The sequence below is a fragment of the Neisseria sp. P0022.S009 genome (genome assembly GCF_051956675.1).
GTDB lineage: Bacteria > Pseudomonadota > Gammaproteobacteria > Burkholderiales > Neisseriaceae > Neisseria.
In genome coordinates, this window is the sequence record NZ_JBQCXE010000001.1 from 340,935 (window position 1) to 398,605 (window position 57,671).

Annotated in this window: 53 protein-coding genes and 2 tRNA genes (2 of these 55 cut by a window edge); 36 read left to right on the forward strand and 19 right to left on the reverse strand. The window is 49.0% G+C overall.

Going from position 1 to position 57,671, the window contains the following annotated elements:
• From petA to ACTHUG_RS01680, 5 genes are all read left to right on the forward strand, one after another.
• On the forward strand, window positions 1–528 hold the 3' portion of the coding sequence (petA, locus tag ACTHUG_RS01660; RefSeq protein WP_070606098.1) for a ubiquinol-cytochrome c reductase iron-sulfur subunit. The gene continues 54 nt to the left of window position 1, outside the view; the window shows 528 of its 582 coding nt (coding positions 55–582); its start codon lies off the left edge, out of view; the stop codon is at window positions 526–528.
• A gap of 18 nt (window positions 529–546) precedes the next feature.
• On the forward strand, window positions 547–2,070 hold the full coding sequence (locus ACTHUG_RS01665) for a cytochrome b (protein ID WP_168163289.1): 1,524 nt from the start codon (window positions 547–549) through the stop codon (window positions 2,068–2,070).
• 14 nt (window positions 2,071–2,084) lie between these two features.
• On the forward strand, window positions 2,085–2,873 hold the full coding sequence (locus ACTHUG_RS01670) for a cytochrome c1 (RefSeq protein ID WP_003748257.1): 789 nt from the start codon (window positions 2,085–2,087) through the stop codon (window positions 2,871–2,873).
• 215 nt (window positions 2,874–3,088) lie between these two features.
• Window positions 3,089–3,694, forward strand: coding sequence for a glutathione S-transferase N-terminal domain-containing protein (locus ACTHUG_RS01675; RefSeq protein WP_003685910.1), 606 nt, complete (start codon window positions 3,089–3,091; stop codon window positions 3,692–3,694).
• 11 nt (window positions 3,695–3,705) lie between these two features.
• Window positions 3,706–4,110, forward strand: a complete 405-nt coding sequence (locus ACTHUG_RS01680) for a ClpXP protease specificity-enhancing factor (protein ID WP_440386015.1) — start codon at window positions 3,706–3,708, stop codon at window positions 4,108–4,110.
• Between the two features lie 139 nt (window positions 4,111–4,249).
• On the opposite strand, the gene ACTHUG_RS01685 is transcribed toward ACTHUG_RS01680, so the two are convergent.
• The 3 genes from ACTHUG_RS01685 to ACTHUG_RS01695 all read right to left on the reverse strand — a co-directional run bounded on the left by ACTHUG_RS01685 (window position 4,250) and on the right by ACTHUG_RS01695 (window position 5,666).
• A tRNA-Ala gene (locus ACTHUG_RS01685) sits at window positions 4,250–4,325 on the reverse strand.
• A 6-nt stretch (window positions 4,326–4,331) separates the two neighbouring features.
• A tRNA-Met gene (locus ACTHUG_RS01690) sits at window positions 4,332–4,408 on the reverse strand.
• A gap of 106 nt (window positions 4,409–4,514) precedes the next feature.
• A complete protein-coding gene (locus tag ACTHUG_RS01695) occupies window positions 4,515–5,666 on the reverse strand; it encodes a class I SAM-dependent methyltransferase (protein ID WP_440386016.1) in 1,152 nt (383 codons plus the stop codon).
• 401 nt (window positions 5,667–6,067) lie between these two features.
• Between ACTHUG_RS01695 and mraZ the strand changes: the two genes are divergently transcribed.
• From mraZ to ftsZ, 23 genes are all read left to right on the forward strand, one after another.
• A complete protein-coding gene (gene mraZ / locus ACTHUG_RS01700) occupies window positions 6,068–6,523 on the forward strand; it encodes a division/cell wall cluster transcriptional repressor MraZ (RefSeq protein ID WP_003748265.1) in 456 nt (151 codons plus the stop codon).
• A complete protein-coding gene (gene rsmH / locus ACTHUG_RS01705; RefSeq protein WP_440386017.1) occupies window positions 6,520–7,482 on the forward strand; it encodes a 16S rRNA (cytosine(1402)-N(4))-methyltransferase RsmH in 963 nt (320 codons plus the stop codon). Before mraZ ends, rsmH begins: the two co-directional genes overlap by 4 nt.
• A 61-nt stretch (window positions 7,483–7,543) precedes the next feature.
• The gene (gene ftsL / locus ACTHUG_RS01710) at window positions 7,544–7,807 is read left to right on the forward strand and encodes a cell division protein FtsL (RefSeq protein WP_003681879.1); all 264 of its coding nucleotides are present in this window, start codon (window positions 7,544–7,546) and stop codon (window positions 7,805–7,807) included.
• 74 nt (window positions 7,808–7,881) lie between these two features.
• A complete protein-coding gene (locus ACTHUG_RS01715) occupies window positions 7,882–9,630 on the forward strand; it encodes a penicillin-binding protein 2 (protein ID WP_314460360.1) in 1,749 nt (582 codons plus the stop codon).
• Between the two features lie 26 nt (window positions 9,631–9,656).
• Window positions 9,657–11,135 carry a UDP-N-acetylmuramoyl-L-alanyl-D-glutamate--2,6-diaminopimelate ligase gene (locus ACTHUG_RS01720; protein ID WP_440386018.1) on the forward strand — a complete coding sequence of 493 codons (1,479 nt, stop codon included), beginning with the start codon at window positions 9,657–9,659 and terminating at the stop codon, window positions 11,133–11,135.
• 180 nt (window positions 11,136–11,315) lie between these two features.
• On the forward strand, window positions 11,316–11,837 hold the full coding sequence (locus tag ACTHUG_RS01725; protein WP_440386151.1) for a M23 family metallopeptidase: 522 nt from the start codon (window positions 11,316–11,318) through the stop codon (window positions 11,835–11,837).
• Between the two features lie 53 nt (window positions 11,838–11,890).
• On the forward strand, window positions 11,891–12,904 hold the full coding sequence (locus ACTHUG_RS01730; RefSeq protein WP_440386019.1) for a hypothetical protein: 1,014 nt from the start codon (window positions 11,891–11,893) through the stop codon (window positions 12,902–12,904).
• Between the two features lie 30 nt (window positions 12,905–12,934).
• Window positions 12,935–14,299 (forward strand): UDP-N-acetylmuramoyl-tripeptide--D-alanyl-D-alanine ligase, encoded by a 1,365-nt coding sequence (locus tag ACTHUG_RS01735; RefSeq protein WP_440386020.1) that lies wholly within the window; start codon window positions 12,935–12,937, stop codon window positions 14,297–14,299.
• 15 nt (window positions 14,300–14,314) lie between these two features.
• Window positions 14,315–14,464, forward strand: coding sequence for a hypothetical protein (locus ACTHUG_RS01740; RefSeq protein ID WP_049322572.1), 150 nt, complete (start codon window positions 14,315–14,317; stop codon window positions 14,462–14,464).
• 100 nt (window positions 14,465–14,564) lie between these two features.
• Window positions 14,565–15,647 (forward strand): phospho-N-acetylmuramoyl-pentapeptide-transferase, encoded by a 1,083-nt coding sequence (mraY, locus tag ACTHUG_RS01745; protein WP_440386021.1) that lies wholly within the window; start codon window positions 14,565–14,567, stop codon window positions 15,645–15,647.
• A 116-nt stretch (window positions 15,648–15,763) separates the two neighbouring features.
• Window positions 15,764–16,252 carry a group II truncated hemoglobin gene (locus ACTHUG_RS01750; protein ID WP_440386022.1) on the forward strand — a complete coding sequence of 163 codons (489 nt, stop codon included), beginning with the start codon at window positions 15,764–15,766 and terminating at the stop codon, window positions 16,250–16,252.
• 59 nt (window positions 16,253–16,311) lie between these two features.
• Window positions 16,312–17,331 (forward strand): SEL1-like repeat protein, encoded by a 1,020-nt coding sequence (locus ACTHUG_RS01755; RefSeq protein ID WP_440386023.1) that lies wholly within the window; start codon window positions 16,312–16,314, stop codon window positions 17,329–17,331.
• 83 nt (window positions 17,332–17,414) lie between these two features.
• The gene (locus tag ACTHUG_RS01760) at window positions 17,415–18,335 is read left to right on the forward strand and encodes an SEL1-like repeat protein (RefSeq protein WP_036493421.1); all 921 of its coding nucleotides are present in this window, start codon (window positions 17,415–17,417) and stop codon (window positions 18,333–18,335) included.
• A gap of 73 nt (window positions 18,336–18,408) precedes the next feature.
• On the forward strand, window positions 18,409–19,224 hold the full coding sequence (locus ACTHUG_RS01765) for a tetratricopeptide repeat protein (protein WP_440386024.1): 816 nt from the start codon (window positions 18,409–18,411) through the stop codon (window positions 19,222–19,224).
• Window positions 19,225–19,269: 45 nt separating this feature from the next.
• Window positions 19,270–20,607: a UDP-N-acetylmuramoyl-L-alanine--D-glutamate ligase gene (gene murD, locus ACTHUG_RS01770; RefSeq protein WP_440386025.1), complete on the forward strand. Its 1,338-nt coding sequence runs from the start codon at window positions 19,270–19,272 to the stop codon at window positions 20,605–20,607.
• 243 nt (window positions 20,608–20,850) lie between these two features.
• Entirely contained in the window at window positions 20,851–22,347 is a 1,497-nt protein-coding gene (locus tag ACTHUG_RS01775) for an amidase (protein ID WP_440386026.1), read from the forward strand.
• A gap of 271 nt (window positions 22,348–22,618) precedes the next feature.
• Window positions 22,619–23,881, forward strand: coding sequence for an FtsW/RodA/SpoVE family cell cycle protein (locus tag ACTHUG_RS01780; RefSeq protein ID WP_440386027.1), 1,263 nt, complete (start codon window positions 22,619–22,621; stop codon window positions 23,879–23,881).
• Between the two features lie 4 nt (window positions 23,882–23,885).
• Window positions 23,886–24,953, forward strand: coding sequence for an undecaprenyldiphospho-muramoylpentapeptide beta-N-acetylglucosaminyltransferase (murG, locus tag ACTHUG_RS01785; protein ID WP_440386028.1), 1,068 nt, complete (start codon window positions 23,886–23,888; stop codon window positions 24,951–24,953).
• A gap of 165 nt (window positions 24,954–25,118) precedes the next feature.
• Window positions 25,119–26,528 carry a UDP-N-acetylmuramate--L-alanine ligase gene (gene murC / locus ACTHUG_RS01790; RefSeq protein ID WP_440386029.1) on the forward strand — a complete coding sequence of 470 codons (1,410 nt, stop codon included), beginning with the start codon at window positions 25,119–25,121 and terminating at the stop codon, window positions 26,526–26,528.
• Window positions 26,529–26,616: 88 nt separating this feature from the next.
• The gene (locus ACTHUG_RS01795; protein WP_003748301.1) at window positions 26,617–27,531 is read left to right on the forward strand and encodes a D-alanine--D-alanine ligase; all 915 of its coding nucleotides are present in this window, start codon (window positions 26,617–26,619) and stop codon (window positions 27,529–27,531) included.
• Window positions 27,521–28,240 carry a cell division protein FtsQ/DivIB gene (locus tag ACTHUG_RS01800; protein ID WP_440386030.1) on the forward strand — a complete coding sequence of 240 codons (720 nt, stop codon included), beginning with the start codon at window positions 27,521–27,523 and terminating at the stop codon, window positions 28,238–28,240. Before ACTHUG_RS01795 ends, ACTHUG_RS01800 begins: the two co-directional genes overlap by 11 nt.
• Before the next feature lie 74 nt (window positions 28,241–28,314).
• Window positions 28,315–29,568: a cell division protein FtsA gene (gene ftsA, locus ACTHUG_RS01805; RefSeq protein ID WP_003682483.1), complete on the forward strand. Its 1,254-nt coding sequence runs from the start codon at window positions 28,315–28,317 to the stop codon at window positions 29,566–29,568.
• A gap of 252 nt (window positions 29,569–29,820) precedes the next feature.
• Entirely contained in the window at window positions 29,821–31,020 is a 1,200-nt protein-coding gene (gene ftsZ / locus ACTHUG_RS01810) for a cell division protein FtsZ (protein ID WP_003748303.1), read from the forward strand.
• Window positions 31,021–31,141: 121 nt separating this feature from the next.
• Here the strand turns inward: ftsZ and ispH are convergent, their stop codons facing one another.
• The 13 genes from ispH to carA form a co-directional block, all read right to left on the reverse strand.
• The gene (gene ispH / locus ACTHUG_RS01815) at window positions 31,142–32,110 is read right to left on the reverse strand and encodes a 4-hydroxy-3-methylbut-2-enyl diphosphate reductase (protein ID WP_049331909.1); all 969 of its coding nucleotides are present in this window, start codon (window positions 32,108–32,110) and stop codon (window positions 31,142–31,144) included.
• 15 nt (window positions 32,111–32,125) lie between these two features.
• Window positions 32,126–32,632 (reverse strand): signal peptidase II, encoded by a 507-nt coding sequence (lspA, locus tag ACTHUG_RS01820; RefSeq protein ID WP_308905100.1) that lies wholly within the window; start codon window positions 32,630–32,632, stop codon window positions 32,126–32,128.
• Window positions 32,633–32,768: 136 nt separating this feature from the next.
• Entirely contained in the window at window positions 32,769–33,668 is a 900-nt protein-coding gene (gene glyQ, locus ACTHUG_RS01825; protein WP_003685919.1) for a glycine--tRNA ligase subunit alpha, read from the reverse strand.
• A gap of 81 nt (window positions 33,669–33,749) precedes the next feature.
• Window positions 33,750–33,932, reverse strand: a complete 183-nt coding sequence (gene yacG, locus ACTHUG_RS01830; RefSeq protein WP_308187389.1) for a DNA gyrase inhibitor YacG — start codon at window positions 33,930–33,932, stop codon at window positions 33,750–33,752.
• Entirely contained in the window at window positions 33,929–34,549 is a 621-nt protein-coding gene (gene coaE / locus ACTHUG_RS01835) for a dephospho-CoA kinase (protein WP_440386031.1), read from the reverse strand. Before coaE ends, yacG begins: the two co-directional genes overlap by 4 nt.
• Window positions 34,549–35,436: a prepilin peptidase gene (locus ACTHUG_RS01840; RefSeq protein WP_440386032.1), complete on the reverse strand. Its 888-nt coding sequence runs from the start codon at window positions 35,434–35,436 to the stop codon at window positions 34,549–34,551. The genes coaE and ACTHUG_RS01840 overlap by 1 nt, the downstream gene beginning before the upstream one ends.
• 1 nt (window position 35,437) lies before the next feature.
• Complete coding sequence (locus ACTHUG_RS01845; protein ID WP_188214120.1) at window positions 35,438–36,679, reverse strand: type II secretion system F family protein; 1,242 nt, start codon at window positions 36,677–36,679, stop codon at window positions 35,438–35,440.
• Window positions 36,680–36,758: 79 nt separating this feature from the next.
• A complete protein-coding gene (pilB, locus tag ACTHUG_RS01850; RefSeq protein WP_440386033.1) occupies window positions 36,759–38,438 on the reverse strand; it encodes a type IV-A pilus assembly ATPase PilB in 1,680 nt (559 codons plus the stop codon).
• Between the two features lie 403 nt (window positions 38,439–38,841).
• Window positions 38,842–42,057, reverse strand: coding sequence for a carbamoyl-phosphate synthase large subunit (carB, locus tag ACTHUG_RS01855; protein ID WP_440386034.1), 3,216 nt, complete (start codon window positions 42,055–42,057; stop codon window positions 38,842–38,844).
• 6 nt (window positions 42,058–42,063) lie between these two features.
• The gene (locus ACTHUG_RS01860; RefSeq protein ID WP_440386035.1) at window positions 42,064–42,612 is read right to left on the reverse strand and encodes a hypothetical protein; all 549 of its coding nucleotides are present in this window, start codon (window positions 42,610–42,612) and stop codon (window positions 42,064–42,066) included.
• A 4-nt stretch (window positions 42,613–42,616) separates the two neighbouring features.
• Entirely contained in the window at window positions 42,617–43,180 is a 564-nt protein-coding gene (locus ACTHUG_RS01865) for a ComF family protein (RefSeq protein WP_440386036.1), read from the reverse strand.
• 350 nt (window positions 43,181–43,530) lie between these two features.
• On the reverse strand, window positions 43,531–43,788 hold the full coding sequence (locus tag ACTHUG_RS01870; RefSeq protein ID WP_003748323.1) for a SemiSWEET family transporter: 258 nt from the start codon (window positions 43,786–43,788) through the stop codon (window positions 43,531–43,533).
• Between the two features lie 91 nt (window positions 43,789–43,879).
• A complete protein-coding gene (gene carA, locus ACTHUG_RS01875; RefSeq protein WP_440386037.1) occupies window positions 43,880–45,010 on the reverse strand; it encodes a glutamine-hydrolyzing carbamoyl-phosphate synthase small subunit in 1,131 nt (376 codons plus the stop codon).
• A 499-nt stretch (window positions 45,011–45,509) separates the two neighbouring features.
• On the opposite strand from carA, the gene pilC reads away from it, so the two are divergent.
• Entirely contained in the window at window positions 45,510–48,878 is a 3,369-nt protein-coding gene (gene pilC, locus ACTHUG_RS01880) for a PilC family type IV pilus tip adhesin (RefSeq protein ID WP_440386038.1), read from the forward strand.
• Window positions 48,879–49,150: 272 nt separating this feature from the next.
• Here pilC and ACTHUG_RS01885 read toward each other — a convergent pair whose 3' ends face one another.
• The 3 genes from ACTHUG_RS01885 to tal form a co-directional block, all read right to left on the reverse strand.
• Complete coding sequence (locus ACTHUG_RS01885) at window positions 49,151–49,885, reverse strand: LytR/AlgR family response regulator transcription factor (RefSeq protein WP_003686784.1); 735 nt, start codon at window positions 49,883–49,885, stop codon at window positions 49,151–49,153.
• 238 nt (window positions 49,886–50,123) lie between these two features.
• The gene (gene gluQRS / locus ACTHUG_RS01890) at window positions 50,124–51,011 is read right to left on the reverse strand and encodes a tRNA glutamyl-Q(34) synthetase GluQRS (protein ID WP_440386152.1); all 888 of its coding nucleotides are present in this window, start codon (window positions 51,009–51,011) and stop codon (window positions 50,124–50,126) included.
• Between the two features lie 153 nt (window positions 51,012–51,164).
• A complete protein-coding gene (gene tal, locus ACTHUG_RS01895) occupies window positions 51,165–52,220 on the reverse strand; it encodes a transaldolase (protein ID WP_440386039.1) in 1,056 nt (351 codons plus the stop codon).
• Window positions 52,221–52,354: 134 nt separating this feature from the next.
• Between tal and ACTHUG_RS01900 the strand changes: the two genes are divergently transcribed.
• The 7 genes from ACTHUG_RS01900 to hpf form a co-directional block, all read left to right on the forward strand.
• Window positions 52,355–53,329: a KpsF/GutQ family sugar-phosphate isomerase gene (locus ACTHUG_RS01900; protein ID WP_049348782.1), complete on the forward strand. Its 975-nt coding sequence runs from the start codon at window positions 52,355–52,357 to the stop codon at window positions 53,327–53,329.
• 66 nt (window positions 53,330–53,395) lie between these two features.
• Entirely contained in the window at window positions 53,396–53,932 is a 537-nt protein-coding gene (locus tag ACTHUG_RS01905) for a KdsC family phosphatase (RefSeq protein ID WP_440386040.1), read from the forward strand.
• Window positions 53,929–54,510 (forward strand): LPS export ABC transporter periplasmic protein LptC, encoded by a 582-nt coding sequence (gene lptC, locus ACTHUG_RS01910; RefSeq protein ID WP_440386041.1) that lies wholly within the window; start codon window positions 53,929–53,931, stop codon window positions 54,508–54,510. The genes ACTHUG_RS01905 and lptC overlap by 4 nt, the downstream gene beginning before the upstream one ends.
• Window positions 54,491–55,021, forward strand: coding sequence for a lipopolysaccharide transport periplasmic protein LptA (lptA, locus tag ACTHUG_RS01915; RefSeq protein ID WP_003748337.1), 531 nt, complete (start codon window positions 54,491–54,493; stop codon window positions 55,019–55,021). Before lptC ends, lptA begins: the two co-directional genes overlap by 20 nt.
• A gap of 70 nt (window positions 55,022–55,091) precedes the next feature.
• The gene (gene lptB / locus ACTHUG_RS01920) at window positions 55,092–55,826 is read left to right on the forward strand and encodes an LPS export ABC transporter ATP-binding protein (protein ID WP_003679854.1); all 735 of its coding nucleotides are present in this window, start codon (window positions 55,092–55,094) and stop codon (window positions 55,824–55,826) included.
• A gap of 166 nt (window positions 55,827–55,992) precedes the next feature.
• Window positions 55,993–57,348, forward strand: a complete 1,356-nt coding sequence (gene rpoN, locus ACTHUG_RS01925) for an RNA polymerase factor sigma-54 (RefSeq protein WP_440386042.1) — start codon at window positions 55,993–55,995, stop codon at window positions 57,346–57,348.
• A 49-nt stretch (window positions 57,349–57,397) separates the two neighbouring features.
• Window positions 57,398–57,671, forward strand: partial view of a ribosome hibernation-promoting factor, HPF/YfiA family gene (gene hpf / locus ACTHUG_RS01930; RefSeq protein WP_003748344.1) — the 5' portion only. The gene runs 41 nt beyond the window's last position; the window shows 274 of its 315 coding nt (coding positions 1–274); the start codon lies at window positions 57,398–57,400; the stop codon falls past the right edge of the window.

A 57,671-nucleotide genomic window follows, 5' to 3' on the forward strand; every position in this document is an offset into this window, starting at 1 on the left:
TGCGGTGCAGGCGGTGTGGCGGCTCTGGGCGTAGCTACGCCCTTCGTGGCCAGCTTCTTCCCATCGGAGAAAGCTAAGGCTGCCGGTGCTGCTGTCGAAGTAGATGTCAGCAAAATCGAAGCAGGCCAGATGCTGACTGCCGAATGGCAGGGTAAACCGATTTGGCTGGTCAACCGCACAGATCAACAGCTCAAAGACTTGAAAAGTTTGGATGGCGCAGTTGTCGATCCTAATTCCGAAGTGGATCAGCAACCGGAATACGCTAAAAACGAGCACCGTTCGATCAAGCCGAACCTCCTCGTCGCTATCGGTATCTGTACCCACCTGGGTTGCTCTCCGACTTACCGTCCCGACATTGCTCCCGCCGACTTGGGCGCAGACTGGAAAGGCGGTTTCTTCTGCCCTTGCCACGGTTCGAAATTCGACATTGCAGGCCGAGTATACAAAGGTGTTCCTGCACCGACCAACTTGGTTGTACCGCCTTACAAATATCTGAGCGATACAACTGTTTTGGTGGGCGAAGACTAAAAATAAGGAACGATAATTATGGCAAACCAAACCAATAGCAAAGCAAAAGCATTGTTAGGCTGGATGGACGCTCGCTTCCCTCTGTCTAAAATGTGGAATGAGCATTTGGCTCAATACTATGCGCCGAAGAACTTCAACTTCTGGTATTACTTCGGCTCTTTGGCTCTGCTTGTCCTTGTGATTCAAATCGTCAGCGGTATTTTCCTGACCATGAACTACAAACCGGACGGCAACCTGAACGCCTACCATCTGCCTGCTGCCTTTACCGCAGTAGAGTACATCATGCGCGACGTGTCCGGCGGCTGGATTATCCGCTACATGCACTCCACCGGCGCATCTTTCTTCTTCATCGTCGTTTATCTGCACATGTTCCGCGGCCTGATTTACGGTTCGTACAAAAAACCCCGTGAATTGGTGTGGATTTTCGGTTCCCTGATTTTCTTGGCATTGATGGCAGAAGCCTTTATGGGTTACCTGTTGCCTTGGGGTCAAATGTCCTTCTGGGGTGCGCAGGTGATTATTAACCTGTTCTCCGCCATCCCTGTTATCGGTCCTGATTTGTCCACTTGGATCCGCGGTGACTTCAACGTTTCCGACGTTACTCTGAACCGCTTCTTCGCCCTGCACGTTATCGCCGTACCGCTGGTATTGCTCGGCTTGGTTGTGGCACACATCATTGCCCTGCACGAAGTGGGTTCTAACAACCCTGACGGTGTTGAAATCAAGAAAAACAAAGACGAAAACGGTATCCCGCGCGATGGTATCCCATTCCATCCTTACTACACCGTTAAAGACATCTTGGGCGTCGTTGTATTCCTGATTGTCTTCTGTTCTGTGTTGTTCTTTGCACCTGAAGGCGGCGGCTACTTCCTCGAAGCGCCAAACTTCGATGCAGCGAATGCGCTGAAAACACCTCCGCACATTGCGCCGGTATGGTACTTCACTCCGTTCTACGCAATTCTGCGTGCGATTCCTTCGATGGCAGGTACTCAGGTATGGGGTGTAATCGGCATGGGTGCAGCAGTTGTATTGATTGCCTTGTTGCCTTGGCTGGATAAGTCACCTGTAAAATCTGTTCGTTACCGCAACAACTCTTTCAAAGTAATGTTGGCGTTGTTTGTTGTATCTTTTATCGGCTTAGGCATTCTGGGTGCATTGGTAGCAGATGATACTCGTACAGCTTTTGCTCGTGCATTCAGTGCATTCTATTTCTTGTTCTTCATCGGTATGCCTTTGCATACAAACCCTAAATGGTTGGCTGAAAAAGCTGGTGGTATTAAATATTTAATTAGCCTGTTTGTTTATGCAGCTTTAATTATTTATAACCTGTATTTAGTTGCAGTCTTGCCAAATTACATCGTTAAGGCGTTCGTTCTGGCTTACACTGTTTTCTTTGCAGCTATTCCATTCCTGAATGCGTTTAATAGCGAAAAAGCTACGCCTGAACGCGTAACCATGAGCACTACGAAACAAAAAATTATGTTCTTTGTTTACGTCGGTATTACCGTTGTTGGTGCTTACTTGTTTGCAACCAATATCTGATGAGGGCAGCGAAAATGAAACAAACTCTGAAAAACTGGTTTGCTGCCTTATTGCTGGCAGTGCCTATGAGTGCAGCCGTCGCCAGCGGCGGCCATGCAAACTATGAAAAAGTCGACATCGACCTGCGTGACCAAGTCAGCCTGCAGCACGGTGCGCAAATCTTTACAAACTACTGTTTGTCTTGCCACTCTGCAAGCGGTATGCGCTTCAACCGTCTGAAAGACATCGGTTTGACTGAAGATGAAATCAAGAAAAACCTGATGTTCACAACAGACAACGTTGGTGATGTCATGGTAGCGGCAATGGATCCGAAAGATGCTTCCAAATGGTTGGGTGCACCTCCGCCAGATTTGACCCTGATCGCCCGTTCTAAAGGTGCGGACTACCTGTACGCTTATATGCGCGGCTTCTATAAAGACCCAACTCGTCCGACCGGTTGGAATAATACCGTTTTGGCCGGCGCGAGTATGCCTCACCCATTGTGGGAGCAACAAGGTGTTCAAGCCGTTGAATTGGATGCCAAAGGTCAGCCCGTTATGATTAAAGACGAGCACGGCAACCTGACTCCTAAACTGTATTGGGAATCTACCGGTCTGCATAGCCGTCGTCTGCCTAACGGTAAAGTAATCCAAAAAGAGTACGATGCTTATGTGCGCGATTTGGTGAACTACCTGGTATACATGGGTGAGCCTGCTCAATTGCAACGCCACCGTATCGGTTACATGGTTTTGACATTCCTGTTTGCCGTAATGTTGCCGTTGGCGTACTTCCTGAAAAAAGAATTCTGGAAAGACGTTCATTAATTCTTTTGAATCAAAAAAGGCAAACCTGTTTCAGGTTTGCCTTTTTTGTTTGTTTGATTAGTTTATGTTGAATTAATGAAAATCTAAAAATTACTTAATGTAAACAGCGTGTTATTCTAAATTTCTGGATTAAGTATTTGAAATTATGTATAATTCTTTCTGAATTTTTATAAGGCTTAAGGCCGTCTGAAAAGATTGATCAGGAGTAGAAGATTATGATGACTTTGTATTCGGGTATTACTTGTCCATTCAGCCAACGTTGCCGTTTTGTTCTGTACGAAAAAGGCATGGATTTTGAAATTAAAGATGTGGACGTGTTCAATAAACCGGAAGACTTGGCTTTGATGAATCCGTATAACCAAGTACCGGTCTTGGTTGAGCGTGATTTGATTTTGCACGAATCAAACATCATCAACGAATACATTGACGAGCGTTTCCCTCATCCTCAATTGATGCCGGGTGATCCTGTTATGCGCGGTCGCGGCCGTTTGGTGCTGTACCGTATGGAAAAAGAACTGTTCAGCTTGGTGCAAGTGTTGGAAAACCCTGAATCTACCAATAAAGAACAGGCTAAAGCGCGTGAAGCCATTGGCAATGGCTTGACCCTGCTGGCACCGTCTTTTGCTAAAAACAAATATATTTTGGGTGATGACTTCTCCATGATCGATGTTGCCTTGTCCCCGCTGTTGTGGCGTTTGGATTATTACGACATCAAACTGGGCAAATCTGCCGCGCCTTTGCTGAAGTACGCGGAACGTATTTTCCAACGCGAAGCCTTCATTGAGGCATTGACTCCGGCTGAAAAAGCCATGCGCCGCTAAAGGATGGGTTTATGGCGACTTCAACCAAACCGTATTTGTTGCGCGCTTTGTATGAATGGTGCTTGGATAATAACCAAACACCACACATCGTCGCTTGGGTAAACGAACATACCCGCGTTCCGATGCAGTATGTGCGCGACAATGAGATTGTTTTAAATATTGGCCCTACAGCCAGCCATAATTTAAATATCGACAACGAGTGGGTCAATTTCTCTGCGCGTTTTTCCGGCGTAGCGCATGAGATTTGGATTCCGGTCGGTCATATCGTCAGTATATTTGGCCGTGAAAGTGGAGAGGGTATGGGTTTTGAGGTGGAACCATATCAGCCTGCTTCTACCAATCCTGTGGCAACGGAAGATAAAAAAGCTGAATCTACGGAAGGAAAACCGAAAAAAGTATTGAAGCTTGTGAAGTAATCAAAGACAAAAGGCCGTCTGAAATGTTTCAGACGGCCTTTATTGATTAGGTATTGAAGGGAAGCTCTGATGCCTTATCTGGTTATTAATTAAGCCAAACAAAAAAGCCCTTGTGTTTAACAAGAGCTTTTTTGTTTAGTGGTGGAGGTAAGCGGGATCGAACCGCTGACCTCTTGCATGCCATGCAAGCGCTCTACCAACTGAGCTATACCCCCGAAATTTGGTGGCGAATCAGGGATTCGAACCCCGGACACAAGGATTATGATTCCTCTGCTCTAACCGACTGAGCTAATTCGCCGTTTCGTGAAGTCGCTATTATAGTTTTTTTTGAATATTTGGCAAGCGCTAATTTTGGTTTTTTTTATTTCTTATTGTTTTTTAAAAATAAAAAGTAGATGGTCGAGTTATAGTTTATGGCAAATATCGCCGTGAACGAAGCCTGTCCAATCGATATCGATGTCTCTGCCGAAAGCGATCACTTTAAAAAGCTCGCCCATTTCGTGCTGATGGATCAGTTTTTGTACTGCTGCGGCGGCTTGGATGTATTCAATTGAATCCGGACTGCCAATTTGCGCCAGCAGATCAGTGATGCCGAGATTGAGCAGGAAATAAGATTGGGGCAGGTAGCCGATTAAGTCCAAACCTGATTCTGTGCCGGCGCGTGCAATATCGGTGAAATTGACATGTGCGGTCAGATCGGTCAGGCCGATGTTGAAAAATGGGTCGTGGATGGTGTGGTGGCGATAGTGGCCGATAAATGTGCCTTCTTTGCGTTGCGGATGGTAATACTGGGCGGCATCGAAGCCGTAATCGATAAATATCATGCCGCCGCGCTGCAATTTGGCGGCCAGGGTTTGGATAAAGGCATATTGTGCCGGATGCAGCTCGCTTGTGTATGAAGGGAGGGGAGGAAAATACAAGGCGGCTGTTTGTATCAGTTCGGCTTGGGCCAATGGTCTGACGGCTTCGATTAGCTTGTCATTCTCTAAGCTGACGCCGATTTGTTGAAATCCTTCATCTTGATAAATCAAGCGTTCGACCGGCATGGCATCCAATACTTCGTTGCCGATGATGATGCCGTCAAAGTGTTCGGGTAATGCGGTGAGGTGGATGACTTTTGCGGCTGCTTCGGGAGATGTGTGCTCAAGAATATGTTGACGTTGTCTTTCTGCAAGCTCTGCCGACAGCTCAATAATGTAGTAATGATTCAGGCCGTCTGAAAGATTTTGTAACAAAGTAGCGGCAAGATGGCCTGTGCCTGCACCAAATTCGTAGATATTGCCTGCTGTTTGCGGCAGTAATTCGGCAAGTTGTTTGGCAAGGGTTTGTCCGAATAGGGGGGAGAGGGTAGGGGCAGTAATGAAGTCGCCGTCCGTACCGATTTTATGGCTGCCTCCGCTGTAATAGCCGTATTGAGGTGTGTAAAGGGCAAGCTCCATAAATCGGGAGAAAGGTATCCAGTTTTGATGTTGTTCAATTTCGTTTTTGATGAGCTTAGTCAGGTGTGCTGAAGAGGCTTGTGCGTCAGGGGAGGGGAGGGGGAGTTGTAGCTTCATGACTGTTAGATAATGTAAAAAATTTGAATTTGTTTGTATATTATAGCTGCTTACGGAATGGGTGGTAATTGAGTATAAAAATACTATATGTAGTATTTTTATAATATAAATCATACTATATCTAGTATTTTATGCTAAACGAAATGCTTAATAAATCCATATGTCATTCATTATTGCGTATATAAACTATTGAATTTTAAGCATTTAGTGTTTCATTTCAGATAAGAAACGGATTTGACCTGATTGCCAAAATTTCTTATAGTGTCGGTTAGTGGGGCATAGTGGGTGAAAGTGGTTACTTTTTCCTGAAATGTGTCCTGTTGAAGCGAAAACGAAATATTTTAGGAAGGTGGGATTTTTAATCTCACTCTGTTTTATTTTAATCGAATTTGGGGTGTGATGTGTTTGGCGGCGCTCATGAATTGAGTATGGACAGTAAAGGGCGGTTGGCGATTCCTGCCAAATTCCGCGATATTTTGCTGCGCCGTTATACGCCTGCAATTGTGGTTACCCTGGATTCCCGAAAAAAATTATTGATGTACCCGGAGCCCGTTTGGGAGGAAAAAGCCGAGCAGATTCTGAAGTTGAAAGTAGCCGGCAATGAATCTTTGCAACGGTATCAAAATCTGCTGCTTCACAATGCGGAGATTTTGGAGTGGGACAGCGCCGGACGTGTTTTGATCCCGGCCAATCTGCGCAAACGCGTGGATTTTGAAAAAGAAGTTACTTTGGTTGGCCGTGCAAACCGTATGGAGTTGTGGGGCCGCGAACATTGGGAAGAGGAAATGAATCAGGCTTTGGATATCGATCCTGACGAATTGGCTTTCCAATTGAGTCAAACGGATTTGCAATTGTGAGTAAAGTTGAAAATTATCAGCATGTTACTGTCTTGTTGCATGAGGCGGTGGATGCGTTGGCAATCCGTGAAGACGGGATTTATGTGGACGGTACGTTCGGCAGGGGAGGGCATTCCCGGCTGATTTTGTCGCGTTTGGGCGAGCAAGGGCGTTTGGTTGTTTTTGACAAAGACCCTGAGGCGATTGCGGTAGCCAATGAACTGGCGGCGCAAGATAAGCGTGTCCGTGTCGTACACAATGGTTTTGAAACATTTCAGACGGCCTTGGATGAATTGGGCATCGATAAGATTGACGGTGCGCTTTTTGATTTGGGGATTTCGTCGCCGCAAATTGACGATGGCAGCCGCGGATTCAGTTTCCGCTTTGATGCGCCGTTGGATATGCGGATGGATCCGACCCGCGGGATGTCTGCGGCGGAATGGATTGCAACCGCATCCGAACAGGATTTACACGAGGTCATTAAGAATTATGGTGAAGAGCGGTTTAGTCGCCAGATTGCGCGCGCCATTGTTGCGCAACGGGAGGAAAGTCCCATCGATACAACCCGCAAGCTGGCGCAGCTTGTGGCGCAAAACGTCCGTACTCGCGAGCGCGGACAAGACCCTGCAACGCGCACCTTCCAAGCAGTTCGCATCTTTATTAACCGCGAGCTCGAAGAGGTAGAGGCAGTTTTGCCGCAGGTTGCAGGCCGTCTGAAAGAGGGTGGACGCTTGGCCGTCATTGCGTTCCATTCTTTGGAAGACAGAATTGTGAAGCAGTTTATTAAAAAATATTCGCAACATGTGCCTTTGCCCCGTTGGGCAGTGGTTAAGGAAGCGGATTTGCCTCAGCCGCCTTTGAAGGCTGTGGGCAAAGCAATCAAACCGGGTTCGGCAGAGACTGAAGCCAATCCGCGTGCGCGCAGTGCGGTTTTGCGGGTGGCGGAGCGCAGCAGCGGCGAATTTTCGGTTGTTGACTAGGGAAGCGTTTCGGCATTGTCGCAAGGGATGTTTCTGTTGACAGGCCGTCTGAAAGTTTTAAATGGGTAAGTTGAATATTTTATTACTGGTTTTGGTGACGGTTTCGGCCTTTGCCGTAGTGTTTAAGCAAAACCAGTCGCGCTTGCACTTTATCGAGTTGGATAAGGCGCAAAAGCGGGAAATTCAGTTGGAACAGGATTACGCGCGCTTGAAGCTGGAGCAGGCAAGATTGGCCAACCACAAACTGATTAAAGTGGCGGCCGAAAAGCAACATCTGCTTCCGCCGGGTGCGCATAATACGGCTATGCTGGAACGCAAAAAATAAGAATATAGCCTTGTTTTCAAGGTGTTTACGGGAATTAATAGCTCACTGAGCAGCTAAGTCATGAGAAGTCCAACATGTTAATTAAGAACGAATATAAACCTCAAATGCTGTCTGGAACCACAAAAACAAAAAAACCGCTGACAAGTAACGGACGTATCGGTTTGGTGCTGGGTGCCGTTGCGCTGGCATTTACCGGTCTGTTGGTGCGCGGGGTTTATCTGCAAACCAGTCAGCATGAGTTTTTGAAAAATCAGGGTGACCAACGTTTTGTGCGCACGCTTCCGCTGCCTGCATCACGCGGTATGATTACCGACCGCAATGGTGCTACATTGGCGTTGAGTGCGCCTACCGAATCATTGTATGCCATGCCTTCCGGTATGGAGGAAATGCCGACTGACGAGCAGTTGGAGAAACTGTCGGCCATTGCCGATGTGCCTGTTGAAGTGTTAAAAAATAAATTGTCTAAAAAAGACAAAGGCTTTATCTATCTGAAGCGTCAGCTCAGCTACGAAAAAGCGGAAGAAATCAAGGCATTGGGCATTAAAGGCATCGCCTTCCAAAAAGAATTGAAACGCCATTACCCGATGGGCAATCTGTTTGCGCACGTTATCGGTTTTACCAATATCGACGGCAAAGGTCAGGAGGGCTTGGAGCTTTCCCGTGAAGACAGCCTGCGCGGTGAAGATGGCGCGAAAGTCGTATTGCGCGACAACAAAGGCAATATCGTAGACAGCCTCGACTCTCCACGCAACAGCGTGCCTAAAAACGGCCAAGACATGATTTTGTCTTTGGATCAGCGCATTCAGACGCTGGCATATGACGAGTTGAACAAAGCTGTGGCTTATCACAAGGCCAAAGCGGGTACGGTTGTGGTATTGGATGCGCAAACCGGCGAAATTTTGGCTTTGGTCAACAGCCCGGCTTACGATCCGAATCAGCCCGGCCAAGCCAATAGCGAACAGCGCCGCAACCGCGCCGTAACCGACATGATCGAACCTGGTTCTGCCATGAAGCCGTTTACCATTGCCAAAGCGCTGGATTCCGGCAAAGTGGATACGACCGATACATTCAACACCTTGCCTTACAAAATCGGCCCGGCCACCGTACAAGATACCCACGTTTATCCTACTTTGGATGTGCGCGGCATTATGCAAAAATCTTCCAACGTCGGCACCAGTAAACTTTCTGCCATGTTTACGCCTAAAGAAATGTACGATTTCTATCATGATTTGGGTGTGGGCGTGCGCATGCATTCAGGCTTCCCGGGTGAAACGGCAGGTTTGTTGAGAAGCTGGCGCAGATGGCAAAAAATCGAACAGGCAACCATGTCTTTCGGTTATGGCCTGCAATTGAGCCTGTTGCAATTGGCGCGTGCCTATACTGTCTTGACCCATGACGGTGAATTGTTGCCGGTCAGCTTTGAAAAACAAGCGGTTGCACCTAAAGGCAAGCGCGTTATCAAAGCCTCTACCGCAAAAAAAGTGCGTGAGTTGATGGTTTCCGTTACTGAGGCCGGCGGTACCGGTACTGCCGGTGCCGTGGATGGTTTCGACGTAGGTGCGAAAACCGGTACGGCGCGCAAACTGGTCAATGGCCGCTATGTGGACAACAAACACGTCGGTACGTTCATCGGTTTTGCTCCGGCTAAAAATCCACGCGTGATTGTGGCCGTTACCATCGACGAGCCGACTGCAAACGGCTATTACGGCGGCGTGGTTGCGGGTCCTGTATTCAAAGAAGTCATGAGCGGAAGCTTGAACATCTTGGGCGTTTCCCCAACCAAGCCTTTAAGTAATGCCGCTACTGTCAAAGTACCGTCATAATCCAAACAATCAAAGAGATATTGTTTATGTTCAGCAAGTTAACCCCCTTGGCTGAAACCAACTTTCCGCCTCTGCTGTGTGAAAACGCAGCAGGGCGTTTGTTGCATTCAGACAGCCGACAAATTAAGCAGGGTGACATTTTCGTTGCCTGTCAGGGCGAATATACAGACGGCCGCAGCTATATCCCTGCCGCCATTGCCAACGGTGCGACCTTTGTTTTTTGGGATGATGACGGAAAATTTGCGTGGAATCCCGAATGGAACGTTCCCAATCAAGGCATTAAAGATCTGAAACATCGCGCCGGTATGTTGGCGGCGCAAGTTTACGGCAACGTTTCAGACGGCCTCAAAGTCTGGGGTGTAACCGGTACCAACGGTAAAACCTCCATCACACAATGGCTGGCGCAAGCTGCCGATCTGTTGGGCGAAAAAACCACCATTATCGGCACAGTCGGCAACGGTTTTTGGGGCGCATTGGAAGAAACCACGCATACCACCCCCGCCCCCGTCGATGTCCAAACCCTGCTCTACCGCTTCCGTCAACAAGGCGCAACAGCCGCCGCGATGGAAGTCTCCAGCCACGGCCTTGACCAATCGCGTGTCAACGGCGTGCCATTCTGTAGCGCAATCTTCACCAACCTCACCCGTGACCACCTCGACTACCACGGCACGATGGAAGCCTACGGCGCCATCAAGTCGCGTCTGTTTTACTGGCATGGCCTGCAACACGCCATCATCAATGTCGATGACGGATACGGTGCAGAACTCGCAGGCCGTCTGAAAAAAGACTGTCTCGATTTAGCCGTTTACAGCTATGGTTTCAGCGAACACGCCGACATCCGCATTACCAATTTCACCGCCTCTTCAGACGGCATGGAAGCCGTATTCCAAACCCCATGGGGCGAAGGAAAATGCCGCACCCGTCTGCTCGGACGGTTCAACGCGCAAAATCTCGCCGCCTGCATCGCCTTGTTGTGTGCCAACGGTTATCCGCTGGATAAAGTATTGGCTGTACTGGCAAAAATCCGTCCCGCCTCAGGCCGCATGGACTGCATTATGAACAGCGGCAAGCCCTTGGTCGTTGTCGATTATGCCCACACACCCGATGCACTGGAAAAAGCACTCTCCACTTTGCAGGAAATCAAACCGCAGGGCGCGGCCTTATGGTGCGTATTCGGCTGCGGCGGCAACCGAGACCGCGGCAAACGCCCATTGATGGGTGCGGCAGCAGTTCAGGGTGCCGATAAAGTAGTGGTTACCAGCGATAACCCACGTTTGGAAAATCCGCAAGACATCATCAACGATATTTTGCCTGCCGTCCCTAATCCTGAACGCGTCGAAGTTGATCGTGCCGTTGCCATCCGTTATGCGGTTGAGCAGGCTGCCGCGAACGACATCATTCTGATTGCCGGTAAAGGACATGAAAACTATCAGGATGTACAAGGCGTGAAACACCATTTCTCCGATTTTGAAATCGCAGAAAAAGCATTGGCAGAGCGCGGATAGACCATATCGCAAATGTTCAGACGGCCCGAAACCTTAAGGCCGTCTGAAAAAGATTTAACCATACAAAACAAAAGCAAAACAACACACGCATTACGGCACGTCAGCCATTAAACCCATCACAGTTGTTTGTTTCGGAAGACTTTTTAACAAGGCCGTCTGAACAACAAGGAGACCGATTTGATGCTGAAAATGCCGACAAAAACCTTATTAATCAGTACAGCCGTAGTTTTATTCGCAGGCTGTACAACCAAACAACTTCCGCGTCCTACTGCCGAAATCGAACAGTTGAGGGTGCAACAGCCTCCTGCCGAGCAAAGCCTGCCTAATCCCGTTAAAGGCAAACGGTTTGACGATACTTGGGGCGCGGCGCGCAGTCAGGGGCGCAGGCATGAAGGTGTGGATATTTTTGCTAAGAAAAATACGCCGATACGCAGTACCACGCCCGGCATCGTCACCAAAATCGGGCGCAACCGATTGGGCGGTAAAGTCATCGGTATTCAAGGGCCGGGTGCGTGGCATTACTATGCCCACCTGAATAAGTTTGCCGGTATCCGCCTGTATGAGCGAGTAAAAGAAGGGCAGGTCATCGGCTATGTCGGTAAAACCGGCAACGCTAGAACCACACCGGCCCACCTGCATTACGGCGTGTATCTGCCGAGTGGCGCGGTGAATCCGTATCCGCTGATTAACCAGGAAAGATAAAATTTTCAAACGTCGTCTGAAATAAATTTTGAAACAAATAATAAGGGAATATTATGGGTATTTTTCGCTGCAATAAATGCGGTTGCATGAATGAGCATTACTACGAATCCGGAATGAGTGAAATTGCTTGTCCAAAATGCACGGCTCCGGTTAAGGTTTACGACACTTTATTTTTTGTCAGTAAATTGTTGGAACGTTATTTTTCAGTGAACCGGGAATTGCAGGCTTTGAAGCAACAGGAAGACGGCAGGGAGGAAAATACACAGCAAGATACTGGTTCGGAAAATCAAAATTATAATCTGCTGGCAGGCGTCAATTTATCGGAAACTGACATTTTAGCTACTGAAAAACAGCATGAACCAATACGGCAATGGTTTGCCCGAGCCAATATTGTGCCGATGTTTGACTTTCAGGCGGTCAATATGAGCGGTTTTTTTGATGAGGCTGCCACTAAATTGGGCAGCAATTATCAGATTACTAAAAATATGTTGGGGCAGATTAGTCGGGCATATAGTCACAACCACACAAGCATTAGTTTGGATATAGGTAAAATGTCGCAAAAAGATGGGCAAACAATGAATAATTTATGCCGACAATTTTATAGCCATACTCTGTTTTCTAAGTATTTCTATCAGAAACAGGAAAAAATTGTTCGCTTGAATCTGCAACGTGCTAGTGCCATCAAGCACTTTTTTTGTGGTGGTTGGCTTGAATGGTTTGCACTGGGCAAAATGCTTGAAGAAGCAAAACACAAAGGCAAAGATTATGCTTTTTCTTGCGCTCGAAATGTAAAAGTCAAATTCGACAATGAAGATAAACAGGAGTTGGATGTTGTATTTTTGCCGATGGGTAAAGAGCCGATTGTGGTGGAATGTAAATCAGGGGAGTTCAGACGAGACATTGAAAAATATGTACGCTTGAAAAAACGATTGAATTTGCCGGATGACCGCTTTGTGATACTGGTTGCCGATTTAGAGGAAAGCCAGGCAGTGGCATTAGGCAGTATGTACGGTTTAACTTTTGTTACACCTAAATCTATGATGAAACATTTACAGATGGTTATGTGAGGCCGTCTGAAAAAACAAATGAAAGAAACCATGAAACCACTAGACCTAAATTTCATCTGCCAAACCCTCAACCTTCCGATGCCGTCTGAAAATCAACCCGTTTCGCGTATTGTTACAGACAGCCGCGATATTCAGGAAGGCGATGTATTTTTCGCGCTTGCCGGTGAGCGCTTTGACGCGCATGACTTTGTTGAGGATGTATTGGCAGCGGGGGCAACGGCAGTTGTGGTTTCGCGCGAAGATTGTGCGGCTTTGAAAGGCGCGCTGAAGGTTGACGATACGCTTGTGGCTTTGCAAAAACTGGCGAAGGCGTGGCGTGAAAATGTGAATCCGTTTGTCTTTGGCATTACCGGCTCTTCCGGCAAAACAACGGTTAAAGAGATGTTGGCCGGCGTATTGCATCATCGATTCGGTGATGAAGCTGTGTTGGCGACTGCCGGCAATTTCAACAATCATATCGGCCTGCCGCTGACTTTGTTGAAACTGAACGAAAAACACCGCTATGCCGTCATTGAAATGGGTATGAACCATTTTGGCGAGTTGTCTTTGCTGACTCGAATTGCCGGTCCGAATGTTGCTTTGATCAATAACGCTTTGCGCGCGCATGTTGGCTGCGGTTTTGATGGTGTCGGTGATATTGCCAAAGCCAAAAGTGAAATCTACGAAGGTTTGCTTTCAGACGGCGTTGCGCTGATTCCGTGCGAAGATGCCAATATCGCTACATTTGAAGCGGCTACTGCGCAATTGAACGCTCAGACTTTCGGCATTGCCAGTGGCGATGTCCATGCAGAAAATATTGAATTGAAACCGTTGTCTTGTGCGTTTGATTTGGTGCGAGGTAATGAACGTGTTGCCGTGGTACTGCCGGTCCCTGGCCGCCACAATGTACATAATGCCGTAGCGGCTGCTGCTCTGGCTTTGGCGGCAGGTTTGAGCCTTGCCGAAGTTTCAGACGGCCTGAAAAATTTCAGCAATATCAAAGGCCGTCTGAATATCAAGCAAGGCATTAAAGGCGCGACTTTAATTGACGATACTTATAATGCCAACCCTGACAGTATGAAAGCCGCCATTGATGTGCTCGCCGCTATGCCTGCGCCGCGTATTTTTGTGATGGGCGATATGGGCGAACTGGGCGAGGACGAAGCCGCCGCCATGCACGCCGAAGTTGGCGCGTATGCGCGGGATAAAGGCATCGAGGCCGCATATTTTGTTGGCGACAACAGCGTTGAAGCGGCAGAGACGTTTGGTGCGGAAGGTTTGTGGTTTGCAGACAAAGATCCGTTGATTCAAGTGTTGAGCCACGATTTGCCTGAACACGCTACTGTGCTGGTCAAAGGCTCGCGCTTTATGAAGATGGAAGAAGTGGTTGAGGCATTGGTAGCAACAACCGCGTAAAAGGCCGTCTGAAATATGAAAAAGATTTTTCTATTGGCTGGTTTGCTGTTTGCCGCGTTTTATGCCGGAATGAAAGTACAGGCATTTATCTATGAAGATACCTGCTTGGACTTGGGCGGCGGAAAGAATCCCGGAAACTATCCGATTTGCGTGGTAGAGAAATAATCTTAATCAATAAGGCCGTCTGCAATTTCAGACGGCATACTGATTGATTTTTAATTGGGCATAAGCCCGCTGTAACAACAAAAACAAAAAAGGAAGTTCCATGTTTTTATGGCTCGCACATTTCAGTAACTGGTTAACCGGGCTGAATATTTTTCAATACACCACATTCCGCGCCGTCATGGCGGCTTTGACTGCTTTGGCGTTTTCCCTATTGCTTGGTCCGTGGACCATCCGCAAACTGACTGCGCTTAAAGTCGGCCAGGCAGTGCGCACCGACGGCCCGCAAACCCACCTCGTCAAAAACGGTACGCCAACCATGGGCGGCTCGTTGATTTTGACCGCCATTACCGTATCCACAATCTTGTGGGGCAACTGGGCAAATCCTTATATCTGGATTCTCTTAGGCGTCTTGCTTGCTACCGGTGCACTCGGTTTTTACGACGATTGGCGCAAAGTAGTTTATAAAGACCCTAACGGCGTGTCTGCCAAATTCAAAATGGTGTGGCAGTCGAGCGTCGCCATCATTGCCGGCTTGGTGTTGTTCTACCTTGCGACAAATTCCGCCAACAATATCCTGATTGTTCCCTTCTTCAAACAAGTTGCCTTGCCGCTTGGCGTAGTCGGCTTCTTGGTATTGTCCTACCTGACCATCGTCGGCACATCCAATGCCGTTAACCTGACCGACGGCCTTGACGGACTTGCCGCCTTCCCCGTCGTCCTTGTTGCCACCGGCCTTGCCATCTTTGCTTATGCCAGCGGCCACTCACAATTTGCACAATACCTGCAATTACCTTACGTTGCCGGAGCAAACGAAGTCGTGATTTTCTGTACCACCATGTGTGGCGCGTGTCTCGGCTTTTTGTGGTTTAACGCCTATCCGGCACAAGTCTTTATGGGCGACGTCGGCGCGCTCGCGCTCGGTGCGGCGCTCGGTACCGTTGCCGTCATCATCCGCCAAGAATTTGTCCTCGTCATTATGGGCGGCCTGTTTGTCGTTGAAGCCATTTCCGTTATGTTGCAAGTCGGTTGGTACAAACGCACCAAAAAACGCATTTTCCTGATGGCGCCGATTCATCACCATTACGAACAAAAAGGCTGGAAAGAAACCCAAGTCGTCGTCCGTTTTTGGATTATCACCATCGTCTTAGTGCTGATTGGTTTGAGTACCCTTAAAATCCGCTAAATCTCCAAAGGCCGTCTGAAAGTTTCAGACGGCCATTATGTAGGATAAGCATGCTTGTCTGAATCCTCTATTTCAAAAATAAATCCCGCAATAATCCACACAGAAAGTCCCCAAACATGTACCAATCTTTCGGCGGCGCAACCGGCATCCGCACCCTGACCGACCGTTTCTACGACTTGATGGAACTTGAGCCGAAATATCAAACCTTGCGCCAAATGCACGGCGAAGATATGACCCTGATACGCGAAAAGCTCTACGAATTTTTCAGCGGCTGGCTCGGTGGACCGCAACTCTTTATCGAAAAATACGGCCATCCCCAACTGCGTGCCCGCCATATGCCTTTTGCCGTCAACGTACAAGTCCGCAACGAATGGATCGCCTGCTTTGCCCAAGCCATGAGCGAATTGGACATCGACAAAACACTTGCCGAGCCGGTTTTAATCCAAGTTTTTGCCATGGCAGATTGGTGTCGTAACCAAAACGAAGACGGTATCGAACCGCCTATGCCGCCGATGGCGGTTGATCCTTGGGTACGCGCACCGGAATTACAGCAGATTTTGAGTAGCTATGGTGTGAATAGCTTTTTTAAGGAATTCACTAGTTAAGGCCGTCTGAAAAACTAGGATAAAACAGAAACAATAATCTGAATGTAATGGATTTTAAAATGAATAAATTATTAAAAAAAATGATGGTAGCCCTGTTATCTTTGGGTTTGGCGCAGGCGGTTTGGGCTGATAATGTGCCGGATTTTAAGGAAACGTTTCAAGATGCAGAACAAGGATTTGCAGCTGCCCAATATAATTTGGGTCTGATGTATGCCAATGGGCAAGGAGTCCATCAAGACGATGCACAGGCGGTGCGGTGGTATCGCAAGGCGGCAGAACAAGGGTATGCTCAAGCTCAATATAATTTGGGTGTGAGGTACGACAATGGGCGAGGAGTTCGTCAGGACTATACACAGGCAGTGCAGTGGTATCGCAAGGCGGCAGAACAAGGATTGGCCGATGCCCAATATAATTTGGGTATGATGTATGCCAATGGGCAAGGAGTTCGTCAAGACTATGCAGAGGCAGTGCGATGGTTTCGCAAAACGGCAGAGCAAGGGCTTGCAAAAGCCCAATATAATCTAGGCCTGTCCTATGCACAAGGACAAGGTGTGAGCCAAGACTATGTTCAGGCGGTGAGATGGTATCGCAAGGCTGCGGAACAGGGACATGCAGATGCGCAAAATAATTTGGGTGTGATGTATGATAATGGAAAAGGAGTTCGTCAAGACTATACAAATGCGGTGCAGTGGTATCGCAAGGCTGCGGAACAGGGACATGCAGGTGCTCAAATTAATTTGGGTATGATGTATGAAAAAGGGCAAGGCGTGCACCAAAACTATGCAAAGGCAGTGGAGTGGTATCACAAGGCGGCTGAACAAGGACATGCCCAAGCTCAAAATAATTTGGGTGTGATGTACGACAATGGGCAAGGAGTTCGTCAGGACTATGCACAGGCGGTGCAATGGTATCTCAAGGCAGCAGAGCAGGGGTATGCAGATGCTCAATATAATTTGGGTTTGATGTATGAAAAAGGGCAAGGTGTACGTCAAAGTAAAATAGTTGCTAAAGAATGGTTTAAGAAGGCTTGTGCTAATGGAGACAAGCAAAGTTGTGATGTTTATCGCCAATTGGATTAGGCAGGGTATTGAATTTTGCTAAGGGCCGTCTGAAAAAACTAGGATAAAACAGAAACAATAATTTGAATGTAATGGATTTTAAAATGAATAAATTATTAAAAAAAATGATGGTAGCCTTGCTGGTTTTCGGTATAGGACAAACAGTGTATGCGGAAGAGGTTCCTGACGTTCAGAAAATTTTGTGGGTGGCGGAACAAGGTTATGTTCCTGCTCAATATATTTTGGGTGTAATGTATGCTGATGGACAAGGCGTGCGCCAAGACTATGCTGAAGCGGTCAAGTGGTATCGTAAAGCAGCGAAACAGGGAGATACCCGAGCACAATCTAATTTGGGGTTGATGTATGTCAACGGAAAAGGTGTGCGCCAGGATTATGCAGAGGCAGTGCGGTGGTTTCGCAAGGCAGCAGAACAAGGGGATGCAGCTGCCCAATCCAATTTGGGTGTAATGTATGTCAACGGACAAGGCGTACATCAAGACTATGCTGAAGCGGCGAAATGGTTCCATAAAGCAGCGGAACAAGGAAGTGCTGAAGCCCAACTTAATTTAGGTGTGATGTATGCTAATGGGCAAGGTATGATCCAAGACTATGTCGAAGCGGCAAAATGGTATAGAAAAGCGGCAGAACAGGGTGATGCTCAAGCCCAATATAATTTAGGTGTGATGTATACCGACGGACAAGGTGTACGCCAAGACTATGTCGAAGCGGTTAAATGGTATCGTAAAGCTACAAAGCAGGGTGATGTCAAAGCCCAATATAATTTAGGTGTGATGTATGCCAATGGACAAGGAGTCCGTCAAAACTATGTGCAGGCAGTGAAGTGGATTGAAAAGGCAGCAATGCAAGGTCATGTCAAAGCCCAATACAATGTGGGTGCGATGTATGCTAATGGACAAGGTGTCCGCCAAAATCTAAGAGTTGCCAAAGCGTGGCTCGGTATGGCATGTAATAACGGTAATCGGCTAGGATGTGACGGTTACCGTCGTTTAGAATCGGGTTATTGAGCGGTTTATGAAATGCCGTCTGAAAAAACTAGGATAAAACAGAAACAATAATTTGAAAGAAATGAATTTTAGAATGAATAAATTATTAAAAAAAATGATGGTAGCCCTGTTATCTTTGGGCTTGGTGCAGGCAGTTTGGGCTGATAATGTGCCGGATTTTAAGGAAACGTTTCAAGTTGCGAAGCAAGGAAATGCTAAAGCCCAATATAATTTGGGTGGGATGTACTACAATGGGCAAGGAGTTCGTAAGGACTATGCACAGGCAGTGCAGTGGTATCGCAAGGCGGCAGAACAAGGGTTTGCTAAAGCCCAATATAATTTGGGTGTGATGTATGAAAAAGGACAAAGTGTCCGCAAAGACTATGTTGAAGCGGTCAGATGGTATCGCAAGGCGGCAGAACAAGGGATTGCAGAAGCCCAATTTAATTTAGGTTTGATGTATTACAACGGACAGGGAGTCCGTCAAGACTATGTACAGATAGTGAAGTGGTTTCGCAAGGCTGCAGAACAAGGGTTTGCACAAGCCCAATTTAATTTGGGTGTGATGTACGACAATGGGCAAGGAGTTCGTCAGGACTATATACAGGCAGTGCAGTGGTATCGCAAGGCGGCAGAACAAGGGTTTGCACAAGCCCAATTTAATTTGGGTGTGATGTACGAGAATGGGAGAGGAGTTCGTCGGGACTATATACAGGCAGTGCAGTGGTATCGCAAGGCTGCAGAACAAGGGATCGCACAAGCCCAATATAATTTGGGTTTGATGTATGCCAAAGGAGAAGGTGTTCGTCGGAACTATAAGATTGCCAAAGAGTGGTTTGGTAAGGCTTGTGATAACGGACTACAACAAGGTTGTGATGCTTATAGAGAATTGAATCAGGCAGGATATTGAGCCCCTATTTAAATACCGTCTGAAAAAACTTAGGATAAAACCAAAATGACTTTTCAAAATAAAAAAATCCTCGTCGCCGGACTTGGCGGCACGGGTATTTCCATGATTGCCTATCTGCGCAAAAACGGTGCGGAGGTGGCTGCGTATGATGCGGAGCTGAAAGCCGAGCGCGTGTTGCAAATTGGTAAGATGTTTGACGGGCTGGTGTTTTATACGGGCCGTCTGAAAGATGCGTTGGATAATGGTTTCGATATTCTGGCGCTCAGTCCCGGCATCAGTGAGCGTCAGCCGGATATCGAGGCGTTCAAGCAAAACGGCGGGTGCGTGTTGGGCGACATCGAATTGCTGGCGGACATTGTGAACCGCCGCGGCGACAAGGTGATTGCGATTACCGGCAGCAACGGCAAAACCACGGTAACGAGCCTGGTCGGCTATCTCTGCATCAAGTGCGGGCTGGATACCGTTATCGCGGGTAATATCGGTACGCCGGTTTTGGAGGCGGAATTGCAGCGCGAAGGCAAGAAGGCGGACGTGTGGGTGTTGGAGCTTTCCAGCTTCCAACTGGAAAACACCGAAAGCCTGCGCCCGACTGCGGCGACGGTGCTGAACATTTCCGAAGACCATCTCGACCGCTATGACGACTTGCTTGACTATGCGCATACCAAGGACAAGATTTTCCGTGGCGATGGCGTGCAGGTTTTAAATTCAGACGACGTGTTCTGCCGCGCCATGAAACGGGCAGGACGCGAGGTGAAATGGTTTTCGTTGGAACACGCAGCCGATTTTTGGTTGGAACGTGAGACAGGCCGCCTGAAACAAGGCAATGAGGATTTGATTTCTACGCAAGACATCCCACTGCAAGGCTTGCACAACGCCGCCAACGTTATGGCTGCCGTCGCCTTGTGCGAAGCCGTCGGTTTGCCGCGCGAAGCATTGCTCGAACACGTCAAAACCTTCCAAGGCTTGCCGCACCGCGTGGAAAAAATCGGTGAGAAAAACGGCGTGGTGTTCATCGACGACAGCAAAGGCACGAACGTCGGTGCGACCGCCGCCGCGATTGCCGGTTTGCAAAATCCGCTCTTCGTGATTTTGGGCGGCATGGGCAAAGGGCAGGATTTCACGCCCCTGCGTGACGCGCTTGTCGGCAAGGCAAAAGGTGTGTTCTTGATTGGTGTCGATGCGCCGCAAATCCGCCGCGATTTGGACGGCTGCGGTCTGAATGTGACCGACTGCGCCACTTTGGAAGAAGCGGTTCAGACGGCATACGCCCAAGCCGAAGCGGGCGATATCGTGTTGCTCAGCCCAGCTTGTGCGAGCTTCGATATGTTCAAAGGCTATGCGCACCGTTCGGAAGTGTTTATCGAAGCGTTCAAAGCTTTGTAAGGCCGTCTGAAAGATGAAAAGAGGGTTGGTTTTACCGTAAACCTTGTGTGTCATTGTCTCAAAGGTCGTCTGAAAACGTTAAGGCAGTTTCAGACGACCTTTTTGCAGCAACTGTAAACTTGTTCCTTGCCTTTATCCGGTGTTACTGTTTCTTAAAATTTGCCTATGCGGGCAAACAGCGAGGCGGCGGGCAGCTATGCCTGACCGACAAAACATGTGTTTATCAATCCGAAAGGAAAACCCATGAATTTTCAAGACTACATCCGTTACGATGCCGTCGGTTTGGCAGAGCTGATCCGTAAAAAAGAAGTCTCCGCCGATGAAGTGTTGCAGGCTGCTTTAAACCGCTTGGACGAAGTCAATCCCAAGCTCAATCTGTTGGCGCACGATTTGCGCGAACGCGCGGCGGCATGGCAGTGGCCGTCTGAAAATGCCGATACGCCGCTGGCGGGCGTGCCGTTTTTGCTCAAAGACCTGCTGGCGGATTGGGAAGGTGCGCCGACATGGTCGGGTTCGCGCATGATGCAGCATTACATTGCCAAACAAAACAGCGATTTGACCCAAGCCTATCTCGATGCGGGGCTGCGCGTGTTCGGCAAAACCACCACGCCCGAATGGGGCGCGTATCCCGTTACCGAAACCGAAATTTACGGCATCACGCGCAATCCGTGGCATTTGGATTACACTGCGGGCGGCAGCAGCGGAGGCGCAGCGGCGGCAGTGGCTTCGGGCGTCGTACCCGCAGCGCACGGCAGCGACGGTGGCGGCTCCATTCGCTTACCCGCGCACAACTGCGGCGTGTTCGGGCTGAAACCCACGCGCGGCCGCAGCAGTTACGCGCCGAACGCATCGGAGGCATGGCAAGGTTTGGTATGCGACCATGTGTTGACCCGCAGCGTGCGCGACAGCGCGGTTTTACTGGACATCGCCGCCCAAATCCAAGCCCGCGCCCTGTATGCCTGCCCGCCGCCGCCCAAAAACGGTTTTGCAGACAGCCTGAAACTAGAAACAGGTCGTCTGAAAATCGCTTTTTGGAAACAGACATGGTTTGGCGGCGGTAACGACGAAGGCACGGAAGCCGCGTTTGCCCATAGTTTGAAACTGATGCAAGACGCGGGACACGAATTGGAAGAAGCCACGCCCGATTTCGCGCCGCCCGAACAGCTCAACCGCGCCGCCCGCATCATCGTCATGGGCGAAACGGCAAAACTGTTCTACCAATATCAATACGAAACCGGACAAAAACTGCCGCACTGCCTGCTTGAACCGACAACGTGGGCAATGATTGTGCAGGGGCGGCAAATCAGTGCGGGCGAAATGGCATGGGCGCGCGACGTGATGCTGGCGCAGGAACGTGCCGCCAAAGCATTTTTCACACGCTACGACGTGTTAATGACGCCCGTCTGCCCGCGCACCACGCCGAAAATCGGCGAGATGATGCCGCCGCCCGCCGCACAAAAAGCCATGCGCCTGCTGTTCGGCACGCTGCGCTTGGGTTTTCTGTTGAAAAACAACCCGTTTTTAGAAAAAGAAGCCGCCGCCGCGCTGCAATACGTCGGTTATACGTCGCCGCTGAACATGAGCGGCAACCCCGCCATGAGCGTGCCGCTTTACCGGCATAACGGGCTGCCCGTCGGTACTCAGTTTGCCGCCGCTCACGGACGCGAAGACACGCTGCTCCGCCTTGCAGCGCAGTTGGAACAGATACAGCCGTGGGTGGAAATACCGCAGTTGGCTTAGGGTTTGTATTGGATAAAAAGTAGCCTATTTTTCTGAAGAAAAAATTTATACAAGGCCGTCTGAGAACATAAAAGCGTTTTCAGACGGCCTTTTGCCGGTATCAAAGGGTAGGGGAGGGCGCAAAGAACGTCGGAATCCGGCATCTTTAAAGATTCTGAATTGTTGGTTTGGAAATAAACCTTTAAAATAACGTTAATTCATTTTTTCAGACGGCCTCTTGCCCATTTGCAGGCCGTCTGAATATTTTATTCAAGCCGTTACGGATGTTTTCATGATTAGTCTTTCCAAAATGCTTGACCGGCCGATTGCGCGCGATGGTCGGAAGTTTGATGTTTCTCTCTTGTGGATGGTCGTTTTGATGACGACCTTCAGCTTGGTAATGATTTATTCGGCCTCTATTGTATATGCGGCGTCGGATGGGGGCAGCCAGTTTTCTTTTGTGTTCAAACAGGCAATGTTTATCCTGTTTACGGTGGCCATGTGCTTGCCGCTTTTCCTGCTGAAAATGAGCTTTTGGCGGCGGATTATTCCGTTTTATTTTGTCGTTTCCGGTTTGCTGTTGTTGCTGGTTTTGTTTGTCGGCCGTGAGATTAACGGCGCGACGCGCTGGATTCATATCGGGCCGCTCAACTTGCAGCCAACCGAGTTTTTCAAATTGGCAACGGTTTTGTATTTGTCCAGCCTGTTTACGCGCCGTGAAGAAATGTTGCGCGATTTGGATTCTTTGGGTTGGTCGTCCCTATTTTCGGGTATCGGTGATTTGCTGTCCTGCCCGTTTAAGGCGGAGGCCAGGAGGCGGGTCAAGGAACGAGCCATCAAGTTCAAAACTCTGTTGTGGCCGATTGTGTCGATTGCTATCAGCCTGATTTTAATTATGTTGCAACCGGATTTTGGTTCGTTTGTTGTGATTGTCGTGATTACTATGGGTATGCTGTTTCTGGCAGGCTTTCCGTGGAAGTATTTTGCCGTATTGGTGGCGACCGTTGTGAGCGGAATGGGTTTGCTGATTTTGGCCGCGCCTTACCGTATGGCGCGTGTGGCGGCGTTTTTGAACCCGTGGAGCGATCCTCTGGGCAAAGGCTATCAGTTGACGCAGTCTTTGATGGCCATTGTGCGCGGCGGCTGGTTTGGCGAGGGTTTGGGTGCGAGCCTGGGTAAACGCTTTTACCTGCCCGAGCCACACACAGACTTTATTTTTGCCGTCATCGGCGAAGAATTCGGCTTTTTAGGGATGCTGGTTTTGGTGTTCTGCTACGGCTGGCTGGTGTGGCGCGCATTTTCCATCGGCAAACAGGCGCGTGATTCGGGCCTGATGTTCAGCGCGTACATTGCCAACGGCATCGGTATTTGGATTGGTATTCAAAGTTTCTTCAATATCGGTGTAAACATCGGTATCCTGCCCACTAAAGGCCTGACTTTGCCGTTTATGTCTTACGGCGGTTCGGCTGTCTTTATCATGCTGGTGTGCGTTACTTTGTTATTGCGCATTGATTATGAAAACCGCCAAAAAATGCGCGGTTATTCGGTGGAGTAAAACCATGAGCGGTAAAACTTTTATGCTGATGGCCGGCGGTACGGGCGGTCATATTTTCCCTGCATTGGCGGTTGCAGAATCGCTGCAAAAGCGCGGCCATCATGTGATTTGGCTGGGCAGTCAGGATTCGATGGAAGAGCGCATCGTGCCGCAATACGGCATACGCTTGGAAACGCTGGCGATTAAAGGCATCCGCGGCAACGGCATCAAGCGTAAGCTGATGTTGCCGTTTACGCTGTACAAAACCGTCCGCGAGGCGCAGCAGATTATTAAGAAACACCGTGTCGAGTGCGTTATCGGTTTTGGCGGTTTCGTTACATTCCCCGGCGGCGTGGCGGCAAAAATTTCCGGTGTGCCGATTGTGATTCACGAGCAAAACGCCGTAGCCGGTTTGTCCAACCGCCAACTGTCGCGCTGGGCAAAACGTGTTCTGTATGCTTTCCCAAAAGCCTTTCAACATGAAGGCGGATTGGTGGGTAATCCTGTCCGTGCCGATATTGCGGCATTGCCTGTTCCTGAAGAACGCTTTGAAAACCGTCAAGGCCGTCTGAAAGTTTTGGTGGTGGGCGGCAGTTTGGGTGCGGATGTGTTGAACAAAACCGTTCCGCAAGCTTTGGCATTATTGCCTGAGGAGGCTCGTCCGCAGATGTATCATCAGTCCGGCCGCAATAAATTGGGCAACCTGCAGGCGGATTACGATGCGTTGGGTGTGCAAGCCGAGTGCGTGGAATTTATTACCGATATGGTATCCGCCTACCGCGATGCCGATTTGGTAATTTGCCGTGCCGGCGCACTGACGATTGCCGAGCTGACGGCTGCGGGTTTGGGTGCGCTACTGGTGCCGTATCCGCACGCGGTGGACGACCACCAAACAGCCAATGCGCGTTTTATGGTGCAGGCCGAAGCCGGTTTGCTGCTGCCGCAAACTCAACTGACGGCAGAAAAACTGGCCGAAATCCTCGGCGGCCTGAATCGCGAAAAATGCCTGAAATGGGCGAAAAATGCCCGTACGCTGGCGTTGCCGCACAGTGCGGACGATGTGGCGGAAATTGCCATATCCTGTACCGAATAAGTAGGCAGACTTTGTTCAAGGCCGTCTGAAAAGTTGATTAACGGCGTTTCAGACGGCCTTTATTGCTTTTGTTAAAATTCCTTTACAATAAAAGCATAGCGCAGAAGCGGATAGCCCTTTAAAATAACGCCTTTACGCACTAAAAACCAACCGGAACGCAACATTATGATGAAAAATCGAGTCACCAACATCCATTTTGTCGGAATCGGCGGCGTCGGCATGAGCGGTATTGCCGAAGTCTTACACAATTTGGGCTTTAAAGTTTCCGGTTCGGATCAGGCGCGTAATGCCGTTACCGAGCATTTGAGCGCTCTCGGCATCCAAGTTTATCCCGGCCATACTGCCGAACACGTCAATGGCGCCGACGTAGTTGTTACCTCTACCGCCGTCAAAAAAGACAATCCCGAAGTCATCGCTGCGTTGGAACAGCAGATTCCCGTGATTCCGCGCGCGTTGATGTTGGCAGAATTAATGCGCTTCCGCGACGGCATCGCCATTGCCGGTACGCACGGCAAAACCACAACCACCAGTCTAACTGCTTCTATTCTCGGCGCGGCAGGACTTGACCCGACTTTCGTTATCGGCGGCAAACTCAATGCCGCTGGTACCAATGCCCGTTTGGGTAAAGGCGAATACATCGTCGCAGAAGCCGACGAATCCGATGCCTCTTTCCTGTATCTGACGCCGATTATGTCCGTCGTAACCAATATCGACGAAGACCATATGGACACTTACGGCCACAGCGTTGAGAAACTGCATCAGGCGTTTGTCGATTTTATTCACCGTATGCCGTTCTACGGCAAAGCCTTTTTGTGTATCGACAGCGAACACGTCCGTGCAATTTTGCCGAAAATCAGCAAACCTTACGCCACTTACGGTTTGGACGATACTGCCGATATCTACGCGACCGATATTGAAAACGTCGGCGCGCAAATGAAATTTACCGTTCATGTTCAAATGAAAGGACATGAGCAAGAGCCGTTTGAAGTTGTTTTGAATATGCCCGGCCGACACAACGTCCTCAATGCGTTGGCGGCTATCGGCGTTGCGCTGGAAGTTGGTGCATCGGTTGAAGCGATCCAAAAAGGCTTGCTCGGCTTTGAAGGCGTTGGCCGCCGCTTCCAAAAATATGGCGACATTAAATTGCCAAACGGCGGAACCGCTTTGCTGGTGGACGATTATGGTCACCATCCTGTCGAAATGGCAGCAACCCTTTCCGCTGCGCGTGGTGCATACCCTGAAAAACGCTTGGTCTTGGCTTTCCAGCCGCACCGCTATACCCGCACACGTGATTTGTTTGAAGACTTTACCAAAGTCCTCAATACCGTTGATGCGTTGGTGTTGACCGAAGTTTATGCCGCAGGCGAAGAGCCGATTGCCGCAGCCGATTCCCGCGCCTTGGCGCGCGCCATCCGCGTATTGGGCAAACTTGAGCCGATTTACTGCGAAAACGTTGCCGATCTGCCGCAAATGCTGCTGAATGTTTTGCAAGACGGCGATGTTGTTCTGAATATGGGTGCCGGTAGCATCAACCGCGTTCCGTCTGCATTGGTGGAATTGTCGAAACAATCATAATAAACAGGCATATTTGCCTTTGAGGACACATAGGTCGTCTGAACAATATTTCAGACGGCCTGTATCAGTATTTAAGAAAGTAGAAATTATGCAGAATTTTGGCAAAGTGGCCGTGTTGATGGGCGGCTTCTCCAGCGAGCGCGAAGTTTCTCTGGACAGCGGCGCCGCTATTTTGGCTGCCTTGAAAAGCAAAGGCGTGGATGCCCATGCGTTTGACCCCAAAGAAACCCCGTTGTCTGAATTGAAAACCCAAGGGTTTCAGACGGCCTTCAATATTTTGCACGGCACTTTCGGCGAAGACGGCGCGATTCAAGGCGCATTGGAACTGATGGGTATTCCTTATACCGGCAGCGGTGTGGCCGCTTCCGCGCTGGGTATGGACAAATACCGCTGCAAACTGATTTGGCAGGCCGTGGGTTTGCCTGTTCCTGAGTTTGCCGTATTGCATGACGACAGCGACTTTGATGCCGTTGAAGAAAAATTGGGCCTGCCGATGTTTGTGAAACCCGCCGCGGAAGGCAGCAGCGTCGGTGTGGTAAAAGTTAAAGAAAAAGGCCGTCTGAAAAGCGTTTACGAAGAATTGAAACATTTGCAGGGCGAAATTATTGCCGAGCGCTTTATCGGGGGTGGCGAGTATTCTTGCCCGGTATTGAACGGCAAAGGCCTGCCCAGCATTCATATTATTCCGGCTACCGAGTTTTACGATTACGAAGCCAAATACAACCGCGACGATACGGTTTATCAATGCCCGTCGGAAGATTTGAGCGAGGCGGAGGAAAACCTGATGCGCGAACTGGCCGTGCGTGGCGCGCAGGCGATTGGTGCGGACGGCTGTTCGCGCGTGGACTTCCTAAAAGATACGGACGGTAAGCTGTATCTTTTGGAAATCAATACCTTGCCCGGTATGACCAGTCATAGTTTGGTGCCAAAATCTGCAGCCCATACCGGCGTAGATTTTGCTGATTTATGTATTGAGATTTTGAAGACCGCTCATGTGGGATGATGCAGGCGCACTGGGTCGGCTGACCCGCCGGCTATTGTTGCTGATGGCCTTTCTGCTGATAGGTTCGGGCATAGCTTGGCTTTACAATTCCAAATATTTCCCTGTGAAACAGATTGCCATTCAGGGCAAGCTGAAATATGCTTCCGGCAAAGAATTGCAAACTGTTGCAAGAGAGCATATCAGGGGCAATATGTTCCGCGCCGATATTGATTCGGCGCAGGCCGCTTTTCAGCAGTTGCCTTGGATTGATTCGGCAATGGTGCGCCGCCGTTTTCCGGAAACCGTGGAAATTATCCTGACCGAGCGCGTGCCGGTTGCACACTGGCGCGCTGGCGGCTTGGTGGACAGTAAGGGTAATGTGTTTGCCGCAAGCCTGAAACAGGACCTGCCTATATTTGAAGGGCAGCAGGGGACAGGCAAAGACATGGTTAAACATTATGCGGACTTTTCCGGTATTTTGAGTCCGTTGAAACTGACCATCAAAGAATTGATCTACACGCCGCGTTCGGCATGGCTGCTTGTATTGAACAACGGCATTACCGTGCGCTTGGGGCGTGAAAACGAAATTAAACGTTTGCAGCAGTTTGCCCAGATTTGGCCGTCGCTGCTGCGTAAAAAACAAAGTCGTATCGAGTATGTCGATATGCGTTATAAGGATGGTTTTTCAGTCCGTTACAGGCCGTCTGAAAACCCTTCCGACAGTGAATAGCCGATTAGACGTGAAGCAATCTTGTTTCAAAAATAATCAAACCGTCAGTCAGACAACATAGCGAACGAGCAATTATGGAACAACAACAAAATAAATATATCAGTGCCTTAGACATTGGTACGTCCAAGGTCATCGCCTTAATCGGCGAGATTCGGGAAGATAATGAAATCCACATTGTCGGCTTGGGCCAAAGTCCTTCACGCGGCCTGCGTGCAGGTATGGTGACCAATATCGATGCTACCGCGCAAGCCATTCGTCAGGCGGTAGAAGATGCCGAGTTGATGGCAGATACCAAAATTTCCCACGTTGTCACCGGTATTGCCGGTAACCATATCCGCAGCCTGAACTCACAAGGCGTGGTCAAAATTAAAGATGGCGAAGTATCGCAAGCCGACATCGATCGTGCCATCGAAACAGCCAAAGCCATCAATATTCCGCCTGATCACAACATCTTGCATACCGTGGTTCAAGAGTACATCATCGACAACCAACCCGGTGTGAAAGAGCCTATCGGCATGAGCGGCGTGCGTTTGGACACCCGCGTACACATCATTACCGGTGCGAACACTGCTTTGCAAAATATCCAAAAATGTATCCAACGCTGCGGCCTGCAAATGGATCAAATCATGCTTCAGCCTTTGGCGAGCGGTCACGCTGTTTTGACTGAAGACGAAAAAGATTTGGGCGTGTGCGTCATCGATATCGGTGGTGGTACAACCGACATCGCGGTTTATACCAATGGCGCCATCCGCCATACCGCGGTTATTCCCGTTGCCGGCGATTTGATTACCAAAGACTTGGCGCAAGCCCTGCGTACGCCGCACAGTGCCGCTGAGTACATCAAAATCCATTACGGTGCCGCCATTCCGACTATGGACGGCTTGGATGAAATGATTGAAGTTCCTAGTGTTGGCGACCGTCAATCACGTCAAATTTCACGCCGCGTATTGGCTGAAATCATCGGCCCGCGCGTAGAAGAGATTTTGGAATTGACGCTGAACGAATTGCGCCGTTCCGGCTTCCCAGAAGAAGTGTTGACTTCTGGTATCGTTTTGACCGGTGGTGCCTCTATGTTGACCGGTATTGTTGAGTTGGCGGAAGAAGTCTTTAATTTGCCGGCACGTATCGGTGTTCCACAAGAAATGGGCGGCGTATCCGAGCGTATTCGCAATCCACGCTATTCAACAGCAATTGGCCTGCTTCAGACGGCCTATGCTGCCGAAGAGGGTGAACAAACCAGCCGAACCGGTGCAATTGCCCTGAATGATTCAGGCAAAAAAATGGGTCTGTGGGAAAAAATCCAAAGATTCTTCAGAGACAATTTCTGATAAAAGTTTTCAGGGCAGGCGGTGTAGCAACCGTTTGTCCTGAATATTTAAGTGGAATTAAACGGTTTTAAATAATTGCTAAGTGGATAATTTAAAACTTGTATATTTTCTGTTAAAAAATGTAGTAAAAATATAACGCCGACAGCCGAATGGTAAGAAGATTTTTGCCAGTATCTGGATACTTCTTATATAATACGGATAATGAGTTATTTTTGAACCGTCCTTATAAAGCGGGGCGCGGAGGATTATTGAATGGAATTTGTTTACGACGTAGCAGAATCAGCAACGAGCCCTGCTGTTATTAAAGTTATCGGTTTGGGCGGCGGCGGCTGTAATGCCATCAACAACATGGTTGCCAACACTATTCATGGTGTTGAGTTCATCAGTGCCAATACCGATGCGCAATCATTGGCAAAAAACAATGCGGCTAAACGCATTCAATTGGGTACAAACCTGACTCGCGGTTTGGGTGCCGGTGCAAATCCTGAAATCGGCCGCGCCGCTGCTCAAGAAGATCGCGAAGCCATCGAAGATGCCATCCGCGGTGCAAACATGCTGTTCATCACTACCGGTATGGGTGGTGGTACAGGTACCGGCTCTGCTCCTGTTGTGGCTGAAATCGCTAAAGAAATGGGTATTCTGACCGTTGCGGTTGTAACCCGTCCGTTTGCTTACGAAGGCAAACGCGTACACATCGCTCAAGCAGGTTTGGATCAGCTCAAAGAGCGCGTTGACTCCCTGATTATTATCCCGAACGACAAATTGATGACCGCCTTGGGCGAAGACGTGACCATGCGTGAAGCTTTCCGTGCGGCCGACAATGTACTGCGTGACGCGGTTGCCGGTATTTCCGAAGTGGTGACTTGCCCGAGCGACATGATCAACTTGGACTTCGCCGACGTAAAAACCGTGATGAGCAATCGCGGCATCGCCATGATGGGTTCAGGTTTCGCGCAAGGTATCGACCGTGCCCGTTTGGCTACCGATCAAGCTATCTCCAGCCCACTCTTGGATAATGTTACTTTGGATGGCGCACGCGGTGTATTGGTAAACATCACCACTGCTCCTGGCTGCCTGAAAATGTCTGAGTTCAACGAGATTATGCGCATCGTCAACCAAAATGCACACCCTGAAGTGGAATGCAAATTTGGTGCTGCCGAAGATGAGAGCATGAGCGAAGACGCTATCCGTATTACCATTATTGCTACCGGCTTGAAAGAAAACGGTACTGACAACCAACTGCGTGCTGCTGCCCGTACCCAACAATTGGTACGCGGTGCGGAAGAAGCGCCTCAAGCTCAAAGCCAAAGCAGTGCTGAAAGCCTGGTTCGTACCAACCGCAATATCCGTTCTATGAATCTGACTGCGGCTGATTTCAGCAACCAGTCTGTACTGGATGACTTTGAAATTCCGGCAATCTTGCGCCGTCAGCAACACACTCCTGAGAAATAATCAGGATAATGTATGAAAAGACCTGCCTTTAAGGCAGGTCTTTTTTATTGGCAAAATAAACTTAAGGCCGTCTGAAAATTTTCAGACAGCCTTGAGTTTTCAAATAAAGCAAATAACAAGCCTACCCTTTATTGAGAATTTGCTTGTTTTCGCCCTCGCGGCGCAATTCTTTAGGCAAGACAAATACAATGCTTTCTTCTGCGCCTTCTCCTTCACGTATGGTCTCATGTCCCCAGTCTTGAATGGTTTGTAAGACTTCTCGAACCAAGACTTCGGGAGCGGATGCGCCGGCAGTTACACCAACCTTGGTTTTGTTTTCAAACCATTCTTTTTTCAGATAGGAAGCATTATCGACCATATAGGCATCAACTCCGCGCAATGCGGCTACTTCACGCAAGCGGTTGCTGTTGGAAGAATTGGGCGAGCCGACAACAATCACGAGATCGCATTCTTCCGCCAATTCTTTAACGGCAGTTTGGCGGTTGGTTGTGGCGTAGCAGATGTCTTCTTTGTGCGGATTGCGGATATTGGGGAAGCGTTGATTCAAAGCTGCAATGATGTCTTTGGTTTCGTCCACCGATAAAGTGGTTTGGCTGACGTAGGCAAGCTTGTCAGGATTTTTGACGTTCAGCCCGGCTACATCTTCCACTGTCTCAACCAAAAACATTTTACCGGGGGGCAATTGTCCCATTGTGCCTTCTACTTCGACGTGGCCTTTGTGGCCGATCATAATGATTTCGTAATCTTGGGCATCGAGGCGGGCTACTTCTTTGTGGACTTTGGTTACCAAAGGACAGGTGGCATCAAAAACGCGGAAACCGCGTTGTGCCGCTTCTTCCTGTACGGCTTTGGATACGCCGTGAGCAGAGTAAATCAGCGTGGCACCCTTGGGTACATCCGCCAAGTCATCGACAAATACGGCACCTTTTGCCCGCAGATTGTCCACGACGAATTTGTTGTGAACGACCTCATGGCGGACGTAAATAGGCGCGCCGAATTCTTCGAGTGCACGTTCAACAATGCTGATGGCGCGGTCAACGCCGGCACAAAAGCCGCGGGGATTGGCAAGGATAATGGTTTTTTGAGTCATGTGTGTTTTCCGTTTTCAGACGGCCTTTGTGTCGTTTGAAGGTGTTTTTTTGTGCAGCAAACCATCTAATACCAAGCAAACCGCGCCAACGCAGATAAAGCTGTCGGCAATGTTAAATGCGGGATAGAACCAGTTTTGCCAATAGAAAAGCAGAAAATCGACAACGTGGCCGTGAATCAGACGGTCAACCACATTGCCAATTGCGCCGCCGATAATCATGGCTGCCCCCAGTTTGCCCCAGCGTCCAAACTCATCGCGCCAGATGGCACGGGCCAAATACAGGCTGATGACGACGGCCAGACCTAAAAAGAAGAATTTTTGCCAGCCGCCTTGGTCGGCCAAAAAGCTGAATGCCGCGCCTGGATTATAGGCAAGCGTCAGGTCAAAAAAGTCTGGAATGATATTGAGGCGTTCGCCTTCGGTAAAGTGTTTCAAGATTTCCCATTTGCTCAGTTGGTCAAGAATGATGGCAACGAGGGAAAGTAAGAAAAAGGGCGTTTTTGCAGTAGAGGATGAACTCATGTTTTCAGACGGTTTATGTAATAAAGGGCTTATTTTACCTGAAAGCAGGCAGGAAGTGTTTGCGATGGGGCCGTCTGAAAATAGAAACGCCGCCACTTGAATGTATCAAAGGGCGGCGTGGTAAGCATGTGCGGGCTTATTGGTTTTTAAGTAATGGGAAGCCCAGTTTCTCGCGGCTTTCAACGAATTTTTGAGCAACGATACGGCTCAGTGCACGAATGCGTCCGATGTAGGTTGCGCGTTCGGTAACGGAAATGGCACCGCGTGCATCCAAGAGGTTGAACGTGTGGCCGGCTTTGAGTACAAGCTCGTAAGCAGGCAGGGCAAGACTGGTGTCTTCAACTGCAAGCAGGCGTTTGGCTTGTTCTTCATAGTCGTTGAATTGGCGCAAGAGCCAATCGGCATCGCTGTATTCGAAGTTGTAGGTAGATTGTTCGACTTCGTTTTGATGATAAACGTCGCCGTAAGTGACGATGTTGCCATCAAGGGTTTTTGCCCAAACGAGGTCGTACACGTTTTCCACGCCTTGCAAATACATGGCGAGACGCTCGATACCGTAGGTGATTTCGCCGAGTACGGGGGAGCAGTCGATACCGCCTACTTGTTGGAAGTAGGTGAATTGGGTTACTTCCATGCCGTTGAGCCAAACTTCCCAACCCAAGCCCCAAGCGCCGAGAGTAGGGTTTTCCCAGTCGTCTTCGACAAAGCGGATGTCGTGTACTTTAGGGTCGATACCCAATTCACGCAGGGAGTCAAGGTAGAGGTCTTGAATATTGGCGGGAGCTGGTTTGAGCGCAACTTGGAATTGATAGTAGTGTTGCAGGCGGTTGGGGTTGTCGCCATAGCGGCCGTCTTTGGGGCGGCGGCTGGGTTGAACGTAAGCGGCAAACCAAGGCTCCGGGCCTAATGCACGCAGGCAGGTGGCAGGATGGGAAGTACCGGCACCGACTTCCATATCGAAAGGTTGGATAACGGTGCAGCCTTTGTCTGCCCAGTAGTTCTGTAATTTGAAAATAATTTGTTGGAAGGTGAGCATGGTGGATGGAATAGATTGGAATAAAGAGGGTATTTTACTGTTTTGAGCCTGTTTTGGATAGGCTGAAGGAAGCGGCGTAGGTTATTTGCTGTCCAATAGGTCTGAAAAAGGGTCGTCTTCTGAAGAAACGGTGTATTTTTCTTGCGCCCATTCGCCTAAATCAATGAGTTTACACCGTTTGCTGCAGAAAGGGCGGTAGGGGCTGTCGGTATTCCAAACGACTTCTTTGTGGCAGGTCGGACATTTTACAACAGGAGCGGTCATGCAGTTTCTTTCAGTGATTGTGCAATGGATTGATAGTATTGATGCAGGCGGAAAACCTTGATTTTTGCTTCTTCCAAGCTATGGGTATTGTCCAATATATCGTCGGCATGAAGCAATCTGTCAGATCGGGAAGCTTGGGTAGCCATGATTTGGCGCGTCTGTTCTTCTGAAAAACCATTGCGTTGGTGTACGCGTTCGATTTGGACGGATTCTGGAACATCTACAACTAAAATGCGGTCGGTTTCCGCTTTAAATGCCGGATTCTCAATTAAAAGCGGTACATCGACAATGCCGTAGGCAGAGGAAGCAAGTTTTTGTTTCTGCTGTTGGATTTTGTTTAAGATTAATGGCAGAAGCAGCTTTTCCAGTTGTTTTTTGGATTGAGGCCGTCTGAAAACTTCTTCCCGTAAAGCCGTACGATTCAGACGGCCTTTGCTGTCAAAAACCTCATCACCGAAAAGCTGGCGGATGGCTGGAAGCGCTTCGCCGTTTTCAGCGGTCAGTGAGCGACTGATGGCATCGGCATCGATAATGGGTACGCCAAGTTCGGCGAACATTTGGGCGACAGATGATTTGCCGCTGCCGATACCGCCGGTCAAGCCTATCCATAATGTCATTATCGGAATCCTGATTGTACGAGCCACCATTGTACCAGTTGGGTAATAGGTGCATTGCCAACCAAAATAATCCATCCTGCTACAGCAAGGCTGGGACCAAAAGCAAAATATTGACCTTTACCGACACGGGCGATGAGCGCGCCCACCAGCCCGACTAAGGCAGCCATGAAGATCAGAACAGGCAATATCCCTACGCCTAGCCATGCGCCGAGTGCGGCCAAAAGTTTGAAATCGCCATTGCCCATGCCGATTTTACCGGTCAGAAGTTTATAGACAGCGCATAAAGTATAAAGGCTCATATAGCCTGCGATTGCACCCCAAACGGCTGAATGAAGGGGTACGAATGTATCGTTCAGATTAAACAGCAGGCCGATCCAAATTAGGGGCTGAGTCAGGCTGTCGGGCAAATATTGCGTATCGGCATCGATAAAGGTCAGCGCAATCAATATGGCAGTCAGAATCAATCCGCCAATAGTTGCCCAGGACCAGCCGTATTGCCACGCGACAATACCGAATAAGACACCTGTCAGCAGCTCAATCAACGGATAGCGTATGCTGATATGGGTTTTGCAGGCGTGGCATTTCCCACCTAGAAAAACATAGCTTAGGATGGGTATATTTTGCCAAACTCTGATCGGACTTTCGCATTTTGGGCAGCGTGAATCCGGTTTACGCAGATTAAATGGCTGTTTTTCTTCGTCTGTCAGCTCGATGCCCAAATGCTCTTTGGAAAATTGTGTCCATTCACGCTCCATCATTATCGGCGTGCGATAAATGACGACGTTCAGAAAGCTACCAATCAGCAATCCCAAAATAACGGCTAAAGGAATGGCGAATGGCGCAAGAGCGGTAAAGGCGTCGATGGCAGAGTAAATACTATCAAGCATATCAACCTACGACATTACCCAAGTTAAACAACGGCAGATACATGGCAATCAGCAAGATACCGATGAGCGAACCCAATACCACCATGATGATAGGTTCCATCAAGGCAGACAATCGGGAGACGGAGTTGTCTACTTCATCTTCGTAGAATTCGGCTGCTTTGTTCAGCATATCGTCCAAAGAGCCTGACTCTTCGCCGATGGCCGCCATTTGGATCACCATATTGGGGAACATATCCGTGCTTTGCATACTGGATGTCAGCGACAGGCCTTGGGTTACCTTGGCGCGGATGTCTTGAGTGGCTTCTTCATAGAGAATATTGCCGGATGCGCCTGCAACTGAATCTAATACTTCCACCAAAGGAACGCCGGCCGCGAAGAGGGTAGAAGTCGTACGCGCCCAACGGGCAATGGTCGCTTTACGGACGATGGTACCGAAGATAGGCAACCTCAAAATCAAAGCATCGATTCGTTTTTGGAAGGTAGGCGATTTTTCATGGAGTTTGTACAGGCCGAAGGCGGAAGCAATCAAAAGGATAATCATAATCCAGCCGTAATCGACAAATAAATCGGACAAGTTCATGACGAGTTGGGTAAGGCCTGGCAGCTCTGCACCCATATTGGCATAAACTTCTTTAAAGGCAGGCAGTACAAACATCATCATAATGAAGATAAGCGCAATCGCCACCACGATAATGGCAATCGGGTAGGTCAGCGCGGTTTTAACCTTTTTCTTAATGGCTTGGGTTTTTTCTTTATAAACAGCCAGTTTGTCCAATAAGCTTTCCAGTACGCCGCCGGATTCGCCTGCGCTGACCAGGTTGCAATAGAAACGGTCGAAATATTTTGGATATTTGGAGAACGATTTGCCTAATGCGCTACCTTGTTCGACATCGGAGCGAATCTGCATCAGCATTTCGGTCATACTCGGATTGGAGTGGCCGCGAGCAACGATTTCAAAAGCCTGCATCAGCGGCAAGCCTGCCTTCATCATCGTTGCCAGTTGGCGCGTAAACACTGTGATGTCTTCTTGGGTAATGCGGCGTTTGCGTGCGGTTTTGACTTTGCTGATGCGCAAAGGACGAATGCCTCTGCGCTGGAGTTTTTTGCGTGCCTCTTCTTCATCTTTGGCAACTACTTCGCCGCGGACAAGACGTTCGGTCTCGATGTTTTTTCCTTCAAATGTAAAACGCTTACCTTTGCTTCTTGAACCGAACAGACTTCTTTTTTGCTCTGCTTGAGCCATGAGTTATCCCTTGTTAGTAAGAAATAAAGCGGACTGTTTCCCCGTGCCGCTTTATTGTAATTTTCGAAAATATGGCAGTTTAGTCATTGGTATGAGCAGTCACTTCTTCCAACGAAGTCAGGCCCTGCATGACTTTCATGAGGCCGGCGCGACGCAGGTCTACCATGCCTTCCTGATAGGCCATGTTCATGATATCAACTTCCGTACCGTTGTTCATAATGACTTTTTGCATTTCATCGCTGATCGGCATGACTTCATAAATACCGACGCGGCCTTTAAAGCCTTTGCCGCGGCAGCTGTCGCAACCAACCGGGCGGTAGAGCTTCCAATCTTGAGCCAAGTCCGCATCGGTAAAGCCGGCTTTCTTCAATGCCGGAACTGGCGGGCGCTCCACTTCGCGTTTGCAGTTTGGACACAGCCTGCGCAACAGCCTTTGCGCCATAATCAGGCTGACCGAGCTGGCGATGTTGAAAGGCGCCACACCCATGTTCAAAAGGCGGGACAGCGTGGCCGGTGCATTATTGGTATGCAGGGTAGAGAAAACCATGTGGCCGGTTTGGGCGGCTTTAATGGCGATGTCGGCGGTTTCCAAGTCGCGGATCTCGCCGACCATAATAATATCAGGATCTTGACGCAAGAAGGATCGGAGTGCGGTGGCAAACGTCAGGCCTTGTTTTTCATTGACGTTGACTTGGTTGACGCCCGGTAGGTTAATCTCGGCCGGATCCTCTGCTGTTGAAATGTTCACATCTTCCGTGTTCAAAATGCTCAGGCAGGTATAGAGCGAAACGGTTTTACCCGAGCCTGTCGGGCCGGTAACCAATACCATGCCGTAAGGACGGTTGATGGCCTCAAACAGCATTTCTTTTTGGAAAGGCTCTAAACCGAGCTGGTCGATATTGAGCGATGTACCATCAGAATTTAGGATACGCATCACCACTTTTTCGCCAAACAACGTCGGCAAAGTGCTGACACGGAAGTCAATCGGACGGCCATGTTTGTGGAAGGCAATTTGAATTCTGCCGTCTTGCGGAATACGTTTTTCAGAAATATCCAAACGCGCCATCACTTTGATGCGCGATGCCAACTGACCGCGTACGGCGACAGGCGGCTGTACGACTTCGCGCAACTGTCCGTCCACGCGGAAACGGACGCGTGCCATTTGTTCGTAGAATTCAAAGTGGATGTCCGATGCGCCTGCGTTTAGGGCATCGGATAAGGTTTTGTGGATGAATCGGGGGATAGGGCCGTCTTCAGCCTCTTCATTATCGATATAAAGTGATTGAGATTGCTGCGTTGCTTCATGTTCTTCGTTGATTTCTTTCAGAATGGTGGTTGAACGCTGACCCAACCATTCCAGCAAGGAGCTAAGTTGGTCATCGGGAACCACTACCAAATCAACACTTAAACCTGAAGAAAAAGCGATTTTTTGGAAGTTTTGGATTTGAGTCGGATCGGATACGGCAAAATAAACCTTGCGTCCGCGTTTGAAAATTGGAACGCAACGGTTTTGCACCATTTGCTCTTCCGTCAGAATGTCGCCGACTACATTATTGCGCGGATAGTAGTGTAAATCCAAAAGGGGATAGCTGAATACGCGCGCAACCAATTCGCCCAAGGCTTTAGGGGTGATGATGCCGTCTGAAAACAAGTCGGGCAGGATTTCTTTGCCCGATTGTAAAAGGCTGTTGTAATGTTCCGCTTGTTGATTTGAGATGGTTTGGCTTTGAACCAAAACACGCAATAATCCGACACTCATTTTATTTTCCGTTTCTTGTGCAGTTTTCCCTTTAATTTAGAGGAAAGCCGTATTATTTTATCATTATTATGATTAAAGCATATGGTTAATTATGCAAATCTGTTTAAGTTGCAAAGACATGCTTCTGCTTTAATTGTATTTTTCTTTCAGACGGCCATTATAAAGCAAGGAGAATAGGCGTTAAACTCAATATTTTGGGATGATGATGAAAAAACAACAATTTTGTCATATGAATCCAATCAATAACGAAATTATATTTCATGTTGCTATCGCTTGTCGGGAGACGGCAGAAAAGGTTGTTTTGATGGACAGACGGTTGGAACTGGAAATATGAAAAGGCCGTCTGAAACTGAGCAATCAGGTTTCAGACGGCCTTTTAGCTATTTAAATCCGATAGGATTGATTAGGCTTTGTTTTTCAGGCGGCCATGCAATTCCTGTACGCTGTACACGCCCAAGTGTTCGCGGCTTTTTGCGCCTTCGCTCATGGCTTCGCCGCCGGCGATGGTGGTGTATTGCGGTACGCGTTGGGTGAGGGAGGTGCGGCGGATGCTGTGGCTGTCGGTAACAGATTGCACTGTGCTGCCGACGGTGTTGACCACCAGTGCGATTTCACCGTTTTTAATGGCGTCCACGATGTGTGGGCGGCCTTCCTGCACTTTGTTGACCGCTTGCACGATGATGCCGTGTTCTTTCAAGTATTCGGCGGTGCCGCGTGTGGCGCAGACACCGTAGCCGAGTGCTTGGAAGTTTTGTGCGGTTTTGACGATGAGCGGTTTGTCTTCGTCGCGTACGGCAAGGAAGATTTTGCCGGTTGTGCTCAAGCGTTCGCCTGCGCCGAGTTGGGCTTTGAAGTAGGCTTCGCCGAAGCTTGCGCCTACGCCCATGACTTCGCCGGTAGAGCGCATTTCTGGGCCGAGAATGGTGTCCACACCCGGGAATTTGATGAATGGGAACACGGCTTCTTTAACGGCGTAGAAGTCCGGGATGACTTCTTTTTCTACGCCTTGCTCTTTCAGCGAAATGCCTGCCATTACGCGTGCGCCGACTTTGGCGAGCGGTACGCCGGTGGCTTTGGATACGAACGGTACGGTACGGCTGGCGCGTGGGTTTACTTCCAATACGAAGACCACGCCGTCTTGTACGGCAAACTGTACGTTCATCAGGCCGACCACGCCCAGTGCGTATGCCATGGCTTTGGTTTGACGGCGGATTTCGTCTTGAATCTCTTCGCTCAAAGAGTATGGAGGCAATGAACAGCCGGAGTCGCCGGAGTGGATACCTGCTTGTTCGACGTGTTGCATGATGCCGCCGATCACGACGTCTTGGCCGTCTGAAACGCAGTCTACGTCCACTTCGATGGCGTTGTTCAAGAAGAAGTCGAGTAATACGGGGCTGTCTTCGGAAACTTGTACGGCTTCGCGCATGTATTTTTGCAACTCTTCGGCAGAGTGAACAATCTGCATGGCGCGGCCGCCGAGTACGTAAGAAGGACGGACAACCAACGGATAACCGATTTCTTCGGCTTTAACGAGGGCTTCTTCTTCGTTGTGGGCGATGCGGTTAGGCGGTTGACGCAGACCTAAGTCGTTCAATACTTTTTGGAAGCGTTCGCGGTCTTCGGCGGCGTCGATGCTGTCGGCGGACGTGCCGATGATGTTCACGCCGTTTTCAACCAATGCGTTGGCGAGTTTGAGCGGGGTTTGGCCACCGTAATGCACAATCACGCCCCATGGGTTTTCGGTGCGGACGATTTCCAACACGTCTTCCAGCGTCAGCGGCTCGAAGTACAGGCGGTCGCTGGTGTCGAAGTCGGTGGACACGGTTTCAGGGTTGCAGTTGACCATGATGGTTTCAAAACCGGATTCGCGCAGGGCGAGTGCGGCATGAACGCAGCAGTAGTCAAATTCAATACCTTGGCCGATACGGTTTGGACCGCCACCGAGAATCATCACTTTTTTACGGTCGGAAGGACGGGATTCGCATTCTTCTTCGTAAGTGGAGTAGAGGTAGGCGGTTTCGGTGGCAAACTCGGCGGCACAGGTGTCGACGCGTTTGTAAACCGGATGCAGGTTCAGCGCGTAGCGGTGTTCGCGGACTTCTTTTTCGCTTACGTTCAACAATTGTGCCAAACGTTTGTCAGAGAAGCCTTTGCGTTTCAGACGGCGCAAAGCGGCATAATCCAAGTCTTGCAACTGGCCGTCTGAAACCGATTTTTCTTCTTTCACCAAGTCTTCGATTTGTGCCAAGAACCAAGGATCGATGGCGCAGATTTCGTGGATTTCTTCCAGTGTGAAGCCCGCGCGGAACGCATCGGCTACAAACAGCATGCGCTCAGGACCCGGGTTGGCCAGTTCGCGGCGGATTTCCGCTTTGTCGGAGCTTCTCGGATTGAAGCCGCACAATCCCGTTTCCAAGCCGCGCAGGGCTTTTTGGAAACTTTCCTGAATCGTGCGCCCCATCGCCATTACTTCGCCCACCGATTTCATCTGCGTGGTCAGGCGGTCGTCTGCGGCGGGGAATTTTTCAAACGCAAAACGCGGGATCTTGGTTACCACATAGTCGATGGAAGGCTCGAATGACGCGGGCGTACGGCCGCCGGTAATGTCGTTGCGCAACTCGTCCAACGTAAAGCCGACAGCCAGTTTGGCCGCTACTTTGGCAATCGGGAAGCCCGTTGCTTTAGATGCCAACGCGGAAGAACGGCTCACGCGCGGGTTCATCTCAATGACAATCATCTCGCCGTTTTCAGGGTTTACCGCAAACTGCACGTTTGAGCCGCCGGTATCCACGCCGATTTCGCGCAATACTGCCAACGAAGCATTACGCATGATTTGGTATTCTTTGTCGGTCAATGTTTGTGCAGGCGCAACAGTGATGGAGTCGCCGGTATGCACGCCCATCGGGTCGAAGTTTTCAATCGAGCAAATGATGATGCAGTTGTCGTTTTTATCGCGTACAACTTCCATTTCGTACTCTTTCCAGCCGAGAACGGATTGCTCAATCAGCAACTCATGAGTAGGCGACGCATCGAAACCGCGTTCGCAAATTGCCAAAAACTCGTCTTTATTGTAGGCAATGCCGCCGCCCGAACCACCCATCGTGAAAGAAGGACGAATCAGCGTCGGAAAGCCGACTTGTTCTTGCGCCGCCAAGGCTTCGTTCATTGTGTGGCAGACAAAAGATTTCGGGCAAGAGAGGCCGATTTTCTCCATCGCTTCCTTAAAGCGGCCACGGTCTTCCGCCTTGTCAATCGCGTCTTCGGTCGCACCGATCAGCTCGACGTTGTATTTCGCCAGCACGCCGTTGCGCGCCAAATCCAGCGCACAGTTCAGCGCGGTCTGGCCGCCCATCGTGGGCAGAATCGCATCAGGCCGCTCTTTGGCGATAATCTTCTCCACCGTCTGCCACATAATCGGCTCGATGTAGGTAACATCCGCCATTTCAGGGTCGGTCATAATTGTGGCAGGGTTGGAATTCACCAGAATGACTTTATAGCCTTCTTCACGCAAAGCCTTGCAGGCCTGTGCGCCCGAATAGTCAAATTCGCAGGCCTGACCGATAACGATAGGGCCGGCGCCGATGATAAGGATGGATTTTAGGTCGGTACGTTTAGGCATGGGTGGTTACTCTTGAATTAAAGAAGGTTGTTTTGTTACATAGCTTTTAAGAAAAGTATTTCCCTTTTCCAAAATCGAAGCTAAAACATCATCTTCTATGTTAGATAAAATATTCTCTAAATCTGCGCTTGATTTAATTTTAAAGAATTCTTTTGTTTGAGAATGGTATACAAGAGAAGGTTTATTTAGCTGTAAAAGTTCTGCTATATTATTTAATGAACCAATACTCTTACCATCCCATAAAATAAAGCCATAATCAGCAATTTCTGCCATTTTCTTATCTTTTGCTGTATAAAAATCCCTCCCGGTTCCTTTGCTGTCTACTTGGACAAACTGCCAATTTCCCACATTATTTCGGTAAACTTTGCCAGAAAAGTAAATATGAACATTAGTATAATCTTGTTCTTGTAGAAATTTTTGGATAGCTTTATCAGCCCCATTTGCATCCCCAATAACAATATCAAAATTCTTGCTAAGAATATTGTTAATTCTTTCTCGTATTTGTGGATTTAATCGAGAAATGCTGCGTGAACCAGAAAAGAAAACAGTATGCATCTTTCTATCCTTTTGTTTTCGTCATTACTAAAACAATTACAGACTTAGCATTTTGGGAAAATAATTTTTCAGTTGATACTTCCAATGTTGCTCCACTATCAAATAAATCATCAATTACTAAAATATTCTTATTGGATAGATCTATATTATCAATTGTGATGGAATTATTTAGTATTTCTAGTTTTTTTGATTTTTCTTCAATATTTTTGAGTGGTGTGTGTGAGCTAGATTTTCTTAAAATAGGAGAATATGGAATCCTCAAGCGATCACTTAGTTCTTTGGCAATTAATTGAACTGGTTGATTAATACGCTCTGTTGTAAAAGGGGCAGGAACAATTAAATTTAAAGTCTCTAATCCGCTAAATTGCTGTAAAATATAATCCACTAATAAAGAGGCATTTTGGGTTTGATTGCGATATTTTAATTGGAAAACCAATTCTCCAACCTTACTTCTTTTGTTATCAAACTTGGGATTCTCAAGTTCATCATAACCCAAGAAAATACTTTGATGCATATGGTTATCTAAAGCAAATCCTTGTGTCCAATTACCATTTAGTTCTATCGCCATTTCATTGACTCCTTGTCAAAATTAAGTATAACGAGCAATCCTAGCAAGCCCGTAGCCCGCATGGTAGGGTGTGTGCGGTACGTACGCACGTGTTCTCCATTTTCCCTGAACCCCCAACCCACCGCGTGCGTGCCTTGCGGCACACACCCTTGTATATCGGAACTCTCGTATCATAGCAACAAACCGCTACCGATGGATTCAAAGGTCGTCTGAAAAAAACTCTTGCGGTATTTGTTCTGTCTACCTTTCGATAAAAAGCGAACTGAAAATTCCTGCTGTTGATATTTTGGTGACTCTTTTTCAGACGACCTTTTGCGTTTTTATTTTGCACAGGCCGTCTGAAAACTTCCTTAAAAACTAGTGACAAACGTAATCAAGCCCAAAATGATACCGGGGGCGTTTGCCAGTATGATGGGGTAGTCGCGTTTTTCTTTCAAAAAGCCGTAGGCAAACCATAATGTGCAGTTGATGGCGGCGACGAGGGGTTGCAACGGCGAGCCGGGGTTGCCGGCAAGGTTGTTTTGGATTTGCGGGATATAAGAAACGTACATACCGACGGCGGCCAGGGTGGCGACAACGGAGAGGATACGCATTTGTTTTTCAGTCATGGGGTTTCCTTTCTGACTTGAGTTACAGGATTTTGAATCGCTTGATTTTCAGACGACCTGCCGGATTTGACGGCCATCTGAAAAATTCGCTTTATTGTTTCGCCGCTTTGATATTGTCAATGAATTTGTCAAACAGATAACCGACATCTTGCGGACCCGGGCTGGCTTCGGGGTGGCCTTGGAAGCAGAACACGGGTTTGTCTGTCAGTTCGATACCTTGCAAGGTGTTGTCGAACAAGGATTTGTGGGTAATGCGTGCGTTGGTAGGCAAAGTGTCGGCATCGACGGCGAAACCGTGGTTTTGGCTGGTAATGACGACTTTGCCACTATCCAAATCTTGTACAGGGTGGTTGGCACCGTGATGGCTGAAGCGCATTTTCAGGGTTTTCGCGCCGATAGCGAGGCTGATCAGCTGGTGTCCCAAACAAATACCGAAAATCGGTTTGCCGCTTTCCATCAGTTTTTGTACGGCTTTGATGGCGTAGTCGCAAGGCTCGGGGTCGCCGGGGCCGTTGGACAGGAATACGCCGTCAGGATTGAGTGCCAATACTTCTTCCGCGCTGGTTTGCGCCGGAACGACGGTCAGGCGGCAGCCGCGTGAGGCGAGCATGCGCAGGATGTTGGTTTTAACGCCGAAATCGTAGGCGACGACATGGTAAGGCTGTTCGGAAGGGGTAACGAAACCTTTGCCCAATTTCCATTCGCCTTCGGTCCATTCGTAAGTTTCTGTGCAGGAAACTTCTTTGGCCAAGTCTTTGCCGACCATGCTGCCGAATGCGGCAATCAGTTCTTGTGCTTTTTCAACGGTGGCATCTGCACCGGTCAAGATTGCACCGCCTTGCGAGCCTTTTTCGCGCAACAGGGTGGTCAGGCGGCGGGTGTCGATGTCGGCGATGGCGACGGTTTTGTTGCGTACCAAATAGTCGTGCAGGCTTTCGGAGGCGCGGAAGTTGCTGTGCAAGAGCGGTAGGTCGCGGATAATCAAACCGGCGGCGTAAACGCTGCGGCTTTCTTCGTCTTCGGCGTTGGTGCCGGTATTGCCGATGTGGGGGTAGGTGAGGGTAACGATTTGTTTGCAGTAGGAAGGGTCGGTCAGGATTTCTTGATAGCCGGTCATGGAAGTGTTGAACACGACTTCGCCGGAAGTCGAACCTTCGTAACCGATTGATGTGCCGTGAAATACGCTGCCGTCAGCGAGAACGAGAAGAGCCGGAGTGGTCATGATGGAATCCTGTTTGCCTGATGATGGTCGGTTCGAAAAAAATGGGTCGGGCCGTCTGAAAAATAAAATTGTTTACAAAAAAGACAGCCTTCGGAAATCTCGGCTAAAAAAAAACACGCTCCGCAGCTTTGATTTTGCTGTGTAACGTGCTTTTTCAGACATAGCGGTCTATGCCGTAGAAGCAGTGTATTTTAAGTCAAAATGATAGGAATTTCAAGCATAGAGCAAGGAGTCGATAATTTAAAAATGTTTTACCTTTACGGGACAATCCCTTGCTTTTGGAATGCCTGATGAGTAAGGTTGAACTAAATATCCAGTCGGGCCGTCTGAAAACTGATCAGGCAGATTGTTTCATTTTTGTTGTGTTTGAAATGTAGGCGTAGGGAAATTCAGCTGAATCAAACATGGAACAGGCTGTTTATGCTAAAATCGTAGCCTTATAAAAAATAAAAACAATGTCATTTTTAGCTGAGATTATCCGATGAAAAAAGAACACATTATGCAAAACGCTCCATCAGGCCGCCATCGCCTCATTCATGCAAGCGTCGCTTCCGCTTTAGCGCTTATCAGCTTTTCCGTTCAGGCAAATACGCAGCAATTTGCCAAAATTCCGTTTTACCTGCAAAACGAAACCGCCGTCAACGGCCAACCCAAAGTCAAACACAATATTATGTTTTTGATTGATGACTCGGGCAGTATGCAATGGAATGTGCAAGGTAAGGAAACATCTGTATGGGCTGATAAAAGAATAACGATTACTAAGGAGGCTCTAAAGTCAGTATTGCAGGAGTATGGCAAAAAACAACAATTCCAGTGGGGTTTGCAAACCCTGCATAATAATGGTGGTACTGATATTCCAGATAAGGAGGGCTTTACCGATGATTGGCAGGACGTTCAAAAGAGGGTAGATGGTATCGACCCTGGTCATGCTACGCCAATCACGCGCCGTTATTATGAAGTAGTCAAAAACGTTGTGATGCCCAAAATCAAATACCGTTGTCAGAAGTCTTATGTGATTGTGATGTCGGACGGTGATGCCAATATGAGTTGTAGCAATCAGAGTTATGGTGAGGATCCTCGCTTATCTCGCAATACTAACTTCAACTATGATAGGGATGATTACTATTCAAACTATTACCGCAATATTGAACGTAGTGCGGGTACGTCTGCATACCAATATTTCGGTCCGTCTGAGGCAAAAGCTTATGAGAATAATCATAAGCAGGGCGAAAAATTTGGCCATTTTGATTTGCCGATTTATGATCCGACCCAAGAGATTCCGGAAGCGGAAAAAAAATTCCAATGTCAAAATACAAGGTATAGAAAAGATGCATCTGGCAATTGGGTTTTTTTGCCTAATTATAAGAATGGTAAACGTGAAGTTGAAGGTATTGGCGAAATCATTGTTCCTTATTGGGATAGAAACTATAAGGATGAAAAACGCGGTATGCGATTCTTTAGTCAAACTTTGGCAGAAAAAGACATCAAAACAGAAAAAGATGGCAAAGATGCTGCAGATAAGAGCTGGGATGGTGATCCAAGCGATCCCAAAGGTGTAGATTACAGCAAGCAATTGGTTCAGACTTTTACTGTGGGTTTTGGTGAAGGAATTTCTGAAGTCGGGAGAGAGTATCTGGAAAACGGTGCAAGCCGTAAAAACTGGTATTTTAATGCTGCGAAAAAAGAAGATTTGCTTGTAGCTTTTAAAGCCATCGTCGACAATATTGAAAATGACAGCAAAAATACGAAATTTGAAGGAGTATCCTCTACTGCGCCGGCAACGACCAGTACAGGTATTCCCGATATGGCGGCAACGGTTCATTTGAATACCGGCTCTTGGAGCAGTCAATTGCGGTTTTATAAATTAAACCGTGATGGTACGCCTATCAATACGACAAAGTTTGACCAGCCATCATTTAATAATCGCCTTACTTTGGTTAATGACGGCAGTAAGACCTATTTTATCGATAGAGTTGCAGACAATGGGGCTTCAAATGCCAAATTTGGCATTTCAGACGGCAGTGCAAAAGATAAGTTGGAATGGAAAAATGCATTGCTGAAATGGACTGGCCGAGCAGGTAGTGATGAAGCCATCAAAGCGGATGCAGGAGCAAAAGGTTATAGCCAGTCTTATCGTATCCGTCCGACTGACCCTAATGATCCAAATAAAGATGAACGTAATTTGGGCGATATTTTAGACGGTTCGGTTGCTGCTATTGGGAATAAGGATAAAGGCCGTCAAGAGTTTTTGGTCGTCGCTGCCAATGACGGCATGGTACATATTTTCCGTAATGATACGCCTAGCAATCCTTATGACTTGAAACTCAGCTATATTCCGGCAGGCATGGAACGCGAGGACGATCAAGGCCAAGCAACAACTTTAGGTAAAGTTCTGAAAGATATTGCACGCGATGGTTACGGCTCCGGCACACCACACCGCTATATGGTTAATGGTGGTTTTGTTCTCCGCCAAACACCTGATAAGAAGCAAACCTTTATGTTTGGTGCGATGGGTCAGGGTGGACGCGGTGCGTATGCGTTGAATATTGGTGCGGTAGCTAACAGCGATCGTAGTGGTTGGAATACGACTGTACCTTTGTTTGAAACAGAAAAAGGCTCTGGCAATAAGCTGGGCTATACCATTGGTTCGACACAAATCGGCCGTGTTTCCATTAAACGCAATGCTACTCCGGTTAATCTGGAATCTGACGTGCGTTATGCAGGCTTCTTGGCCAGCGGTTATCGTACTGAAGATGTGAACAGTGCCGATAATGAAACGGCTTTATATGTCTATGATATGACAGGTAAAGAGGCTGGGACGAAAAATACTGGCACTAATGTTTCTTCTTCTAAAGCCGGTGAACTCTTGGCTAAAATTCCTGCACCCAATGGCAAAGGCGGCCTCTCTACCCCTACTTTGGTAGATACCGATTTTGACGGCATTGTCGATATTGCCTATGCCGGCGACCGTTATGGCAATATGTTCCGCTTTGACTTGAGTGGCGAAACGCCTTCCAAATGGTCTGCACAGATGATTTTCCAAGGTTCGGGTAATCAACCGATTACGTCTGCGCCTGCGGTATCGCGCCGCAGCAAAGATAAGTATGTTGTTATTTTTGGTACAGGTAGCGAGATTTATCAGAATGAATTGAATAATACCAACGGTCAAATCAATGCCGTTTACGGTATTTACGATGATGTATCTGATAAAGCAGTTTTGGCAAACAGCAGTGAGTTGGAACAGCAAACCAGAGAAAGTGACGGCGAACACATTTACGTCAGCGATAATAAGGTTGGTGAAGATAAAAAAGGCTGGAGTCTGACTTTAGATCCGAATGAACGTGTGACTGTCAAACCGACGATGATTTTGCGTACAGCCGTCGTGACCATCCGCAAGTATGAAACCAAAACAATTCATACTGACTCTTCCAGTGCCGATGTTTGTTTGCCGGACAGTACGTCCACACAAACGACTGCGAAAACGATTATTCTGGGCGTCAATGCGGAAAACGGCGGCCGTTTGGGTTTGCGTGATGCGCGTATTTCCGATAAAAACCGCCAATTCATCAAACGTGAAAACAACGGTCAAGTTTATTACGCCAGCGGTATGGTGTTTGACGGTGTGGTCAACTTTACTTATCTGAACGGCTCTAAGGCTGATGATTCTCCGGTAACCGCCGATGGCGATAGCGGTGGCACGGGTACGGATAAAGAGTTGAACGCTACGCCGAGTGTGCCAAACAATAAATGTTTTGCAACCCAAGCCGAGCGCAGTCTGTTGACCAACTCTGATAAGATGCACAGTCTGAAAGTGGAAGGCCGGAAATGCGGACTCAAACGCATCAGCTGGCGTGAATTGTTCTTTTAATCGGTAAGGCTTGAGTATCGAGGCCGTCTGAATGTTTCAGACGGCCTTTTTGTTGAGTGATAATAATTGAGAGATGTTGGATTAAAAAATAGAAAACCTTGTTTGTGGGTAAAACGGTTTGATTAAATTAAAAGCCTGGATAAGTCCAAACGGTAGGTTTTAGTCGTTTCTTTTTTCTACTTTCTGTTATTGAAATGAGAAGTTAAAAGGCCGTCTGAAAAGATATTTTCAGACGGCCTTTGATTAAAAAGAGCGAGTCAAAGAGCGCATTGTTAGATGCTGTTTTTAATGATTTTCCGCAGGGTGGACAGTTGTCGGCGGCTGACGGGCAACGGGGTTGGAATATCGAGAATTTTTGCGCCCCATGTGGATGCGTATTCGTCGTTTTCGTCATCGTCCAGTCGAATCAGGCTGTCGAGGGTGTGGCGGAAGACGAGGGCGTTGCGGTGGATGCGGATGACTTTGTCGCCAAGCAACTCTTCCCAGTAAACCAGGGTCTTCGGTAATTCGTAGCTGTGGCCATCGCCGGTAAACAGATAGACGGTTTTGTGTTCCGCCATCAGATAACGCGCCTGTTGCCAGGGGATTTCGACCATGCGTTCGCGGTTATACACTTTGAAATGGGTGAAACTGTCTGCTTTTTCGCGGTTTTTCTCGATGATGCGGTCAAGCGCGGTTTGCAGGCGGGTCATTTTGATCGGTTTGAGCAGATAGTCTGCGGCAGCCAGCTCGAACGCGCGCAGGGCGTGTTCTTCGTAGGCTGTGGTGAATACAATTTCCGGCTGGCGTTTGGCGGTACGCTTGATGCGTTCGACAAACTCGAGACCGTCAATTTCCGGCATGCCGATGTCGGCAAATACGATGTCGACTTCGTGGACACTCAGCCACTCCAATGCTGGCATGGCATGGTGAAAGACGTTGAGCAGTACGACATTGCACTCTTCCAATAATACACGCAAGCGTTCTGCTGCTAATACTTCGTCTTCTACAATAATGGCACTTGGCATAGCGGTATTCTTTTTGTTGTATCGTGGGAGATCTGCCGCGCTTTGTCATCCTCAATAACGCGTCAGCCGTATGTTGTTACAACCTTGAAATTATCAGTTTGTGACAATTTTAGGAAATTTTTGAAATATACATGATTTTTCGCTTCTTGGGCATGGTTTGGAATGAATCTGAAGATTACTTACATAATTTTATGAAATATTGTAATACCTAGAGTAATTTTGTTGTAATCGTGCTAATTCATTTCGTGATAATGGACGATTTTGGGATTTTGTCCATTTGCCAGTGCGCCACCGCCCAATCGAGTAATTCTTGCGGACGGTTTACGGCGGGTGCATCGGGTAGGTTGAGGTAGGTTAGGACTTGGCGGAGAAGCTGTTCTTTTTGATTCAAATCCAAAGCCGGGGCAAGGGTTTGTTTTGACCATTTTTGCCCTTGGCTGTTGGTCAATAGGGGAAGGTGGGCGTAGACCGGTGTGGGAACGCCGAGGCATTGTTGCAGATAGATTTGGCGTGGCGTGGAAACGAGCAAGTCCTGACCGCGAACAATATGCGTTATGCCTTGGTCGGCATCGTCGGCAATCACGGCAAGCTGATATGCCCAATAGCCGTCGGCACGAAGCAGGACGAAATCGCCGATATCGTGTGCCAGATTTTGTGCGTAATGTCCGACAATGCCGTCTGAAAAACCGATTACGCGATCGGGAACTTGAATGCGCCATGCCGGAGTTTTGTTTTGCGTGTCGGGTCTTTGCTGAGGATTGCGGCAACGGCCGTTATACACAAATCCGTCTGCGCCATGTGTTGCCGCCGCCTGCCAGTCTTTGCGGCTGCAATAGCAGGGATACACCAGCCCGGCTGCTTTGAGGCGGTCGAGTGTGTCTTGATATAGGTCGTAACGGCGGCTTTGATAGGCGACTTCGCCGTCCCACTCAAAGCCGAAAGCCTCAAGCGTGCGCAAAATGTCGTCGGCGGCGCCGGGCATTTCGCGCGGGGGGTCAAGGTCTTCAATGCGGACCAGCCATTTGCCCTGATGAGCGCGCGCGTCGGCATAGGAGGCGACGGCGGTCAGTAGGGAGCCGATATGAAGCAGGCCGGTAGGGCTGGGGGCGAAACGTCCTATATACATGGCAGGGTGGTTTTTGTAGGGCAGGGGCAGCATGCCTGCACGGTATTCAAATCGTGATAGAAAAGGGCGTGCCGTACACGCCCGAATTTGGGTTTCAGACGGCCTGAGACTTTTCAAAATGATTTAAGTTTCTCGGCCGTCCGTTCAATCCGCTTAAGCCAAGGGAGCCAGTAGTTTGGCGAAAGCGTCTTCAAATTGTTTCAAACCGTCTTCCTGCAAACGAGTTGCCAAAGTTTCGACATCGATGCCGAGTTTGGCGGTTTCGGCGAGCTGCGCTTGGGCTTCGTCCGTACCTTCGGTCAAAGTGGCTTTGGCGGTGCCGTGGTCGATAAAGGCTTTGAGTGTCGCATCGGGAACGGTGTTGACGGTATGGGCGCCAATCAGGCTGTCAACGTACAACGTGTCAGGATAGGCAGGGTTTTTCACGCCGGTAGATGCCCACAAAAGTTGTACGCGGTTGGCACCTTTTTCGGCAAGTGCGGCAAATTCGCTGCTGCTGAAGTATTGCGTCCAATCTTGATAGGCGGCTTTGGCCAGCGCGATGGCGACTTTGCCTTTGAGGTGGTCGGGCAGGGTGGCGTCCAACGCAGCATCGACACGGGAAATAAAGAAGCTGGCGACAACGTGGATATGGGAAACATCATGTCCCGCTTCCAAACGTTTGGCAATGCCGCGCGCGTAGGCTGCATAGGCTTTGAGGGTTTGGGCACGGGAGAAAAGCAGGGTCAGGTTGACGCTGATGCCGTCTGAAACGAGGGTTTCAAGCGCTTCGATGCCTTCGTCGGTTGCCGGTACTTTAATCATGGCATTTTTACGACCGATGGCGGCGTGCAGGCGGCGCGCTTCTTCAACCGTGCCTTGCGCGTCTTTGGATAATTCAGGCGAAACTTCGAGGCTGACGAAGCCGGTTTTGCCGCCGGTGGATTCGTGTTCGGCAAGGCATACGTCGCAAGCGGCTTGTACGTCGGCAACCGCCATGGTTTCGTAGCGTTGTTTCGGGGTCAGGTCTTGCTGTTTGAGCGCGGCTACTTCGTCGGCGTACAGGGCATCGCCTGCAAAGGCTTTTTGGAAAATGGCAGGATTGGAAGTTACGCCGCACACGCCCTGTTTGAGCATTTCGGCCAATTCGCCGCTTTGTACCAGCGAACGGGAGAGGTTGTCCAACCAGATTTGTTGTCCTAATGCTTTAACGTCCGATAAAATAGTCATCTCTGATTCCTTTTACATAATAGGTTTGTTTGTGAAGTGGCGGTAATGCTACGCCGATTCGATGAATTTGAACAGTTTACAGCTGATTAATTTGGGCAAAACAAACCTAAATTCAAGCATGAAAGGCGGCTTTGATGGCGGAAAACACACTTTATCTCGACTGGGCGCGCGATGTATTGGATACGGAAGCCGAAGGTTTGCGTGAAATTGCGGCGGCTTTGAACCATGATTTTGTCCGTGCGGCGGAAGCGTTGTTGCACTGCAAGGGCAGGGTGGTCATTACCGGTATGGGCAAGTCCGGACACATCGGCCGCAAAATGGCGGCAACCATGGCTTCCACCGGCACGCCTGCGTTTTTCGTCCACCCTGCCGAAGCGGCGCACGGCGATTTGGGCATGATTGTGGACCACGATGTCGTGATTGCCATTTCCAATTCCGGCGAAAGCGATGAAATTGCGGCGATTATTCCGGCGTTGAAGCGCAAAAACATCACGCTCATCTGCATCACTGCCCATCCGACTTCCACCATGGCGCGGCATGCCGATATCCATATTACCGCGGCGGTTTCCAAAGAAGCCTGTCCGCTCGGCCTTGCGCCGACTTCCAGCACGACCGCCGTCATGGCGTTGGGCGATGCACTGGCGGTTGTCCTGCTGCGCGCACGCGCGTTTACGCCCGACGATTTTGCTTTAAGCCATCCGGCCGGCAGCTTGGGCAAACGCCTGCTGTTGCGCGTGGCGGATATTATGCACAAAGACGAAGCCCTGCCTGCCGTTTTGTTGGGTACGCCGTTGAAAGAGGCCATTGTCCGCATGAGTGAAAAAGGCTTGGGCATGTTGGCGGTAACCGATGCCGAAGGCCGTCTGAAAGGCGTATTTACCGATGGCGACTTGCGCCGTCTGTTTCAAGAACGCGACAGCTTTGCCGGTTTGAAAGTGGACGACATCATGCACGCTTCGCCGAAAACCATCTCCGCCGACCGCCTTGCCACCGAAGCTTTGAAAGCCATGCAAAGCGGCCATGTGAACGGTTTGTTGGTGGTCGAAGAAAACGGCATGCTGATTGGCGCGCTGAATATGCACGATTTATTGATGGCACGAATTGTCTGAATCGACGGCAAAAACGTTTTCAGACGACCTTATGCTAGAATAGGCCGTCTGAAATAAGGAAACCTTATGCAAAACCTCTCTTCCGACCTGCAACAACGCGCTTCAGGCATCAAACTGCTGATACTGGATGTGGACGGCGTTTTGACCGACGGCCGCATTTTTATCCGCGACAACGGCGAAGAAATCAAATCGTTCCACACTTTGGACGGACACGGTTTGAAAATGCTTCAGGCCAGCGGCGTGCAAACGGCGATTATTACCGGCCGCGATGCGCCTTCCGTCGGTATCCGCGTGAAGCAGCTCGGTATCAACTATTACTTCAAAGGCATTCACGACAAACGTGCCGCCTACGCCCAATTACGCGAACAGGCCGGTGTGGAGGAGCATGAGTGCGCCTTTGTCGGCGACGATGTTGTCGATTTGCCCGTGATGGTGCGTTGCGGATTGGCGGTCGTCGTCCCTGAAGCGCATTGGTTTACTTTGCAATACGCCCATTATGTAACCCGACGTTCCGGCGGCGCAGGCGCGGTGCGTGAAGTGTGCGATTTGATTATGCAGGCGCAAGGTACGCTTGAACCTGCTTTGAAAGAGTATGTACGATGAAAATCAGATGGCGTTACGGAATCGCTTTTCCGCTGGTGTTGGCCGTTTCACTCGGCGCACTGGCGGCGTGGCTCGGCCGCATCAGCGAAGTGCAGGTCGAAGAAGTCGTCCTCAATCCGAATGAGCCGCAATATTCGATGAAAGGCATCAACGGCAAACGTTTTGACCAAGAAGGCCGTCTGAAAGAAAACCTGAGCGCGGCCGATGCCGTTCAATATCCCAATAGCGTGGACGTGCATTTGGACAAACCGCATCTTTCGTTTTACCGCGACGGCAGCCTGTTGTACGAAGTCGGCAGCGACAAGGCCGTGTACAATATCCAAAACAAAAAAGTCGTTTTTGAACAGAATGTTGTCTTAAATAAAGCAGCAGATGCCAAGCGTTTGGCCGGCATCGTCAAAACCGAACGTTTGAATGTCGATACCGAAGCACAATACGCCCATACCGACAGCCCGGTTACTTTCCAATACGGACAGTCCGGCGGTCAGGCAAACGGCATGACTTATGACCACAAAACCGGTTTGCTGAATTTCCCTTCCAAAGTGAAAGCCACAATTTATGATACAAAAAATTTGTAAAACCTTAGCCCTTGTTGCCGTTTTTGCCGCCAGCCCGGCCTTTGCCCTGCAAAGCGACAGCAAGCAGCCGATTCAAATCGAAGCCGACCAAGGCTCGCTTGACCAAAACAACCAAAGCACCACCTTTTCCGGCAACGTCATCATCAAACAAGGCACGCTCAATATCCGTGCCGGCAGCGTAACCGTTTCGCGCAACGACAAAAGCGAGCAGTTGATGAAAGCCACCGGCTCGCCCGTCAAATTCAGCCAAGAGTTGGACGGCGGCAAAGGCGTGGTCAACGGCCAAGCCAATACCGTGACGTATTCTTCCGCAGCCAACCTCGTTACCCTGTCCGGCAATGCCAAAGTACAGCGCGGCGGCGATGTAGCCGAAGGTGCGGTCATTACCTACAATACCAAAACCGAGGTTTACACCATCAACGGCAGCGCCAAATCCGGTGTGAAATCCGCTGCCAAATCCGGCCGTGTCAGCGTTGTCATCCAGCCGTCCAGCACGCAGAAAAACAAATAAGAAAACACACAAAAAGGCCGTCTGAAAAAGGTTCAGACGGCCTGAGGTCAATATCGAAAGTCAACAGAATATGAGCGCAAACAACAGCCGTCTTGTGGTTCAAAACCTGCAAAAAAGTTTCAAAAAACGCCAAGTCGTCAAAAGCTTCTCCCTTGAAATCGAAAGCGGCGAAGTCATCGGCCTGCTCGGTCCCAACGGCGCGGGTAAGACCACCAGCTTTTACATGATTGTCGGCCTGATTGCCGCCGATGCAGGCAGCGTGATGTTGGACGGCCAAGAGTTGCGTCACCTGCCCATTCACGAACGTGCCCGCCTCGGCGTCGGCTATCTGCCGCAGGAAGCCTCGATTTTCCGCAAAATGACCGTGGAACAAAATATCCGCGCCATTTTGGAAATCAGCATGAAGGACAAAAGCCGCATCGATGCCGAACTTGAAAAATTGTTGGCCGATTTGAACATCGAACGCCTGCGCAACAACCCTGCGCCGTCTTTGTCCGGTGGCGAACGCCGCCGTGTCGAAATCGCACGCGTGCTGGCCATGCAGCCGCGTTTCATTTTGTTGGACGAACCTTTTGCCGGCGTTGACCCGATTGCCGTCATCGATATTCAGAAAATCATCGAGTTCCTCAAATCACGCGGTATCGGCGTATTGATTACCGACCACAACGTGCGCGAAACCCTCAGCATCTGCGACCGTGCCTACATCATCAGTGATGGTACGGTATTGGCTTCAGGCAAGCCGGATGATTTGGTCAACAATGAACAAGTCCGTTCGGTTTATTTGGGCGAAAATTTCAAATATTGAATGCATATTTGACGGTATATTGAGACCCTCATTTCAATTGAGGGCGGCTATAAATATTGGAATAATCACTAAAAATACAAATATAATACCGATAAACTAATCTTTCAGACGGCCTGCCGTATAAAGGCCGTCTGAAAAACTATCCATACATTTCGAATTAAACATTATGTCTTCACTCGTCCTTAAACTCAAACAGACCCAGCAGCTCAACCAGCGGCTGCAGCAGTCTTTGCGCATCTTGCAGATGTCGGGTCTTGAGCTTGAGCGCGAAGTGGAAGACTGGTTATTAGACAATCCTCTGCTTGAGCGTCCGGAAACCGATGAGTTTGCCGATAGCGGGCTCAACCGTGCGGTAACCATGCCGCGTGCAGGTCAGCAGTTGAGCGGCGACGATGCCGAAGATATTTGGAGCAACATCGCCGAAGAAGAGGATTTCAAACACTATCTGCATGCCCAAGTGTGCGAGCATCCGCTTTCGCAAGTGGAAGCAGCCTATGTTCACGTCTTGATTGATTTTTTGGACGAACAAGGCTACCTCACCGACAGTCTCGAAGAAATCATCGACCACACGCCGTTAGAATGGATGCTGGACGAAGAGGCCCTGCAAAACGCGCTGGATGTATTGCAAACCTTTGATCCGCCCGGCGTGGCTGCGGCAGACTTGACCGAGTCGCTCATGCTGCAATTAATGCGTTTGCCGGCTTCTCCGGCTAGACAAATGGCCGCGCATTTGGTGCAAAGTTCGCTTCAAGAGTTAGGCAAAAACCGCAAACAAAACGTTCTGCGTTTCCGCAAACTCTATCCCGATACCGACAGCGAAACCATAGAAGCCGCGCTCGATATGATTGCCGAGCTCAATCCCTATCCGGCCTACGGTTTCGCCTCTGCCACGCCTACGCCTTATATTCAGCCTGACGTTTGGGTCAAAGAGGGTAAGGACGGCTGGGAAGTCATCAGCAATGAGGAGGCTTGGCCGAAGCTGCAGCTCAATCAGGAATATTGCGACCTGATGAAATCGGCGGAAGAGGGTGCGCCGGAGTGGAAGGAAAAAATCAGCGAAGCCAAACAGCGCATTGATTCTTTGGAATTGCGCAAAAGCACAGTCCTCCGCCTTGCCGAGTATATCGTCAAAAATCAGGAAGATTTTTTCATCTTCGGCGAAATCGGCCTGTCGCCCATGCTGATGAAAGATGCTGCCGCCGAATTGGGTTTGGCGGAAAGCACCATTTCGCGCGCCGCCAACCAGAAATATTTGTCTTGCCCGCGCGGCCTGTTTGCGTTACGCTATTTCTTCACACAGGCAGTCAATGCCGACGATGAGGGCGAAGGGTTCAGCCAAGGCGCAATCAAAGCTGTCTTGAGCCAGCTGATTGAAAGCGAAGACAGCAGCAAACCTTATTCGGACGAGGCCCTCGTCAAATTATTAAAACAACGCGGCATTGAAATCGCCAGACGTACAGTGGCTAAATATAGAGAATCATTAGACATCCCGCCGGCACACAAACGAAAATTTACCGAGTAGATATATTCCGATCCGTTTTGACGGACTAACCAACCGAAGGAGCTGTATCATGAATCTGAAAATCACCGGTCTGAATTTTGATGTTACCGAAGCCATCAAAAACTACGTTTCCGACAAGTTGGCACGAATCAGCCGCCACGCCGACAACATCATTTCCGTGACCATCACGCTCTCGGTGGAAAAAGTCAGCCAAAAAGCTGAAGCCGATGTCCATCTGGCAGGCAAAGATTTGCACGTTGAAGCGATTGAACAGGATATGTACGCCGCAATTGATGTTTTGATGGACAAACTCGACCGCGCTGTTTTGAAACATAAAGAAAAAA

What these genes read in the sequence shown, in the direction of transcription:
- ACTHUG_RS01675 (WP_003685910.1), top strand. Translation starts at nt 3,089, where the DNA reads ATGATGACTTTGTATTCGGGTATTACTTGTCCATTCAGCCAACGTTGC.
- yacG (WP_308187389.1), bottom strand. Translation starts at nt 33,932, where the DNA reads ATGACCGCTCCTGTTGTAAAATGTCCGACCTGCCACAAAGAAGTCGTT.
- ACTHUG_RS01900 (WP_049348782.1), top strand. Translation starts at nt 52,355, where the DNA reads ATGGCGGAAAACACACTTTATCTCGACTGGGCGCGCGATGTATTGGAT.
- lspA (WP_308905100.1), bottom strand. Translation starts at nt 32,632, where the DNA reads ATGAGTTCATCCTCTACTGCAAAAACGCCCTTTTTCTTACTTTCCCTC.
- ACTHUG_RS01795 (WP_003748301.1), top strand. Translation starts at nt 26,617, where the DNA reads ATGCAGAATTTTGGCAAAGTGGCCGTGTTGATGGGCGGCTTCTCCAGC.
- ACTHUG_RS01775 (WP_440386026.1), top strand. Translation starts at nt 20,851, where the DNA reads ATGAATTTTCAAGACTACATCCGTTACGATGCCGTCGGTTTGGCAGAG.
- ACTHUG_RS01725 (WP_440386151.1), top strand. Translation starts at nt 11,316, where the DNA reads ATGCTGAAAATGCCGACAAAAACCTTATTAATCAGTACAGCCGTAGTT.
- tal (WP_440386039.1), bottom strand. Translation starts at nt 52,220, where the DNA reads ATGACTATTTTATCGGACGTTAAAGCATTAGGACAACAAATCTGGTTG.
- pilB (WP_440386033.1), bottom strand. Translation starts at nt 38,438, where the DNA reads ATGAGTGTCGGATTATTGCGTGTTTTGGTTCAAAGCCAAACCATCTCA.
- ACTHUG_RS01670 (WP_003748257.1), top strand. Translation starts at nt 2,085, where the DNA reads ATGAAACAAACTCTGAAAAACTGGTTTGCTGCCTTATTGCTGGCAGTG.
- ACTHUG_RS01730 (WP_440386019.1), top strand. Translation starts at nt 11,891, where the DNA reads ATGGGTATTTTTCGCTGCAATAAATGCGGTTGCATGAATGAGCATTAC.
- carB (WP_440386034.1), bottom strand. Translation starts at nt 42,057, where the DNA reads ATGCCTAAACGTACCGACCTAAAATCCATCCTTATCATCGGCGCCGGC.
- ftsZ (WP_003748303.1), top strand. Translation starts at nt 29,821, where the DNA reads ATGGAATTTGTTTACGACGTAGCAGAATCAGCAACGAGCCCTGCTGTT.
- ACTHUG_RS01755 (WP_440386023.1), top strand. Translation starts at nt 16,312, where the DNA reads ATGAATAAATTATTAAAAAAAATGATGGTAGCCCTGTTATCTTTGGGT.
- lptC (WP_440386041.1), top strand. Translation starts at nt 53,929, where the DNA reads ATGAAAATCAGATGGCGTTACGGAATCGCTTTTCCGCTGGTGTTGGCC.
- rpoN (WP_440386042.1), top strand. Translation starts at nt 55,993, where the DNA reads ATGTCTTCACTCGTCCTTAAACTCAAACAGACCCAGCAGCTCAACCAG.
- ACTHUG_RS01760 (WP_036493421.1), top strand. Translation starts at nt 17,415, where the DNA reads ATGAATAAATTATTAAAAAAAATGATGGTAGCCTTGCTGGTTTTCGGT.
- ACTHUG_RS01680 (WP_440386015.1), top strand. Translation starts at nt 3,706, where the DNA reads ATGGCGACTTCAACCAAACCGTATTTGTTGCGCGCTTTGTATGAATGG.
- murC (WP_440386029.1), top strand. Translation starts at nt 25,119, where the DNA reads ATGATGAAAAATCGAGTCACCAACATCCATTTTGTCGGAATCGGCGGC.
- ACTHUG_RS01665 (WP_168163289.1), top strand. Translation starts at nt 547, where the DNA reads ATGGCAAACCAAACCAATAGCAAAGCAAAAGCATTGTTAGGCTGGATG.
- ftsL (WP_003681879.1), top strand. Translation starts at nt 7,544, where the DNA reads ATGGGTAAGTTGAATATTTTATTACTGGTTTTGGTGACGGTTTCGGCC.
- murD (WP_440386025.1), top strand. Translation starts at nt 19,270, where the DNA reads ATGACTTTTCAAAATAAAAAAATCCTCGTCGCCGGACTTGGCGGCACG.
- ACTHUG_RS01780 (WP_440386027.1), top strand. Translation starts at nt 22,619, where the DNA reads ATGATTAGTCTTTCCAAAATGCTTGACCGGCCGATTGCGCGCGATGGT.
- gluQRS (WP_440386152.1), bottom strand. Translation starts at nt 51,011, where the DNA reads ATGTATATAGGACGTTTCGCCCCCAGCCCTACCGGCCTGCTTCATATC.
- ACTHUG_RS01885 (WP_003686784.1), bottom strand. Translation starts at nt 49,885, where the DNA reads ATGCCAAGTGCCATTATTGTAGAAGACGAAGTATTAGCAGCAGAACGC.
- ACTHUG_RS01695 (WP_440386016.1), bottom strand. Translation starts at nt 5,666, where the DNA reads ATGAAGCTACAACTCCCCCTCCCCTCCCCTGACGCACAAGCCTCTTCA.
- glyQ (WP_003685919.1), bottom strand. Translation starts at nt 33,668, where the DNA reads ATGCTCACCTTCCAACAAATTATTTTCAAATTACAGAACTACTGGGCA.
- ACTHUG_RS01870 (WP_003748323.1), bottom strand. Translation starts at nt 43,788, where the DNA reads ATGACTGAAAAACAAATGCGTATCCTCTCCGTTGTCGCCACCCTGGCC.
- carA (WP_440386037.1), bottom strand. Translation starts at nt 45,010, where the DNA reads ATGACCACTCCGGCTCTTCTCGTTCTCGCTGACGGCAGCGTATTTCAC.
- murG (WP_440386028.1), top strand. Translation starts at nt 23,886, where the DNA reads ATGAGCGGTAAAACTTTTATGCTGATGGCCGGCGGTACGGGCGGTCAT.
- ispH (WP_049331909.1), bottom strand. Translation starts at nt 32,110, where the DNA reads ATGACTCAAAAAACCATTATCCTTGCCAATCCCCGCGGCTTTTGTGCC.
- ACTHUG_RS01715 (WP_314460360.1), top strand. Translation starts at nt 7,882, where the DNA reads ATGTTAATTAAGAACGAATATAAACCTCAAATGCTGTCTGGAACCACA.
- ACTHUG_RS01800 (WP_440386030.1), top strand. Translation starts at nt 27,521, where the DNA reads ATGTGGGATGATGCAGGCGCACTGGGTCGGCTGACCCGCCGGCTATTG.
- coaE (WP_440386031.1), bottom strand. Translation starts at nt 34,549, where the DNA reads ATGACATTATGGATAGGCTTGACCGGCGGTATCGGCAGCGGCAAATCA.
- ACTHUG_RS01740 (WP_049322572.1), top strand. Translation starts at nt 14,315, where the DNA reads ATGAAAAAGATTTTTCTATTGGCTGGTTTGCTGTTTGCCGCGTTTTAT.
- ACTHUG_RS01735 (WP_440386020.1), top strand. Translation starts at nt 12,935, where the DNA reads ATGAAACCACTAGACCTAAATTTCATCTGCCAAACCCTCAACCTTCCG.
- ACTHUG_RS01720 (WP_440386018.1), top strand. Translation starts at nt 9,657, where the DNA reads ATGTTCAGCAAGTTAACCCCCTTGGCTGAAACCAACTTTCCGCCTCTG.
- ACTHUG_RS01865 (WP_440386036.1), bottom strand. Translation starts at nt 43,180, where the DNA reads ATGGCGATAGAACTAAATGGTAATTGGACACAAGGATTTGCTTTAGAT.
- mraY (WP_440386021.1), top strand. Translation starts at nt 14,565, where the DNA reads ATGTTTTTATGGCTCGCACATTTCAGTAACTGGTTAACCGGGCTGAAT.
- lptB (WP_003679854.1), top strand. Translation starts at nt 55,092, where the DNA reads ATGAGCGCAAACAACAGCCGTCTTGTGGTTCAAAACCTGCAAAAAAGT.
- ACTHUG_RS01860 (WP_440386035.1), bottom strand. Translation starts at nt 42,612, where the DNA reads ATGCATACTGTTTTCTTTTCTGGTTCACGCAGCATTTCTCGATTAAAT.
- ACTHUG_RS01905 (WP_440386040.1), top strand. Translation starts at nt 53,396, where the DNA reads ATGCAAAACCTCTCTTCCGACCTGCAACAACGCGCTTCAGGCATCAAA.
- lptA (WP_003748337.1), top strand. Translation starts at nt 54,491, where the DNA reads ATGATACAAAAAATTTGTAAAACCTTAGCCCTTGTTGCCGTTTTTGCC.
- pilC (WP_440386038.1), top strand. Translation starts at nt 45,510, where the DNA reads ATGCAAAACGCTCCATCAGGCCGCCATCGCCTCATTCATGCAAGCGTC.
- ACTHUG_RS01750 (WP_440386022.1), top strand. Translation starts at nt 15,764, where the DNA reads ATGTACCAATCTTTCGGCGGCGCAACCGGCATCCGCACCCTGACCGAC.
- ACTHUG_RS01840 (WP_440386032.1), bottom strand. Translation starts at nt 35,436, where the DNA reads ATGCTTGATAGTATTTACTCTGCCATCGACGCCTTTACCGCTCTTGCG.
- ACTHUG_RS01845 (WP_188214120.1), bottom strand. Translation starts at nt 36,679, where the DNA reads ATGGCTCAAGCAGAGCAAAAAAGAAGTCTGTTCGGTTCAAGAAGCAAA.
- ACTHUG_RS01765 (WP_440386024.1), top strand. Translation starts at nt 18,409, where the DNA reads ATGAATAAATTATTAAAAAAAATGATGGTAGCCCTGTTATCTTTGGGC.
- ftsA (WP_003682483.1), top strand. Translation starts at nt 28,315, where the DNA reads ATGGAACAACAACAAAATAAATATATCAGTGCCTTAGACATTGGTACG.